The sequence below is a fragment of the uncultured Haliea sp. genome, from assembly GCF_963973825.1.
Classification (GTDB): Bacteria; Pseudomonadota; Gammaproteobacteria; order Pseudomonadales; family Halieaceae; genus Haliea.
In genome coordinates this window covers 1-55,387 of record NZ_CAXBAE010000011.1, presented here as the reverse complement: position 1 = coordinate 55,387, position 55,387 = coordinate 1, and the positions used below count along the sequence as shown (strand labels likewise).

General features: G+C 64.3%; 54 protein-coding genes. 26 read left to right on the top strand and 28 right to left on the bottom strand.

Annotated elements, in window-relative coordinates; translation table 11 throughout:
- The first annotated feature begins 189 nt into the window (after positions 1 to 189).
- The 3 genes from tsaD (at position 190) to folK (ending at position 2,221) form a co-directional block, all read left to right on the top strand.
- Positions 190 to 1,215, top strand: a complete 1,026-nt coding sequence (gene tsaD, locus AACZ17_RS13040; RefSeq protein ID WP_290741852.1) for a tRNA (adenosine(37)-N6)-threonylcarbamoyltransferase complex transferase subunit TsaD — start codon at positions 190 to 192, stop codon at positions 1,213 to 1,215.
- A 131-nt stretch (positions 1,216 to 1,346) separates the two neighbouring features.
- The gene (folB, locus tag AACZ17_RS13035) at positions 1,347 to 1,709 is read left to right on the top strand and encodes a dihydroneopterin aldolase (RefSeq protein ID WP_290741850.1); all 363 of its coding nucleotides are present in this window, start codon (positions 1,347 to 1,349) and stop codon (positions 1,707 to 1,709) included.
- The gene (folK, locus tag AACZ17_RS13030; RefSeq protein WP_290741848.1) at positions 1,706 to 2,221 is read left to right on the top strand and encodes a 2-amino-4-hydroxy-6-hydroxymethyldihydropteridine diphosphokinase; all 516 of its coding nucleotides are present in this window, start codon (positions 1,706 to 1,708) and stop codon (positions 2,219 to 2,221) included. The genes folB and folK overlap by 4 nt, the downstream gene beginning before the upstream one ends.
- A gap of 24 nt (positions 2,222 to 2,245) precedes the next feature.
- Here folK and AACZ17_RS13025 read toward each other — a convergent pair whose 3' ends face one another.
- The 4 genes from AACZ17_RS13025 to rsmA are packed head-to-tail and all read right to left on the bottom strand — an operon-like array spanning position 2,246 to position 5,533.
- Entirely contained in the window at positions 2,246 to 3,475 is a 1,230-nt protein-coding gene (locus tag AACZ17_RS13025) for a multifunctional CCA addition/repair protein (RefSeq protein ID WP_290741846.1), read from the bottom strand.
- The gene (locus AACZ17_RS13020; RefSeq protein ID WP_290741844.1) at positions 3,472 to 4,308 is read right to left on the bottom strand and encodes a symmetrical bis(5'-nucleosyl)-tetraphosphatase; all 837 of its coding nucleotides are present in this window, start codon (positions 4,306 to 4,308) and stop codon (positions 3,472 to 3,474) included. Before AACZ17_RS13020 ends, AACZ17_RS13025 begins: the two co-directional genes overlap by 4 nt.
- Positions 4,309 to 4,317: 9 nt before the next feature.
- Entirely contained in the window at positions 4,318 to 4,740 is a 423-nt protein-coding gene (gene apaG, locus AACZ17_RS13015; protein ID WP_290741842.1) for a Co2+/Mg2+ efflux protein ApaG, read from the bottom strand.
- A gap of 4 nt (positions 4,741 to 4,744) precedes the next feature.
- Complete coding sequence (gene rsmA, locus AACZ17_RS13010) at positions 4,745 to 5,533, bottom strand: 16S rRNA (adenine(1518)-N(6)/adenine(1519)-N(6))-dimethyltransferase RsmA (RefSeq protein WP_290741840.1); 789 nt, start codon at positions 5,531 to 5,533, stop codon at positions 4,745 to 4,747.
- Between the two features lie 154 nt (positions 5,534 to 5,687).
- Between rsmA and AACZ17_RS13005 the strand changes: the two genes are divergently transcribed.
- Together AACZ17_RS13005 and AACZ17_RS13000 are read left to right on the top strand one after the other, a co-directional pair.
- Positions 5,688 to 6,461, top strand: a complete 774-nt coding sequence (locus tag AACZ17_RS13005) for an ABC transporter permease (RefSeq protein ID WP_290741838.1) — start codon at positions 5,688 to 5,690, stop codon at positions 6,459 to 6,461.
- The gene (locus AACZ17_RS13000) at positions 6,458 to 7,165 is read left to right on the top strand and encodes an ATP-binding cassette domain-containing protein (RefSeq protein WP_290741836.1); all 708 of its coding nucleotides are present in this window, start codon (positions 6,458 to 6,460) and stop codon (positions 7,163 to 7,165) included. The genes AACZ17_RS13005 and AACZ17_RS13000 overlap by 4 nt, the downstream gene beginning before the upstream one ends.
- Before the next feature lie 24 nt (positions 7,166 to 7,189).
- Here the strand turns inward: AACZ17_RS13000 and pdxA are convergent, their stop codons facing one another.
- Genes pdxA through AACZ17_RS12985 form a run of 3 tightly spaced genes read right to left on the bottom strand, consistent with a single transcriptional unit; the run spans position 7,190 to position 11,882 of the window.
- Entirely contained in the window at positions 7,190 to 8,233 is a 1,044-nt protein-coding gene (gene pdxA / locus AACZ17_RS12995) for a 4-hydroxythreonine-4-phosphate dehydrogenase PdxA (RefSeq protein ID WP_290741834.1), read from the bottom strand.
- 9 nt (positions 8,234 to 8,242) lie between these two features.
- Positions 8,243 to 9,523 (bottom strand): peptidylprolyl isomerase, encoded by a 1,281-nt coding sequence (locus tag AACZ17_RS12990; protein ID WP_290741832.1) that lies wholly within the window; start codon positions 9,521 to 9,523, stop codon positions 8,243 to 8,245.
- Entirely contained in the window at positions 9,513 to 11,882 is a 2,370-nt protein-coding gene (locus tag AACZ17_RS12985) for an LPS-assembly protein LptD (protein ID WP_290741830.1), read from the bottom strand. The genes AACZ17_RS12990 and AACZ17_RS12985 overlap by 11 nt, the downstream gene beginning before the upstream one ends.
- 88 nt (positions 11,883 to 11,970) lie before the next feature.
- Between AACZ17_RS12985 and AACZ17_RS12980 the strand changes: the two genes are divergently transcribed.
- The 5 genes from AACZ17_RS12980 to AACZ17_RS12960 are packed head-to-tail and all read left to right on the top strand — an operon-like array spanning position 11,971 to position 16,813.
- On the top strand, positions 11,971 to 12,999 hold the full coding sequence (locus AACZ17_RS12980; protein ID WP_290741828.1) for a phosphotransferase: 1,029 nt from the start codon (positions 11,971 to 11,973) through the stop codon (positions 12,997 to 12,999).
- Positions 12,996 to 13,691 carry an N-acetylmuramate alpha-1-phosphate uridylyltransferase MurU gene (gene murU / locus AACZ17_RS12975; protein WP_290741826.1) on the top strand — a complete coding sequence of 232 codons (696 nt, stop codon included), beginning with the start codon at positions 12,996 to 12,998 and terminating at the stop codon, positions 13,689 to 13,691. The genes AACZ17_RS12980 and murU overlap by 4 nt, the downstream gene beginning before the upstream one ends.
- 55 nt (positions 13,692 to 13,746) lie before the next feature.
- A complete protein-coding gene (gene rpe, locus AACZ17_RS12970) occupies positions 13,747 to 14,427 on the top strand; it encodes a ribulose-phosphate 3-epimerase (RefSeq protein ID WP_290741824.1) in 681 nt (226 codons plus the stop codon).
- Positions 14,424 to 15,914, top strand: a complete 1,491-nt coding sequence (gene trpE / locus AACZ17_RS12965; RefSeq protein WP_290741822.1) for an anthranilate synthase component I — start codon at positions 14,424 to 14,426, stop codon at positions 15,912 to 15,914. The genes rpe and trpE overlap by 4 nt, the downstream gene beginning before the upstream one ends.
- A complete protein-coding gene (locus AACZ17_RS12960; protein WP_290741820.1) occupies positions 15,911 to 16,813 on the top strand; it encodes a class I SAM-dependent methyltransferase in 903 nt (300 codons plus the stop codon). Before trpE ends, AACZ17_RS12960 begins: the two co-directional genes overlap by 4 nt.
- A 29-nt stretch (positions 16,814 to 16,842) precedes the next feature.
- Here the strand turns inward: AACZ17_RS12960 and AACZ17_RS12955 are convergent, their stop codons facing one another.
- The gene (locus AACZ17_RS12955) at positions 16,843 to 19,170 is read right to left on the bottom strand and encodes a TonB-dependent receptor (protein WP_290741818.1); all 2,328 of its coding nucleotides are present in this window, start codon (positions 19,168 to 19,170) and stop codon (positions 16,843 to 16,845) included.
- Between the two features lie 251 nt (positions 19,171 to 19,421).
- Here AACZ17_RS12955 and AACZ17_RS12950 point away from each other — a divergent pair, with 251 nt between their 5' ends.
- Genes AACZ17_RS12950 through trpC form a run of 3 tightly spaced genes read left to right on the top strand, consistent with a single transcriptional unit; the run spans position 19,422 to position 21,864 of the window.
- Positions 19,422 to 20,015, top strand: a complete 594-nt coding sequence (locus AACZ17_RS12950; RefSeq protein ID WP_290741816.1) for an aminodeoxychorismate/anthranilate synthase component II — start codon at positions 19,422 to 19,424, stop codon at positions 20,013 to 20,015.
- Positions 20,015 to 21,061, top strand: a complete 1,047-nt coding sequence (gene trpD, locus AACZ17_RS12945; RefSeq protein WP_290741814.1) for an anthranilate phosphoribosyltransferase — start codon at positions 20,015 to 20,017, stop codon at positions 21,059 to 21,061. Before AACZ17_RS12950 ends, trpD begins: the two co-directional genes overlap by 1 nt.
- Positions 21,061 to 21,864 carry an indole-3-glycerol phosphate synthase TrpC gene (trpC, locus tag AACZ17_RS12940; protein WP_290741812.1) on the top strand — a complete coding sequence of 268 codons (804 nt, stop codon included), beginning with the start codon at positions 21,061 to 21,063 and terminating at the stop codon, positions 21,862 to 21,864. The genes trpD and trpC overlap by 1 nt, the downstream gene beginning before the upstream one ends.
- Here trpC and crp read toward each other — a convergent pair.
- Positions 21,861 to 22,505, bottom strand: coding sequence for a cAMP-activated global transcriptional regulator CRP (gene crp, locus AACZ17_RS12935; RefSeq protein WP_290741810.1), 645 nt, complete (start codon positions 22,503 to 22,505; stop codon positions 21,861 to 21,863). The genes trpC and crp overlap by 4 nt on opposite strands.
- A 123-nt stretch (positions 22,506 to 22,628) precedes the next feature.
- Here crp and AACZ17_RS12930 point away from each other — a divergent pair, with 123 nt between their 5' ends.
- Complete coding sequence (locus AACZ17_RS12930; RefSeq protein ID WP_290741808.1) at positions 22,629 to 23,057, top strand: OsmC family protein; 429 nt, start codon at positions 22,629 to 22,631, stop codon at positions 23,055 to 23,057.
- A 35-nt stretch (positions 23,058 to 23,092) separates the two neighbouring features.
- Here the strand turns inward: AACZ17_RS12930 and coq7 are convergent, their stop codons facing one another.
- Genes coq7 through dusB form a run of 5 tightly spaced genes read right to left on the bottom strand, consistent with a single transcriptional unit; the run spans position 23,093 to position 27,946 of the window.
- Entirely contained in the window at positions 23,093 to 23,737 is a 645-nt protein-coding gene (gene coq7, locus AACZ17_RS12925) for a 2-polyprenyl-3-methyl-6-methoxy-1,4-benzoquinone monooxygenase (protein ID WP_290741806.1), read from the bottom strand.
- 24 nt (positions 23,738 to 23,761) lie between these two features.
- The gene (purD, locus tag AACZ17_RS12920; protein ID WP_290741804.1) at positions 23,762 to 25,045 is read right to left on the bottom strand and encodes a phosphoribosylamine--glycine ligase; all 1,284 of its coding nucleotides are present in this window, start codon (positions 25,043 to 25,045) and stop codon (positions 23,762 to 23,764) included.
- Positions 25,046 to 25,056: 11 nt separating this feature from the next.
- The gene (purH, locus tag AACZ17_RS12915) at positions 25,057 to 26,631 is read right to left on the bottom strand and encodes a bifunctional phosphoribosylaminoimidazolecarboxamide formyltransferase/IMP cyclohydrolase (protein ID WP_290741802.1); all 1,575 of its coding nucleotides are present in this window, start codon (positions 26,629 to 26,631) and stop codon (positions 25,057 to 25,059) included.
- Positions 26,632 to 26,648: 17 nt separating this feature from the next.
- Entirely contained in the window at positions 26,649 to 26,963 is a 315-nt protein-coding gene (gene fis, locus AACZ17_RS12910) for a DNA-binding transcriptional regulator Fis (protein WP_290741800.1), read from the bottom strand.
- The gene (gene dusB, locus AACZ17_RS12905; RefSeq protein ID WP_290741798.1) at positions 26,960 to 27,946 is read right to left on the bottom strand and encodes a tRNA dihydrouridine synthase DusB; all 987 of its coding nucleotides are present in this window, start codon (positions 27,944 to 27,946) and stop codon (positions 26,960 to 26,962) included. The genes fis and dusB overlap by 4 nt, the downstream gene beginning before the upstream one ends.
- Positions 27,947 to 28,090: 144 nt before the next feature.
- Between dusB and AACZ17_RS12900 the strand changes: the two genes are divergently transcribed.
- Positions 28,091 to 28,936 (top strand): SDR family oxidoreductase, encoded by an 846-nt coding sequence (locus AACZ17_RS12900; RefSeq protein ID WP_290741796.1) that lies wholly within the window; start codon positions 28,091 to 28,093, stop codon positions 28,934 to 28,936.
- Between the two features lie 11 nt (positions 28,937 to 28,947).
- On the opposite strand, the gene prmA is transcribed toward AACZ17_RS12900, so the two are convergent.
- The 5 genes from prmA to AACZ17_RS12875 form a co-directional block, all read right to left on the bottom strand.
- Positions 28,948 to 29,841, bottom strand: coding sequence for a 50S ribosomal protein L11 methyltransferase (gene prmA, locus AACZ17_RS12895; protein WP_290741794.1), 894 nt, complete (start codon positions 29,839 to 29,841; stop codon positions 28,948 to 28,950).
- The gene (gene accC, locus AACZ17_RS12890; RefSeq protein WP_290741792.1) at positions 29,841 to 31,193 is read right to left on the bottom strand and encodes an acetyl-CoA carboxylase biotin carboxylase subunit; all 1,353 of its coding nucleotides are present in this window, start codon (positions 31,191 to 31,193) and stop codon (positions 29,841 to 29,843) included. Before accC ends, prmA begins: the two co-directional genes overlap by 1 nt.
- Before the next feature lie 43 nt (positions 31,194 to 31,236).
- Positions 31,237 to 31,704, bottom strand: a complete 468-nt coding sequence (gene accB, locus AACZ17_RS12885) for an acetyl-CoA carboxylase biotin carboxyl carrier protein (protein WP_290741790.1) — start codon at positions 31,702 to 31,704, stop codon at positions 31,237 to 31,239.
- A gap of 25 nt (positions 31,705 to 31,729) precedes the next feature.
- Positions 31,730 to 32,173 carry a type II 3-dehydroquinate dehydratase gene (gene aroQ, locus AACZ17_RS12880; protein ID WP_290741788.1) on the bottom strand — a complete coding sequence of 148 codons (444 nt, stop codon included), beginning with the start codon at positions 32,171 to 32,173 and terminating at the stop codon, positions 31,730 to 31,732.
- Positions 32,174 to 32,406: 233 nt separating this feature from the next.
- The gene (locus tag AACZ17_RS12875; protein ID WP_290741786.1) at positions 32,407 to 34,149 is read right to left on the bottom strand and encodes a protein-disulfide reductase DsbD; all 1,743 of its coding nucleotides are present in this window, start codon (positions 34,147 to 34,149) and stop codon (positions 32,407 to 32,409) included.
- Positions 34,150 to 34,304: 155 nt separating this feature from the next.
- On the opposite strand from AACZ17_RS12875, the gene AACZ17_RS12870 reads away from it, so the two are divergent.
- Entirely contained in the window at positions 34,305 to 34,772 is a 468-nt protein-coding gene (locus AACZ17_RS12870; protein ID WP_290741784.1) for a copper chaperone PCu(A)C, read from the top strand.
- Between the two features lie 29 nt (positions 34,773 to 34,801).
- A complete protein-coding gene (locus AACZ17_RS12865) occupies positions 34,802 to 35,839 on the top strand; it encodes a DUF2333 family protein (RefSeq protein ID WP_290741782.1) in 1,038 nt (345 codons plus the stop codon).
- 7 nt (positions 35,840 to 35,846) lie between these two features.
- Here the strand turns inward: AACZ17_RS12865 and AACZ17_RS12860 are convergent, their stop codons facing one another.
- Positions 35,847 to 36,191 (bottom strand): pentapeptide repeat-containing protein, encoded by a 345-nt coding sequence (locus AACZ17_RS12860; RefSeq protein WP_290741780.1) that lies wholly within the window; start codon positions 36,189 to 36,191, stop codon positions 35,847 to 35,849.
- Between the two features lie 71 nt (positions 36,192 to 36,262).
- Between AACZ17_RS12860 and AACZ17_RS12855 the strand changes: the two genes are divergently transcribed.
- Positions 36,263 to 38,647, top strand: a complete 2,385-nt coding sequence (locus AACZ17_RS12855) for a DNA polymerase II (RefSeq protein WP_290741778.1) — start codon at positions 36,263 to 36,265, stop codon at positions 38,645 to 38,647.
- Between the two features lie 32 nt (positions 38,648 to 38,679).
- Here the strand turns inward: AACZ17_RS12855 and AACZ17_RS12850 are convergent, their stop codons facing one another.
- Positions 38,680 to 39,678, bottom strand: coding sequence for an adenosine kinase (locus AACZ17_RS12850; RefSeq protein WP_290741776.1), 999 nt, complete (start codon positions 39,676 to 39,678; stop codon positions 38,680 to 38,682).
- A gap of 65 nt (positions 39,679 to 39,743) precedes the next feature.
- Between AACZ17_RS12850 and mrcB the strand changes: the two genes are divergently transcribed.
- Together mrcB and AACZ17_RS12840 are read left to right on the top strand one after the other, a co-directional pair.
- Positions 39,744 to 42,023 carry a penicillin-binding protein 1B gene (gene mrcB, locus AACZ17_RS12845; RefSeq protein ID WP_290741774.1) on the top strand — a complete coding sequence of 760 codons (2,280 nt, stop codon included), beginning with the start codon at positions 39,744 to 39,746 and terminating at the stop codon, positions 42,021 to 42,023.
- A complete protein-coding gene (locus tag AACZ17_RS12840; protein WP_290741772.1) occupies positions 42,023 to 42,460 on the top strand; it encodes a tetratricopeptide repeat protein in 438 nt (145 codons plus the stop codon). Before mrcB ends, AACZ17_RS12840 begins: the two co-directional genes overlap by 1 nt.
- Here the strand turns inward: AACZ17_RS12840 and AACZ17_RS12835 are convergent.
- A complete protein-coding gene (locus AACZ17_RS12835) occupies positions 42,457 to 43,935 on the bottom strand; it encodes an ATP-binding cassette domain-containing protein (protein ID WP_290741770.1) in 1,479 nt (492 codons plus the stop codon). The genes AACZ17_RS12840 and AACZ17_RS12835 overlap by 4 nt on opposite strands.
- Before the next feature lie 80 nt (positions 43,936 to 44,015).
- Here AACZ17_RS12835 and AACZ17_RS12830 point away from each other — a divergent pair, with 80 nt between their 5' ends.
- Positions 44,016 to 44,636 carry a CoA pyrophosphatase gene (locus tag AACZ17_RS12830; RefSeq protein ID WP_290741768.1) on the top strand — a complete coding sequence of 207 codons (621 nt, stop codon included), beginning with the start codon at positions 44,016 to 44,018 and terminating at the stop codon, positions 44,634 to 44,636.
- A gap of 10 nt (positions 44,637 to 44,646) precedes the next feature.
- On the opposite strand, the gene AACZ17_RS12825 is transcribed toward AACZ17_RS12830, so the two are convergent.
- The 4 genes from AACZ17_RS12825 to AACZ17_RS12810 form a co-directional block, all read right to left on the bottom strand.
- On the bottom strand, positions 44,647 to 45,309 hold the full coding sequence (locus AACZ17_RS12825; RefSeq protein ID WP_290741766.1) for a delta-aminolevulinic acid dehydratase: 663 nt from the start codon (positions 45,307 to 45,309) through the stop codon (positions 44,647 to 44,649).
- A gap of 10 nt (positions 45,310 to 45,319) precedes the next feature.
- Complete coding sequence (gene hemB, locus AACZ17_RS12820; RefSeq protein WP_290741764.1) at positions 45,320 to 46,327, bottom strand: porphobilinogen synthase; 1,008 nt, start codon at positions 46,325 to 46,327, stop codon at positions 45,320 to 45,322.
- Between the two features lie 16 nt (positions 46,328 to 46,343).
- A complete protein-coding gene (gene hemL / locus AACZ17_RS12815) occupies positions 46,344 to 47,624 on the bottom strand; it encodes a glutamate-1-semialdehyde 2,1-aminomutase (protein WP_290741762.1) in 1,281 nt (426 codons plus the stop codon).
- 97 nt (positions 47,625 to 47,721) lie between these two features.
- On the bottom strand, positions 47,722 to 48,141 hold the full coding sequence (locus AACZ17_RS12810) for a CopD family protein (RefSeq protein WP_290741760.1): 420 nt from the start codon (positions 48,139 to 48,141) through the stop codon (positions 47,722 to 47,724).
- Between the two features lie 167 nt (positions 48,142 to 48,308).
- Here AACZ17_RS12810 and argC point away from each other — a divergent pair, with 167 nt between their 5' ends.
- From argC to erpA, 4 genes are all read left to right on the top strand, one after another.
- Complete coding sequence (gene argC, locus AACZ17_RS12805) at positions 48,309 to 49,340, top strand: N-acetyl-gamma-glutamyl-phosphate reductase (RefSeq protein WP_290741758.1); 1,032 nt, start codon at positions 48,309 to 48,311, stop codon at positions 49,338 to 49,340.
- Between the two features lie 7 nt (positions 49,341 to 49,347).
- On the top strand, positions 49,348 to 50,100 hold the full coding sequence (locus tag AACZ17_RS12800) for a DUF6776 family protein (RefSeq protein WP_290741755.1): 753 nt from the start codon (positions 49,348 to 49,350) through the stop codon (positions 50,098 to 50,100).
- Positions 50,087 to 50,521 (top strand): polymer-forming cytoskeletal protein, encoded by a 435-nt coding sequence (locus AACZ17_RS12795; protein WP_290741753.1) that lies wholly within the window; start codon positions 50,087 to 50,089, stop codon positions 50,519 to 50,521. Before AACZ17_RS12800 ends, AACZ17_RS12795 begins: the two co-directional genes overlap by 14 nt.
- Before the next feature lie 69 nt (positions 50,522 to 50,590).
- The gene (gene erpA, locus AACZ17_RS12790; protein ID WP_290741751.1) at positions 50,591 to 50,944 is read left to right on the top strand and encodes an iron-sulfur cluster insertion protein ErpA; all 354 of its coding nucleotides are present in this window, start codon (positions 50,591 to 50,593) and stop codon (positions 50,942 to 50,944) included.
- Here erpA and AACZ17_RS12785 read toward each other — a convergent pair.
- Complete coding sequence (locus AACZ17_RS12785; RefSeq protein ID WP_290741749.1) at positions 50,937 to 52,097, bottom strand: anhydro-N-acetylmuramic acid kinase; 1,161 nt, start codon at positions 52,095 to 52,097, stop codon at positions 50,937 to 50,939. The genes erpA and AACZ17_RS12785 overlap by 8 nt on opposite strands.
- Position 52,098: 1 nt before the next feature.
- A complete protein-coding gene (locus AACZ17_RS12780; protein WP_290741747.1) occupies positions 52,099 to 53,493 on the bottom strand; it encodes a peptidoglycan DD-metalloendopeptidase family protein in 1,395 nt (464 codons plus the stop codon).
- Between the two features lie 191 nt (positions 53,494 to 53,684).
- Between AACZ17_RS12780 and tyrS the strand changes: the two genes are divergently transcribed.
- A complete protein-coding gene (gene tyrS, locus AACZ17_RS12775) occupies positions 53,685 to 54,989 on the top strand; it encodes a tyrosine--tRNA ligase (protein ID WP_290741745.1) in 1,305 nt (434 codons plus the stop codon).
- Positions 54,990 to 55,387: the final 398 nt, after the last annotated feature.

The window sequence follows — 55,387 nt, the reverse complement described above, 5'->3', positions numbered from 1 at the left end:
GCCGGGGCGTTGAACCGTAAAAGGTCGCGCATTCTATACCCATGTAGCGGCATTTGCAAAGCCCGAGACGCGCAGTCCGTGACGCGCAGTCCGTGACGCGTCGCCCGGGAAATCCGGAGGGCCTGTCCAGCCTCGCACCCCCCGGCACAACCCGGTATTATCCCACGCTGCAAATATCATGGAGCCCTCATGCGAATTCTGGGCCTGGAAACTTCCTGCGACGAGACCGGCGTGGCCATTTTTGACACCGGGCGCGGCCTGCTGGCGCACGCCCTGTTCAGTCAGGTCGACATACACGTGGAATACGGTGGCGTGGTCCCCGAGTTGGCCTCCCGCGACCATGTGCGCAAGACACTGCCGCTGGTGCACCAGGTGTTGGGGGAGGCGGGCCTGAGCCCGGCAGACCTGGATGGCGTGGCCTATACGGCGGGGCCGGGACTGGTCGGTGCCCTGATGGTGGGAGCCACGCTGGCGCAGACGCTGGCCTGGGCCTGGAACATCCCGGCCCTGGGCGTGCACCACATGGAGGGCCATCTGCTGGCACCCATGCTGGAGGAGGAACACCCGGCATACCCCTTTGTGGCGCTGCTGGTATCCGGGGGCCACACGCAGCTGGTGCGGGTCGACGGCATCGGCCGCTACCGTCTGTTGGGAGAATCACTGGACGATGCTGCCGGTGAAGCCTTCGACAAGGCGGCCAAGATGCTCGGCCTGCCTTACCCCGGTGGCCCGCATATCGCCCGGCTCGCCGAATCCGGCAACGCCACCCGCTTCGATTTTCCGCGACCCATGGTCAATCGCCCGGGTCTCGATTTCAGCTTCAGCGGCCTGAAAACCTTCACGCTCAACACCGTGAATGCCTGCCGGGAGGAGAGTGGCCTGAGCGCTCAGGACAAGTGTGACATTGCCCGCGCCTTCGAGGAGGCCGTGGTTGCCACGCTGGTGATCAAGTGTCGCCGGGCGCTGGAACAGGAGGGCCTGTCCACGCTGGTCATGGCCGGTGGCGTCAGCGCCAATCGCAATCTGCGCGCGCAGTTGCAGTCCGCACTCGGCAAAACCGGGGCACGCGTCTTCTACCCGGCACCCCAGTTCTGTACCGATAATGGTGCGATGATCGCCTTTGCCGGGGCCCAGCGTCTGGCGGCGGGTCAGGTGGACGGCCCCTTGGCGACCGTGCGCCCCCGCTGGCCAATGACCGAACTCCCGCCGCTCTAGGGAGTCCGTGGCAGCGGTGTCGGCTGGTCGGGCGCCGCCGATGCCAGTATCATGCGCCACTGCTCAGTGAAGGCCTGGATTATGTCCCGAGATACGTGTCGCCGCCCCGCTGCGGCGCAGGAACGGCCGCCGTGGTAGATATTGTCTTTATTCGTGAATTGCGCGCGGATGCCGTGATCGGCGTCTACGACTGGGAGCGCGGAATCCGGCAAACCCTGCTTATCGACCTGGAAATGGCCTGGGACAATCGCCCCGCCGCACAGGGGGATGATCTGTCCCGCGCACTGGATTATGCCGCGGTGTCCCGGCGGGTGATCGATTGGGTGGAGGCCTCGCGCTGCGAGCTGCTGGAGACGCTTGCTGAGGAGCTTGCCGAGCAGGTGCTTGGCGGCTTCGATGTGCCGTGGTTGCGCCTGCGTCTGTGCAAGCCGGGGGCAGTGCTGCAGGCGCGCGACGTCGGTGTGCTGATCGAGCGCGGGGTAAGCCCGGCGTGACCCGTGTTTTTCTTGGCCTGGGCAGCAATATCGAGCGTGAACGCTATCTTGTTGCAGGGCTGGATGCGCTGCAGGCGCTCTTTGGCGCCCTGGAACTCTCACCTGTGTACGACAGTGCCGCCATCGGCTTTGACGGACAACCCTTCCTGAATATGGTTGTTGCGGTTGAGACCCGATTGCCGCTGGCCGACATGGCGACTCGCCTGCGCGCCATCGAGACCGAGCACGGTCGCCCGCTGAATGCGACCCGCTTCTCCGCCCGGCAGCTGGACATCGATATTCTCACCTACGGCGATCTGGTGGGCGAGCACCACGGCATCAGCCTCCCCCGCGGGGAGATACTGGAAAACGCCTTTGTGTTGCGCCCCCTGGCCGAGTTGGCACCGGCGCACCGGCATCCCGCTACCGGTTCGAGCTACGCCGAGCTGTGGCGCGCGTTTCGGCAGGACAGCCAGGCGCTGAAGCGGGTGGACTTTGCCTGGCGCGGGCGCTGGATATCCCGCGCCGAGTGAATACGCCGGGCGCGCTGCGCCGCCTCAATCGGCGGGTGTTGTGCGCATGGCGTCCAGCAGGCGGATCTGTTCCGCCGCCAGCGCCTCGCCCAGTGCCTTGCCAGCAAGCCCCTGCGCCACGAACACCTCGGCGCTGACCGATCTCGCCCTGCGCAGCGCCTCGCGCAGGTAGGCCGCCTGGGGATAGGGGCGCTGCTCGCTGCCCGCACGACCGCGGGCGTCGGCCTCGCAGGCCTGCAGAAATGCCTCGAACCGCTGTGGCTGACGCAGGGCGCCGGTTCCACGCAGCAGCTTCAACAGTGTCTTGCCTCGCAGCTCTTGCGCCCGATGGCAGAGCAGGTGGAACTCGCAGACCTGTAGCGCCAGGTCCCGGTACTGGTTGGGTGCGCGCAGGCGCTGGCAGACATCGCGCACCAGCGACAGCCCACGCTGCTCATGTGCGATGTGTCGTGGCCACTCGGCTTCCGGCGTTATGCCCTTGCCCAGGTCGTGCAGCAGGGCCGCAAAGCGCACATCCGCGGCGGGGGTGAGGCGGGCTGCCTGCTGCAACACCATCAGGGTGTGCAGGCCGGTATCCACTTCCGGATGATACTGCGGGCTTTGCGGTACGCCGAACAGCCTGTCGACCTCCGGCAGCAGTGCGCGCAGCGCGCCGCAGTCGCGCAGTACCGTGATGAAGGTCTCGGGGCTGCGTTCAGCGAGTGCTCTCTGCATCTCGATCCAGACGCGCTCCGCCGGCAGGTGCTCCAGTTCACCCTGGTTGACGATGTCCGTCATCAACGCCAGCGTCTCCGCTGCAACGGTAAAGCCGAGGTGCGCGTAGCGGGCGGCGAAGCGCGCTGTGCGCAGCACCCGCAGTGGGTCCTCCACAAAGGCTCCGGACACATGGCGCAGCACCCGCTGGCGCAGGTCCCGCTGGCCACCGTAGGGGTCGATGATCTGCCCGGTTGCGTCGCGGGCCATCGCGTTGATCGTCAGGTCGCGGCGCAGCAGGTCCTCTTCCAGCGTGACTGCGGGATCGCAGTGCACTACAAAGCCGGTATAGCCGTGGCCCTGCTTGCGTTCTGTGCGCGCCAGGGCGTGTTCTTCCTTGGTTTCCGGGTGCAGGAAGACGGGGAAGTCCTTGCCCACTTGCTGATAGCCCAGGGCCAGCAGGGTCTCCGGTGTTGCCCCCACCACCACCCAGTCGCGCTCGCTGCAGGGGTAGTCGAGCAGGGCATCGCGCACGGCACCGCCGACCAGGTAGGTTTTCACGCCCGACAGCGTCCGTTCTTGCAGGCGCAGGAGGTGCGCTCGCCAGTGTCCAGGTTGTACAGGGTCATGGCGCCGCCCCACACGCAGCCCGTGTCGAGGCCAATGGTGTTCGGGCTGTCGGTAACGCCCTCTATCGAGGCCCAGTGACCGAAAATGATCCTGTCGCCCGCGGTTTTGCGCTTCTTGTGGCTGAACCAGGGGGAGACCTTCTTGCTGTCGCCTTCCGGTCGCGGGTTGGGAACGGGGCCCTTGCTCAGCAGGTCGAGCACGCCCTTCTTGGTGCAGTAGCGCATGCGCGTAAGATAGTTGGTGATCACCCGCAGCCGCTCCATGCCCTGCAGCTCATCGGACCAGACCGCCGGCTCGTTACCGTACATTGCCGCCAGGAACGTGATGCAATCGGGGCTCTGCAATACGGCCTCCACTTCCCAGGCGCGGTGCATGGCGTCTTCCACGCTCCACTGCGGCGGAATGCCCGCATGCACCATGGTGTAGCCGTGTTCGTAGTGCAGCAGCGGTCGGTGCGTCAGCCAGTTGAGCAGCTTGTCCCGGTCCGGTGCGGCGAGAATCTTGTCCAGCGTGTCGGAGGGCGAGGGTGCGCGCACACCGGCCGCAACCGCCAGCAGGTGCAGGTCATGGTTGCCCAGCACCATGACCAGGTTGTCGCGCATGTCATACAGGAAACGCAGGGTTTTCAGACACTTGGGGCCGCGGTTGACGATGTCGCCAACCGACCACAGGGTGTCGCGATCGGGGTTGAACTGCACGCGCTTGAGCAGGTGTTTCAGGGGCTGCAGGCATCCCTGTATGTCACCAACTGCATAGATCGCCACAGCGGCTACTCAGTTCAGTGCCGTGGGAGTGTGCAGGGTGAAGGCGCGGATGGGCACATCGAAGCGCTGCTCGGCCTCACCGCCCGGTGCCCCCCCGGTGCGGGTGACCATGGTGTAGCTGCCTTCCATGAAGCCGACCGGGGTGGCCAGGGTTGTGCCGCTGGTATAGCGGAAATACGCCTCCGGCTGAATCACCGGCTGCTCGCCGACCACACCCTCGCCGCGCACCTCCTGCTGCGCCCCTTCCGCATCGGTGATGATCCAGTGCCGCGACAGCAGCTGCACAGCCTGGTTGCCGCTGTTGCGGATGGTGATGGTGTAGGCAAAGGTGTACTGCCCGTCGGTGGGACGTGAATGGCGTGCGAGGTAACTGGTCACCACATCAACGTTCACCAGGGAGGGGTCGAAGGGGCTGGGTGCTCGGGTTTCCATGGGGTCAGGCATCGCTCAGGTGGTTGGCCAGGCGGATAAAATCCAGCAGCTGCAGCGTCTCTGCGCGGGCACCGGGGTCAACCCCCAGCTGCTCGAGTTCGTGATCGGAGAGTATACCCTTTAAATTATTGCGCAGCGTTTTGCGGCGCTGGGCGAAGGAAGCCTGGACGATCCTGCGCAAACTGTCCTCGTCACACTCTGGCCAGGGCGAATGCGGGTAGGGGGTCAGCCTGACAATGGCTGACTGGACCTTCGGCGGCGGATAAAACGCGTCGGGCGGCACATCGAACAGGTGTTCCACCGCGCAGTGATACTGGGCCATGATGCCGAGACGCCCCCAGTGCTTGCCCCCCGGCGTTGCTGCCAGGCGGTTGACCACCTCCAGCTGCAGCATGAAGTGCATGTCCTGCAGCAGGGGGGCGAACTCCAGCAGGCGAAACAGCAGGGGTGTCGAGATGTTGTAGGGCAGGTTGCCTACCACCCTGAGCGGCACGCCATCGCGGGCCAGGGTGGCGAAGTCGAAGGCCAGCGCATCGGCGCTGTGCAATCTGAAATCCGGGTAGATGCTGAACGCCGCCAGCAGGCCGGTCACCAGATCCCGGTCCAGTTCCACCACATCGAGGCGTATATCGCGACTGATCAGTGCGGCGGTCAGCGCACCCTGGCCGGGGCCGATCTCCACCAGGTGCTCACCGGGCTGCGGGTGTATGGCATTGGCGATCTCGGCGATGATGCCTGCGTCCTGCAGGAAATTCTGGCCGAAGCGCTTGCGCGGTGTATGGGCGGTTTTCATGGGCGCATTGTACGGGGCATGCCGGCCAAAGTGCACGTTTTCACGCGGGCGATGGCCAGCCGGCATTCCACACGGGTGCCTTACCGGCCGCCGCACTTCTCCTGCCCCGGCTGTTATACTCCCGCCCCAGATCAACGAGCTACCAGAACGCCGCATGACACTCTCGCAGTACGCCACACTCATGGACACCATGGCTCGCCTGTCACTGAAGGCCGATGCTTCGCGCTATTTTTTCGGCTACGTGTGGTGGGTGCTGGAGCCCCTGCTCTACGTGCTGGTGTTTTATGTGGTCTTCGAGCTCATCCTGCAGAACCGCAAGGAAGACTTTGTGGTATTCCTGATGTGCGGGCAACTGGCGTTTGTCTGGTTCTCCAAGTCGCTGAACCAGGCGGCCCGCAGTATTCTCGGCAGCAAGGGCCTGGTCGGCCGGGTCGACATTCCCAAAAGCCTGTTTCCCCTGGCCACCATCCAGGAGGGCCTGTACAAGCAGGCTGCTGTTTTCCTGCTGCTGTTCGCCGTGCTCCTGGCCAAGGGTTACGCGCCTTCACTGCTGTGGGGCTGGCTGCTGCCGGTGATGCTGGTGAATTACCTGCTGATCGTGGCCTGCTCGCTGTTTGCGGCCTATCTGGTGTGCTGGGTGTTCGACTTCCACGTCTTTATTTCCATGGCGACCATTTTTCTCATGTTCACCTCCGGGGTGTTCTGGGACCCCCGTGACCTGGATCCGGCCATGACCCACTGGGTGCTCACGTTGAACCCGCTCGCCTTCCTGCTGGATGCCTACCGGCAGATCCTGCTGGCGGGTGTAGCACCGGATGCCGTGCATCTGGCGATTGTCGGCAGTATTGCCCTGCTGGTGGCGCTGGCGGGACTGGCGGTGCTGCGGCGCCACAGCCGCTTTATCGCCCTGCGGGTGATCACCTCATGAGCGACCTGCCGATGCTGGAACTGGTGGGCGTCTCCCATCACTACATGGCGCGCAAAAGCAGTTTCGACCATGGCCTGCACCATGTGCTGGACAATGTCTCCCTGCGGGTCATGCCGGGAGATACCCTGGGTATCGTCGGTCGCAACGGGGCCGGCAAGACGACGATGTTGCGCCTGATGGCCGGCATCATCGAGCCGCGGCAGGGGGTCATTCGCCGCCGCGCCGGTGCCAGCTGTGCGCTGCTCAGCCTGGGGCTGGGCTTTCAGGATTCTCTCTCCGGCCGCGACAACGCGCTCATCTCCGCCATGTTGCAGGGCGTGAGCAAGCGCGATGCACTGGCCAGCCTCGATGCCATTCGCGAGTTTACCGAGCTCGGTGACTCCTTCGAGGAGCCGGTGAAAACCTATTCCTCCGGCATGCGCGCCCGTCTGGGTTTCGCCAGCGGCTTGCTGACACGGGTGGATATCCTGCTGATTGACGAGGTGTTGAGCGTCGGCGATGCGCAGTTCCGCGACAAGGCGCTGGCCGCCATGCAGCAGCGCCTGGGCGGCGAGCAGACCGTTGTGTTCGTGTCGCACGCGGAAGGTCAGCTGAAGGCGCTGTGTGACCGGGCAGTCTGGATTGAGCAGGGGCAGCTGCGTGCCGAGGGGAGCCCGGAGGAGGTTATTGCGCTGTATCGGCAGCCGGTGGCCGCGCCCCGCTGACGGTTACGCCGATGGGCCCGCGCGCTACGGACTGATGTGCCGGGCCAGCTTCACCGCCAGACCCAGCGCCGCGCGCAGGCTACCATCACTGGCCAGCCCGGTACCCGCCAGTTCCAGCGCCGTCCCGTGATCCACACTGGTCCTCACTATCGGCAACCCCAGCGTAATGTTCACGGCATTGCCGAACCCCGCATACTTCAGTACCGGCAGGCCCTGGTCGTGGAACATGGCGAGGTAGGCGTCCGTCTGCTCCAGCAGTTTCGGGCTGAAGGCGGTGTCGGCGGGCAGCGGCCCCAGCAGGTGCATGCCCTCTGCGCGCAGCTGCTCCAGCAGTGGCGTGATGATCTCGATTTCCTCGCGCCCCAGGTGGCCGCCTTCGCCGGCGTGCGGGTTGAGGCCCAGCACGGCAATGCAGGGAGCTTCGATGCCAAACTTGCCCTGCAGGTCCGCATGCAGAATGCGCAGTGTGCGGGCCAGCGAGTCGCGGGTTATGGCCTTGGAGACGGCAGACAGCGGCAGGTGCGTGGTGGCCAGCGCCACCCGTAACTCACCGGCGGCGAGCAGCATCACCACCTGGGCGGTGTTGGTCCGTGCAGCCAGGAACTCGGTGTGACCGCTGAAGGGGATGCCCGCATCGTTGATGATCGACTTCTGTACCGGTGCGGTGACCATCGCGTCAAAACACCCGGACAGGCAGCCGTCAGTCGCCAGCTCGAGTGTTCGCACCACGTAGGGCGCATTCGCCCGGTCCAGACTGCCGGGCAGCGCCGGCACGGCCAGTGCGGGGGCGAACAGGCCCGACGCGCCCGTGGTCGCCTCGCACTGGCTGGACGCCGGTGCTGGCAGCACGGTCAGCGTGCCCGCGGCCTGCGTGCGCGCAGCCGCCGCGAAGTCTGCCCGCTGCAGGTCCAGCGGCAGCCCCAGTAGCTCCGCTCGCTGCAGCAGGAGGTCCGGGTCGGCGACCACCACCAGTTCCGCGGGCCAGTCCTGCTGGGCCAGCATGACAATGACATCCGGCCCTATGCCCGCCGGCTCCCCGGCGGTAATGGCGATTCTGGGAATCGTCACGTCGACCTGTTATTTGATGTCGACGAAGGCTTCGTCGCGGATTTTGCGCAGCCAGGCGTCCAGCTCTTCCTCGTATTTACGCTGGTGCAGCGCCTCGGTCGCACGGTTGCGAATGGCCTGGGCGGTCATGTCCTGCTCGCGTCGCTCCATCACTTCCAGGATGTGCCAGCCAAACTGGCTTTTCACAGGCTCTGAGATCTCCCCAACGGCGGTATCGGCCATTGCCGCCTCGAACTCGGGCACCATCTGCCCGGGGGTGGTCCAGCCGAGGTCGCCGCCCTCTGCGGCGGAGCCGATGTCCTTGGAGTACTGGCGCGCCAGTTCGGCGAAGTCCTCGCCCTCCAGGATACGGTTCCTCAGCTCCCGCGCCCGTGCTTCAGCCTGCTCTTCCGTCATGATTTCGGAGGGCTGTATGAGGATATGGCGCACCCGGGTCTGGTTGACCATCTGCTCGCCGCCCTGCATATCGGCGAGGTTGATCAGGTGCAGGCCGGAGGGGCTGCGGATCGGGTCGGATGTGGCACCGACCTCCAGGCTCGGCGCCACATCGCTGAACAGGCTGGGCAGATCCTCCAGCTTGCGCCAGCCGAGGTCGCCCCCGGAGAACGCGTAGCGCCCATCGTTGGAGGAAATGACCTGGTCGAAGGGCTCGCCTGCGCGGATGCGGCGCAGCAGGCCGTTGAGATACGTGCGCGCCGCTTCAACCTCGCTGCCGGGCGCATCCTCGGGCAGGGGCAGCAGGGCGTGAAGAATGCGATACTCGGGCTGGGTGAGCTTCTGTCCTTCCGGTGAGGCGAGGAAGTTGCGTACCTCCTGCTCGGATATCTGGATGCGCTGATTGACGTTGCCAGCCTGAACCCGCTGGATGATCATCTCGCGCCGCACCTGTTCGCGCATGGCGGCGTAGGATTGCCCCTGCTGCTCCAGTGCCGCACTGAACTCGGCCAGGCTCATGCGGTTCTGTGCCGCCACGCGTTCCATCGCCTGGTTGAGCTGTGCATCCGAGATGCGCGCACCGACGCGGTTGCCCAACTGCAACTGGATGCTCTCCAGAATCAGCCTGTCCAGGGTTTCGCGAATCAGCACATCCTCCGGGGGCAACTCGACCCCGCGCGACTGCAGGCTCTGGGTGATGGCGGCAACGCGCTCGCGCAGCTCACTGGCCATGATCACGTCGTCGTCCACGATGGCCACAACCTGGTCGAGTATCTGGGTTTGCGCCTGTACCTGGCTGCCAAGGAGCAGGGTCGCTGCAAGGCCGGCGGCCAGCAGTGCGGATTTAATAGTCACGTTCGTCAAAACCTCGAATCATGTCTTCAAGCAGGTCGGTGACCCGGCTGCCAAAGCCGCCCATGCCCTTCAGCAGGACCTGGACCTGTGTGGAGTAACGCCGTTCCAGGTTGGGATCGGTAAAGTCCGGATCTTGCCCCGACGTCGTATCGATATAGCGCAGATGCAGCAGGCGCACGCGCCAGCAGCAGCTATCGTATTCGATTCCGAACATATCTTCCACGCTGGTACTGCCCTCGACGCTGAAGTTCACGGCGCCGAATACGCTCCAGCGGTTGTTCACGGGGTAGTACGCGGACAGGTGGGCCTGCTCGGTGACGGTGTCGTTATCGACCAGGGTGACGGGGCGTCGATAGGAGTAGCCCACATTGAACACCGCGTTGTCCGAGCGGCGGTAACTGGCGTAGGCGCTGCCTGCGTTCATGTTGCCGCTGTCCGGGTCCCAGACCAGGCTGTTGCGCAGGCTCAGGCGCTTGTTGGGGGTGAAGGTGATTTCTCCGGCCATCTCGGAGCTCGACTGCTCCAGCGCCGTGTCATCGGGGTTCAGCCGTACGCGCCGGTCGCGCAAATAGAAAATCTGCCCAACGCTGGCGCTGAGATACTCGCGACCGTCCTCGGCGCTGATATAGCGCGTGGTCAAACCCAGGGACAGGCGGTTGGCATCGTCCAGGCGGTCCCGGCCGGAGAATCGCGTATCGCGAAACAGCTGGTTGTAGGTGAACGTCAGCTCGGCGCTGTCGAAGTCGGGCTGCGTGGACTGGTCATCGTATTCGCTGATCAGGTAATAGGCGCGCGGTTCCAGCGTTTGCAGCAGCGGCTTCCCTGCAAGGCTGGTGGCGCGTTCGAAGAACAGGCCGCCGTCCAGGCTGGCCAGCGCCGAGCCCGCCGATGGGCTGTCATCACCCAGTTCGCCGTTGTCATTCAGCGCGTACTCGAGATAGCGGTATTTGGCGGTGGAGTTGAGAAAGCCGTACTGCCACAGCATGGGGTAAGTGGCGCCGCCCTCGAGATACATGCGCTGACCGGTGACGACATCATCGTTGGAGTCGAAGTACGAATACTGCGACAGGAACAGGGGCGCAACCGTGAAGGGCGTATTCTCACCCCGGTAGCGCGCGGTGATCTGCGGCAGTTTTTTGTAGTCGTTGTCGAGGTCGTCGGCGAGTGACTGGAACTCCTGCAACTCCAGGCCCACAAGCCACTGGTCCCCCAGATAGTCGAGGGTGCCAAGTTGCAACAGGCTGGTCTGGCGCTTGGTGTCCAGGTTGGAGGTGTTGAGGTCTTTGAAGTAGTCCACGTCACTGACCCGGGAGTAGTCAATGCGTGAACGCCAGCGCTGCTCGAACAGCCCGTTCTGGCGCACATTGGCCAGCCAGCGCGAATCGTCCCCTGCATCCGGGCGCTCGCGCGCGTAGCGATCATCACTGCCCATCCACGTGCCGCCGACCGACCACAAGCCGGTGTTGCGGTTCAGGTAGCGTGTTTCAAGTTCGTGGTTAAATCCGCGCTCCTGGATGTAGCGCGGCGTGTACAGCGCATCGTAATTTGGTGCCAGGTTGAGATACACCGGTACGGCGAGGTCCAGCCCGCCATTGGTGTCGGAGCTGATGTCGGGCCACAGCAGGCCGGTGCGGCGCCGGTCATCCAGCGGAAAGCGCACCCAGGGCAGGTAGAGCACCGGCACGCCGGCGACGTCGAGTTTGGCGCCGGTTGCCGTGCCCAGCCCTTCCTCGAGATCCAGCTTGATGTTGTCGGCACGCATCGCCCACTCTTCATCATCCGGGGCGCAGTAGGACAGACGCCCGTCCTGAATGAACAGCGTGCCATCCGCGGCGCGGCGCAGCTGCCCTGCACTGCCATGCAGGTGCTGTTGGTGCAGGACGAATTCGCTGTCGCGGATACTGGCCTCACCGCTGTTGGCTGAGTAGCGGGCCTCTTCCCCGCGCAACAGGACGCCCGGCTCGCGCAGGGTAATGCCGCCGCTGACCGTGCCCTCGCGCTCGGCGCGGTCAAAATAACCGTCCTCGCCGCGCAGTTGCCGATAGCCCTGGTCGACAGTCACCCCGCCGCGCAGGTAGACATCGTCACCCTGCAGTTCGGACTCCGTGGCGCGGGCGCGAATGTCTGAAGTTTCCGGGGTGTCTGCCGGGTCTGACTCCGCCAGCGGGTCGACATAGTGGCCGCCGCATCGCAGGCATTGCGGGTCGCGCTGGGCCTCGGGCGTTGCCGAGGTGGGTACCCAGTCCAGCAGTGCCGCATCATCCGCCACAGCCTGCAGAGAGCACAGGGCGCTGAGGCTCAGGGCGATGGCGATGTGGCGCAACCGGGGGTGGACGGGGCTGTGCGAGCGCGGGGTCATCAGGTTTGGGTGCATTTTTTGGTGTAAAACGGGATGATAATGCATCGCCCCCGGCTTGTCCGGGTCTTTTTCGTTGCGGGAGCTTCCCATGTCCTTACCGCCAGGCGGCCTGCTTTCCTGGTCCATGCAGGCGCTGTCAATCACCGCCGATGACGCGCCTGTCCTGCATCCGCTCGCCGGAGATGCCAGCCAGCGCCGCTACTTCCGGCTGCGCACGCGGGCGCAGGCCTACATTGCGGTGGATTCGCCCCCTGCCTCGCAGAAAAACCGCGAGTTCCTTGCCGTTCGCGCCTGCCTGGAGGCCGGCGGAGTGCGCGTGCCGGCGCTGCTCGCGGCGGACCTCGAACAGGGGTACCTGGTGCTGGAGGACCTCGGTGACAGCCTGCTGCTGGACCGGCTGACTGACGACGCTGCCGACGGCTGGTATCGACAGGCGCTGGCCCTGCAGCAGCGCATGGCGGACCTGCCCGCCGACGCCATTGCGCTGCCCGCCTATGATGCGCGACTGTTGGGTGGGGAACTGGCGCGTTTTCCCGAGTGGTTTCTGGCCGCGCTGCTTGGCCTCACGCTTTCGGATAGCGAGCGCGCCGCGCTGGGGAAGCTGGACGGACTGCTCGTCGCAAACGCCCTGGCCCAGCCCCGGGTGTTGGTGCACCGCGATTTCCACAGCCGCAATCTCATGTGCATGGCCGATGGGCAACTCGCCGTGATCGACTTCCAGGATGCCGTCTGCGGGCCTGTCACCTATGACGCGGTGTCCCTGCTGAAAGACTGCTACATTCGCTGGCCCCGGGCCCGGGTTGCGGGATGGGCGCTCGACTACCGCGATGCACTGACGGCCTCTGGCCAGCTGCCGGCGCTGGATGACGCCACCTTCCTGCGCTGGTTCGACTGGATGGGCCTGCAGCGACACCTCAAGGTGCTGGGCACCTTTGCACGGCTGGCGCTGCGCGACGGGAAGACCGACTACCTGCAGGATCTGCCGCGGGTGCTGGCGTATGTACAGGAGGTGTTCGCCCTCTACGCGGGGCAGGATCTGGCGCTTGATGCCGTAGCGGTGTGGTTTGACCAGCGCGTGTTGCCGGTTATCCAACGCCAGCCCTGGAGCCGCATGTGAAAGTCATGATCCTGGCGGCGGGATTCGGCGAGCGCATGCGGCCGCTCACCGAGCATACCCCCAAGCCCCTGCTGCAGGCGGGCGGCCGGCCTCTCATTGCCTGGCACATTGAGGCCCTGGCAGCGCTCGGGCTGGACGACCTGGTGATCAATGTCGCGCATCTGGGGCAACAGATTATTGACTGGTGTGGCGACGGCCAGCGTTGGGGTGTGCGCATTCGCTATTCGCGGGAGCCAGAGCCGCTGGAGACGGCGGGCGGCATCCAGCGCGCGCTGCCGCTGCTGGGCAGCGCCCCGTTTCTGGTGGTGAATGGTGATGTGTGGACCGAATATCCGCTGCAGCGCCTGCTTGCACGCGCCCATCTGCCGGACGGTGCCGCACATCTGGTGCTGGTCGATAATCCACCGCAGCACCCGCTGGGCGATTTCCAGCTGACGGACAGCGGCCGTGTGGTCCCCCGGCCACCCACGGCCACGGGGCTGACCTACGCGGGTATCGGGGTGTTCAGCGCCGGTTTCTTCGCCGACATGGCGCCGGGGAAGGTGCCCCTGCGGCCGCTGCTGGATGCCGCGATAGCCGCCGGGCGCCTGTCGGGTGAGCATTTCACCGGCGCCTGGGCCGATGTCGGCACGCCTGAGCGCTTGCAGGCGCTGGATGCCCGACTCCGTGCCGCCGCGGACAGCACGGGATGATCTGTCAGCACTTAGCCGCTAGAATAGCCGCCTGTCCAGTTTCCGGAGCCAGCACATGGCCGATTACCTGATTGCACCCTCCATCCTGTCGGCGAATTTTGCCCGTCTCGGCGAAGAGGTGGATGCCGTGCTGGCCGCTGGCGCCGATGTGGTGCATTTCGACGTCATGGACAACCACTACGTGCCGAACCTCACCATTGGCCCGATGGTGTGCAAGGCGCTGCGCAAGCACGGCGTCACGGCGCCGATAGACGTGCATCTGATGGTCAGTCCGGTAGACCGGCTGATCGGCGACTTCGCCGAGGCCGGCGCCAGCTATATTACCTTCCATCCCGATGCGTCGACCCATGTCGATCGATCCCTGCAGATGATCCGCGATGCCGGCTGCAAGAGCGGGCTGGTGTTCAACCCGCACGCGGGGCTCGAGGCGCTGCGCTACGTGATGGACAAGGTGGACATGGTGTTGCTGATGTCAGTCAACCCGGGCTTTGGCGGCCAGTCTTTTATTCCGGCGACGCTGGATAAACTGCGCGAGGCGCGGGCCCTGATCGACGCCTCGGGCCACGACATCCGGCTGGAGATCGACGGCGGCGTCACCGCGGCCAATATCGCGGACATTGCGGCAGCGGGCGCCGACACCTTCGTGGCCGGCTCGGCCATCTTCAATGCACCCGACTACCGCGCCGTGATTGCGCAGATGCGGGCGGCGCTGGCGGAGGTGCAACAGCCCCGATGAACGAGGCAGAATTCAGCGCCCTCGCGGCACAGGGTTACAATCGCATCCCGGTCAGTACTGAAGTACTGGCGGATCTCGAAACTCCGGTCAGCACCTATCGCAAGCTGGGTGAAGGGGCCTTCTCCTACTTTTTCGAATCCGTGCAGGGCGGCGAAAAGTGGGGCCGGTATTCGATCATCGGCCTGCCCTGCCGCACGCTGTTGCGCGTGTTCGGCAACCGCGTCGAGGTGCTGGTGGATGGCGCTGTGGTCGAGCAGGCCGAGGTCGACGACCCGCTGCAGTACGTCGAGGACTTCCAGCAGCGCTATCGCAGCGCACCGGATGCCGGCCTGCCGGTATTCCACGGTGGGCTGGTGGGCTACTTCGGGTATGACACGGTGCGCTACGTGGAGCCCCGGCTGCGCGCCGGTGCCCCCCGGGATGAGCTCGGCAACCCCGATATCCTCCTCATGGTGTCGGAAGAGGTGCTGGTGTTCGACAATCTGTCGGGCACCATCCGCCTGATCATCAACGCCGACCCACAGCGGCCCGGCGCGCTGCAGGAGGCGCGGCAGCGCCTGAGCGCGCTCGCCCTGAAACTGCGTGAACCCATGCCGCCGTTACCGGATGTGGCGCTGGCCGGTGCCGATAGCGATACGCTTGAGGCCTCAGCGACGTCGCATTTCGACGAACCGGGCTTCGCCCGGGTCGTCGAGCGCATCAAGGACTATGTGCTGGCCGGTGACGTGATGCAGGTTGTGCCGTCGCAGCGCCTCGAGGTGCCGTTCGGCGCGCCGCCCCTGAATCTGTACCGGGCGCTGCGCAACCTCAACCCCTCGCCCTATATGTACTATCTGGATCTCGGGGACTTCCATATTGTGGGGTCGTCCCCGGAGATCCTCGCCCGCCTGCAGAACAATGAAGTGACCGTGCGCCCGCTGGCCGGCACGCGCCGGCGCGGCTACAGCGAGGCAGAGGACAGGGCCCTGGAGGCGGAATTGCTCGCGGACCCCAAGGAGATCGCCGAGCACCTCATGCTCATCGACCTGGGGCGCAACGATATCGGTCGTATTGCGCGCATCGGCTCCGTTACCCTCAGTGACAAGATGGCGGTGGAACGGTATTCCCACGTCATGCACATTGTGTCCAATGTCTGTGGCCAGTTGCAGCCCGGCAAGTCGGCGATTGATGTACTGCGGGCCACCCTGCCCGCCGGCACCTTGAGCGGTGCGCCCAAGATACGTGCGATGGAGATCATCGACGAACTGGAGCCGGTGAAGCGTGGCGTTTATGGCGGCGCGGTCGGGTATCTGTCCTGGGCCGGCGAGATGGACACCGCCATCGCCATTCGTACCGCCGTGATCAAGGACGGCAAGCTGTACATCCAGGTGGGCGCTGGCGTGGTCGCCGACTCGGTGCCGCGTCTGGAGTGGAAGGAAACCCACAACAAGGCGCGCGCCATGTTCCGCGCGGCGTCTATGGTGCTGGCCGGGCTCGACTCGCCGTGAATCAGCGCGAGCAGCTGCAGGCTCTGCTGGCGCACTGTGAACACCCCTACGCGCTGCTCGATGAACTGTACCTGCCTGAAGACCAGGCCCGCGTGCTACGCACCCGCAACCTGCGGCTGATACCCGGGGAGAAGCGGCGTCGCGGCGGCAAGTATGCCTATGCCGAGTGGGCCCACGTCATCGGCATCTTTCAGACGCTCATTGGCCAGCATATCGGCTGGCGGGAAGATCTGCGGGTGCTGGATGCGGGCTGTGGTGCCGGCCTGCTGGCCATCGCCTGCGAACCGTTCCTAGGTCGTGGCGGCTGCTACACCGGCCTGGATGTGGCCGCCGAGCAGCTTGCATTCTGTCGCCAGCACTACCGGGGCGAGCACTACCGTTTCCTGCACCTCGATACCGCCAATCCGTTCTACGCGCCCGACCAGACAGCAGCAGGCGCTCCCTGGCCGGTCGCCGACGCAGGGCAACAGCTGGTGACCGCACTGTCGGTGTGGACGCATTTCAATGAACGCGACGCCCGTTTCTATATGGCGGAGCTGGAGCGGGTGCTGGAGCCCGGCGGCAAGGCGCTGGTGACGGTGTTTCTGCTGGATGAGGCGTATCACGCCACCTTGCCGCGCACTGCGGGCAAGGCCGCGCGCTTTCACGGCACGCCGCTTGAGCGCTGGGTGTTCGACCAACCCGCTTACGGCTCATCCGAGTGGTTGTGTCCCGGCTGGGCGCAGGTGCCGGAGGCGGCCATCGGCATGACGCCGGCGGGCCTGGCCAGCCTGCTGGAGGCCAGCCAGCTACAGCTCGCCGCCCACTACCGTGGGAACTGGAAAGAAGTGCCGGGGCCGTTTTTCCAGGATGTACTGGTGCTGGAAAAGCCCCGGGAGTGCCGCGCCCCGGCTGGATAGCAGGGGCGCAGCGGCTGCGGGCCGGCTACCTAGAAGTTGTAGCGCGCCGTCACGCCGATCGTGCGCTCCGGCACCAGGTTCACCTGGGTGTAGGAGCCGCCGCTGATGGCGATATCGTACTGGTCAGGGCCCTGTTGGAAGATGACGGTGTCGTCATCCAGCAGGTTCTTCGCGAACACCGAGACGTCCCACATGTCGTCGGCGCTGCGCCAGCCGGCATACAGGTTGAAATTGCTGTAGGCATCAAAGGTTTCACGCACTGCACCAATGCCGGCGGAGGCCTCGGTGTTGAGGCGCTCGTCGGTGTACTTGTACAGGCCGCGCAGGTAGATCTCGGTGCTTTGCAGGGGCCAGGTGTATTCAGAGTTCAGCGATAGCGACAGCTCGGGTTCGCCGCCGATCGGGTCGCCCTTGATATCGCAGGAGCCGAGCACCTCACCCGGTTCGCGCTGGTTACAGGGTTTGGTGGCACCGCTGTCCCATTCGCCCTTGGCGTAGCTGAAGCTGGCCCCGGTGACCCACTGCTCGGTGATCAGCAGCCTGCCGTCGAACTCTACGCCGTAGGTGGTTGCGTCGCCGTTGAAAAGGAAGCCGCCCACGATGTCGACCGGTGCACCGCTGTCGTCGAGCACCTGTATACCCCGCGTGAAGCCCAGGTAGCCGTCGAACTGCTGGTAGTACAGTGCGCCGTTGAGTGTCGCCCTGCCGTCGAGCAGGCGGCTCTTGAAGCCGATCTCGAGCGCATCGCTGGTTTCCTCGTCGTGCAGCAGGTCGTCCTCGCCATTGGGCAGGAAAACGACATTGGGGCTGGGTGTAATGGAGATGCCGCTGGGGCGGTAACCGCGGTTGTAGGCACCGTACACCGAGATGTCGTCATCGAATGCATACCGCAGTTTCACCGAGCCGGTCACTGCGGTTTCATCCCCCTTCTGGTTCCGCTCGGAGACGCCCTCAATCGGAAAGGCCGCGGCGATGCCGGCTTCGACCAGCGGTGCAAACGGGAGCAGCGCGGGCGGCAGGTAGTTCAGTGAATCGTAGTTGATGGTGCTGGCACGGAAACGGTCGTAGGACGTCCAGCGTGCACCCACTTCGAGTTGCAGGGCATCAGTCAGGTAGAAGGTGTTGAAGGTGAAGGCGGCCAGTTCCTTGCCATCCACCGGCAGCACGCCGGAGCTCAGGAAAGAGATCTCGGGCCCATTGGTAATGGTGGTGTTGCTGCTGAATTGGGTGGTGGTGTTCTGCTCGTTGTAGTACACGCCGACGATATAGTCCCAGAAATCGTTGCCGGATGAGCTCAGGCGGAACTCCTGGGAGTAGCTCTCCACCGCGGTCAGGGTGTTTTGATGCGTCAGCGCTTCAGGGTTGGTGACGTAATGGGCGCGGTCGTTTTCCGTACCCGCCGGCTTGTCGGAGTTCTGGTAGGCGGTTACCGAGGCCAGTTCAAAGTCACCGAGACGCCAGTTTACCAGCAGGTTGGCGAGGTCGTAGGTGATCTCGCCAAAGTTGTTGTATTTTCCCAGGGCGATGCGGTCATCGTCACGCAGGGTAGGACGCTCGCCCAGTGCATCAGTGCCCGACACCGCCTTGCTGTCCTCAATGCGGCGGTCGAGGTACTGCCACACCAGCGTGACATCGAGGTCGTCGGTGGGTAGCCAGTTGGCGGTGATGCGCCCCGATTTGGCGTCGGCTTCCGGGTCGTCGAGCCCGCTGGTGATATTGTTCACGTTGGCGGAGTTGTTGGTGTCGTAAACCCCGGCAACACGCACACCGAGCTTGCCTTCGATCAAGGGGCCGGTCCACGCCGCCTGGGTGTTCAGGCCATCGTTGTCGCCAAGGGTCATTTGCACATAGCCGTTGGTTTCGAACAGATCGGGACGCCGCGTGATGATGTTGATGGCGCCCGCCGGCGATGTCGCGCCCTGCAGGGTGCCCTGGGGGCCGCGCAGAATCTCCACCCGCTCCAGATCGTACAGCTGGGTGAAGGCGTTGTCTGCGCGCACAATGCCGGAGTTCCAGTACACGTCAACGGCGCTGGCGGCGCCGGCTTCCGGGTCGATGCTGATGCCGCGCATGGAAATGTTCGAGTTGCGGGCGTTGGGCGCGGACAGTGTCACACCCGCCGTCTGTTGTTCAAGGTCGATGAAGCTCAGGGCGGAGAACCGGTCGATGGAGTCGCCGGTCACCACGTTCACGGTCGCGGATATGTCCTGCACCAGCTCGGTACGCTTCTGTGCAGTCACGATGATTTCTTCCAGCTGCAGTTGCGCGAGCGAGGGCATGGTGGTCAGCGCGACGGCAGCGGCGATCAGGGTTTTCTGTGCGTTTCGACCGTGGGTAAATCCATTTGTCACTGTCATATTGTTGTTAACTCTCAGCTTGTGGGTGGATCGGTATGCGGGATGCGCGGCGCAGGAGCGCCGCTGACATCGGGTTCGAATCATAGAGAGGGTCCAGATAAAAGTACACGGTTGTATATTTATACACTTCTGTGACATATTGCTCCGGCCAGAGCGGGGCGAGGCGTGTCCTCAACTGATGCGTTGTGAGCTGCCCTCTCGCAGTGCCCTGAGGCATGGTAAACTCACGCCCCACGCTGCAAGGGACGACCATGCCTGACATTCTGATGATCGATAACTACGATTCCTTCACCTGGAATATCGTGCAGTATCTGGGTGAACTGGGCGCCGAGGTGCAGGTGGTGCGCAACGATGAGATTGGCGTTGCCGATATCGCCACCATCGCCCCGCGCAAGATCGTGATCTCTCCCGGTCCTTGCACGCCCAACGAGGCGGGAATCTCCATGGACGTGATCCGCACCTATGCCGGCCAGCTGCCGATCCTCGGCGTCTGTCTCGGCATGCAGAGCCTCGGACAGGTCTATGGCGGGCAGGTGGTACGCGCGCGGCAGGTGATGCACGGGAAGACGTCGTTGATTCACCATCGTGGCCAGGGCGTATTCCGCGGTCTCAGCCAGCCCTTTGAGGCGACGCGATACCACAGCCTGGTGGTCGCTCGGGAGGGCTTGCCGGCTTGCCTGGAAATCACCGCCTGGACGGAAACCGCTGACGGCGAAATGGATGAGATCATGGGGCTGCGGCACCGGGAGCTGGCGGTTGAAGGCGTGCAATTCCACCCCGAGTCGATTCTTACCGCGCATGGCCATGACCTGCTGCGCAACTTTCTGCAACAGGAGGCCCGTTGATGACCCTGCAGGATGCCCTTGCCCGCCTGGTGGATCACCAGTCACTCACCCGCGATGAAATGGCGCAGGTTATGCGGCTGGTCATGTCCGGCGCCGCAACTGATGCCCAGATTGGAGGCTTGTTGGTGGCCCTGCGCATGAAAGGGGAGAGCACCGAGGAAATCGCGGGTGCGGCGCAGGTGATGCGCGAGCTGGCGACGCCGGTGGAGGTCTCCGGTGAGCACCTGGTCGACCTCGTAGGCACCGGTGGCGACGGTGCCAATCTGTTCAATGTGTCGACGGCGGCCACCTTTGTCGTCGCGGCGGCTGGCGCGCAGGTCGCCAAGCACGGCAACCGCTCTGTTTCCAGTACATCGGGTAGCTCCGACCTGCTGGAGCATCTCGGGGTGCCGCTGGACCTGACGCCAGCACAGGTGGCGCGGGCGATTGACAGTGTCGGCCTGGGCTTCATGTTTGCCCCGGCGCACCACGCCGCGATGCGCCATGCAATCGGCCCGCGTCGCGAGCTGGGCATGCGCACGCTGTTCAATGTGCTGGGTCCCCTGACCAACCCGGCGGGTGTGCGCCGCCAGGTGATCGGCGTGTTTGACCCGGCACTGTGCCGCCCCCTCGCGGAAGTGCTGAAGCTGCTGGGCAGCGAGCACGCCCTGGTTGTGCACGGGGAGGGCGGCCTGGATGAAATCACCTTGAGCGGCAGCACGGAAGTGGCCGAGCTGTGTCGCGGTAATATCGCCAGCTACCGCATTGCCCCGGAGGATTTCGGGATGCAGCGGCAGAGCCTTGAGGGACTGTCGGTAGGCAGTGTCGAGGAGTCGGCGGCGCTGATCCGTGCGGCGTTGGCGGGGCGCGATACGCCTGCGGCACACAAGGCTGCGGCGATGATTGCCCTGAATGCGGGTGCCACCATCTATGTCAGCGGCCTGGCGGCGACCATTGCCGATGGGGTGGCGCTGGCTGAGGACCTGATCGCGACAGGGCAGGCGCGGGAAAAGATGAAGGAGTTTGTCGATTTTACCCAGATGATGCGTCAGGGAGGTCACGCCTGATGGCTGCCGCCCCGACCATCCTGCGCCAGATCCTGGCGCGCAAATACGAGGAAGTGGCGGCAGGGCGCCGCCGTGAATCCCTCGCTGACCTTGAGTCCCGCATCTCGGAGCAGTCCGCGCCGCGCGGTTTCGTGGAGGCGCTACGCCAACGCGTGGAGGCGGCGCAGCCAGCGGTGATTGCGGAGGTGAAGAAAGCCTCACCCAGCCAGGGTGTGATTCGCGCAGATTTTGATCCCGCCGCGATCGCGCGCAGCTACCAGTCCGGCAATGCCGCCTGCCTGTCGGTCCTGACCGACGTCGATTTCTTCCAGGGCAGTGATGCCTATCTGCAGCAGGCGCGTGCCGCCTGCGCCCTGCCGGTGTTGCGCAAGGACTTCACCGTCGACGCCTGGCAGGTGGTTGAGGCCCGCGCCATCGGCGCCGATGCAGTGCTGCTGATTGCGGCAGCGCTGGAAGATGCACAGATGCGCGAGCTGGCCAGCAGCGCCACCGAATACGGGCTGGACGTGCTTGTCGAAGTGCATGATCGCGCCGAACTGGATCGCGCGCTGGACCTGGGCCTGCCGCTGCTCGGTATCAACAACCGCGACCTGCACAGCTTCAAGACCGCCCTGGATACAACCCTGAACCTGCTGCCGCATATCCCGGGTGACCGCGTGGTGGTGACGGAGAGCGGCATCCACAGTCCGGAGGATGTGGCCGTCATGCGGGACGCAGGGGTGTTCAGTTTCCTGGTCGGCGAGGCCTTCATGCGCGCCGGGGAACCCGGCGAGAAATTGCGCGAGCTGTTCTTCCCCGGCTAGCGGGTACCCAGCACCACCATGGTTTTTCCGGAGACAGCCACCAGACCCTCTTCTTCGAGGTTTTTCAGCACCCGTCCGGCCATTTCCCGCGAGCAGCCGACGATCTTGCCCAGTTCCTGACGGGTGACCTTGATCTGCATGCCGTCGGGGTGGGTCATGGCGTCCGGCTGTTTGCACAGGTCTATCAGGGTGTGAGCGATGCGCCCGGAAACATCGACAAAGGCGAGATCCTTGAGTTTGCGGGTGGTCTGCCGCAAACGCATGCCCATCTGGTTGGCGATGGCAAAGAGAATGTCGGGGTAATGGCTGCGGATCTGGTGGAATCGGGCATAGGAAATCTCGGCGACCTCGCACTGCTCCCGGGCGACCACCATGGCGCTGCGCACTTCCTCGCTGGCGCCGAACAGGCCCATCTCCCCGAAGAAGTCACCGGCATTCAGGTAGCTGACCACCATCATGTGATCGGCATCGTTTTCATCCTGCACCATCACCGACACCGAGCCGTCCAGAATCAGAAACAGGCGATCGCAGTTGGCACCCTCCTGCAGAATGACATGCTTGGCCCGATAGATGGACCGGTTGCAGTGACGGAGAAAGTTCTCCACCCCCGGAATGGCACTGGTGACCTGGTGCTTCAGCATGCTGGGGTTTCCCCTCTTCTTGTCATACGACCTGTAGGCCAATATTACCCCACGCGTGCGGCAAGTAAAACGTAAACCCCTGTGCTAAGCTCGCGCCGTCTTGCGAACAGGAGAAGCCGAGCAATGCAGGCAACCGTGAAGTGGGTGGATGGCGTCATGTTTCTGGGTGAGTCCGGCAGTGGCCACAGTGTTGTGATGGACGGGCCGCCCGACCTCGGCGGGCGCAATCTTGGCCCGCGCCCGATGGAGATGCTGCTGCTGGGGGTGGGGGGATGCTCGTCGTTTGACGTGATGAGCATGCTGCAGAAGTCCCGCCAGCAGGTGGTTGACTGTCGCGTAGAGCTGCAGGCCGAGCGTGCGGATGCGGTGCCCGCGGTATTCACCCGTATTCACATGCACTTTGTGGTGACCGGCGTGGACCTGAAGGAAAAACAGGTGCAGCGGGCGGTTGAACTCTCCGCAGAGAAATACTGTTCGGCATCCATCATGCTGGGTGCTGCCGGCGTGGCGATGAGCCACAGCTTCGAGATACAGGCGTTTTCGCCGTCTTGAGGGGCGCAGACCTGCCCCACAGCAGGGCAGGCAGGTTACAGGTAGTAGCTGCTGCGGGTCATGAGTTTTGACACGACGCTCATCAGGTCCTTGACCGGCGCAGGCAGATCCGCGCCGCCCGCTGCCAGGGCGTTCTCCCCGTGACGCTCTTCGTCTTCCAGCATCTTCTGCAGGATCAACTGGGATTTGCGATCGTCGGCAGGCAGTTGCTGCAGGTGGTCGCGCAGGTGGCGGCAGACCCGCTCCTCCGTGGCGGCCACGAACCCCAGGCTCCATTTGTCGCCGATCGCGCCGGCGCTGGCACCGAGCAGGAAGGATAGGCCGTACCAGGCCGGGTTCAGGTGACTGGGGCGGCTGCCCAGCTCCTGCAGGCGTTGGGCGCACCAGGCCAGATGATCCTCTTCTTCGCGCGCCGCTTCGCGCATGTCCTCGCGGACGGCGGGTAATTTGGCGGTCAGTGCCTGTCCCTGGTACAGCGCCTGCGCGCACACTTCACCGGTGTGGTTGACCCGCATGAGCCCCGCAACGTGACTGCGCTGCGCCGGATTGAGGGTGCAGTCCCGGTGGCCCTCGGCAGGAGAGGGGCGGGTGGCGGGCCTGCCGCGATTGCTGAGGGTACGCAATACTGTGTCAGCTTCCCCCAACAGGCGGTCTACGAGCGTCAGTTTTCGGCTATGCATGGCGTGCTCCATCACCGTGAAGCCCTAACTATAGCGGGCAATCGCGCGCCAACCAATGTCGTTGCGCCGGGTCACGCCGTCCCACTGGATATGCCCGGCGGCGTCGTAACAGCTGCGCTGGGCGGCGGCGATATCCTCCCCCAGCGCGGTCACGCAGAGAACGCGACCCCCGTTGGTGACGACTGTGTCGCCCCGCACGGTGGTGCCTGCATGGAAGACCTTGACGTGCTCCGGGAAGGCGTAATCCAGCCCGGAGATGGGCAGTCCCTTGGCGTAGTCCCCCGGATACCCGCCGGCGGCCAGCACCACGCCGATGGCGCAGCGGCTGTCCCAGCGGGCCGTGGCGCGATCCAGCTCACCGTCGAGTGCCGCAGCACACAGTGCGACCAGGTCGGACTGCAGGCGCAGCATGATGGGCTGGGTTTCCGGGTCGCCGAAGCGACAGTTGTACTCGATGACTTTCGGGTCACCCGCGGGGGAGATCATCAGCCCCGCGTAGAGAAAGCCGGTGTAGTCATTGCCTTCTGCGGCCATGCCGCGCACGGTGGGCAGGATGACCTCATCCATGACGCGCCGGAACACGGCATCCGTGACGACGGGGGCCGGTGAGTAGGCCCCCATGCCGCCCGTGTTCGGCCCGGTGTCACCGTCGCCGATGCGCTTGTGGTCCTGGCTGGTCGCCATTGGCAGCACGTGTTCGCCATCTACCATGACGATAAAACTGGCTTCCTCGCCCTGCAGAAATTCCTCGATCACAACACGGCCGCCGGCATCGCCGAAGGCGTTGCCCGACAGCATGTCAGTCACCGCTGCTTCGGCTTCAGCGAGGGTCTCGGCGACGATCACGCCCTTGCCCGCCGCCAGGCCGTCGGCCTTGACCACGATCGGCGCGCCCTGGGCACGCAGGTATGCGAGCGCAGGTTCCAACTCGGTAAAGTTGCCGTAGGCCGCGGTGGGAATGTTGTGGCGGGCGAGAAAGTCCTTGGTGAACGCCTTCGATCCTTCCAGCTGGGCTGCGCCCTTGCGCGGCCCAAAGCAGCGCAGGCCGCGTTCCTGGAAGTAATCCACAATGCCTGCCACCAGGGGTGCTTCGGGTCCGACGATAGTGAGCGCAACGCCCTCCGCGGCCGCGAAGTCGGCCAGTGCGGCGAAGTCCATGGGGTCGATGGCGACGTTCTGCAGGCCGGCTTCGGTGGCAGTGCCCGCGTTCCCCGGCGCGACGAATACACGCTCGACGCCGCTCCCCTGTGCCGCTTTCCAGGCCAGCGCGTGTTCGCGGCCGCCGCTGCCAATCACCAGAATGTTCATCAGTTGCTCTCTCAGTGGCGGAAGTGGCGCATGCCGGTAAAGACCATGGCCATATCGTGTTCATCGGCGGCGGCGATAACTTCCTCGTCGCGAATCGAACCGCCCGGCTGAATGACGGCGGCAATACCGGCCTTGCCGGCGTTGTCGATGCCGTCTCGGAACGGGAAGAACGCGTCGGACGCCATCACCGAGCCACGCACGGTGAGGCCCGCGTGCTCTGCCTTGATCGCGGCGATACGGGCTGAATTGACCCGGCTCATCTGGCCGGCACCTACGCCGATCGTGCGGCCATTTGCCGCGTAGACAATCGCATTGGACTTGACGAACTTGGCGACTTTCCAGGCGAACAGGAGGTCCTGCATCTGCTGCGGCGTCGGCTGCCGCTTGCTGACAATGCGCAGATCCGCGCTGTCGACCATGCCCAGGTCGCGATCCTGGACCAGCAGCCCGCCATTCACCCGCTTGTAATCGAGGGCCGGGATGCCGGGGCCCCAGTTGCCGCAGGCGAGCAGTCGCACGTTCTGCTTGGCCGCGACCACTTCCTGCGCGGCGGCACTCACAGCCGGCGCGATGATCACTTCGACGAACTGTCGCTCGACGATGGCCTGTGCGGTTTCTGCGTCCAGCTCCCGATTGAAGGCAATGATGCCGCCAAAGGCGGATTCCGGGTCGGTGGCAAAGGCGAGGTCGTAGGCCTCCAGCAGCGTCGCGGCGACGGCCACGCCACAGGGGTTGGCGTGTTTGACAATCACGCAGGCCGGTTCGGCAAAATTCTTTACACACTCCAGTGCGGCGTCGGTGTCCGCCACGTTGTTGTAGGACAGTTCCTTGCCCTGCAGCTGCCGGGCGGTGGCGATGCCGGCTTCGGCAGGCTGCGCTTCAACGTAGAATGCCGCTTTCTGGTGCGGGTTTTCCCCGTAGCGCATCTCCTGCGCCTTGTGGAACTGCGTGTTGAACGTGCGCGGGAACGCGGCTGAGCCACCCGGGGTCAGTTTTCCGAAGTGGTTGGCGATGGCGCCATCGTAGGCCGCGGTATGCTCATAGGCGCGAATCGCCAGGTCGAAGCGGGTTGCGAGTGTGGTGGCGCCCTGATGGCTGCGCATCTCTTCGATGATGCGGGTGTAGTCGCCTGCATTCACCACGATATTCACCCAGCGGTGGTTCTTTGCAGCGGCGCGCACCATGGTCGGGCCGCCGATGTCGATGTTCTCGACTGCCTCTTCCAGCGTGCAGTCCGGTCTGGCGACGGTGGCCTCGAAGGGATACAGGTTGACCACGACCATATCAATAGCATCGATGCCATGCTCAGCCATCACCGCATCGTCCTGCCCGCGACGGGCGAGGATGCCGCCGTGAATCTTCGGATGCAGCGTTTTCACGCGGCCGTCCATCATCTCGGGGAAGCCGGTGTGGTCGGCAACCTCAGTGACCGCGAGGCCGGCATCGCGCAACAGGCGGTAGGTGCCGCCGGTCGACAGCAGCGCAACGCCGAGCTCCTGCAGGGCGGTGGCAAATTCAACGATGCCGGTTTTGTCGGAGACGCTGATCAGCGCGCGTCTAACGGGTACGAGATGGGAGTCGCTCATGGTGTGTGGGGTGCCTGTCAGCTTTTGTCGGAAATGAGTTGGTACTGTTTGAGTTTCTTGCGCAGCGTGCCGCGATTCAGGCCCAGCATGTGGGAGGCACGGGTCTGGTTGTTGCGCGTGTAGTCCATGACGGCACGCAGCAGTGGCGCCTCAACTTCGGCCAGCACGAGTTGGTAGAAATCTGTCGTCGTCTGCCCATCCAGCGCTTCGAGGTATTCACCGACTGCGCGAGCCACGGCATCGTGCAATCGCTCCGGTGTAGGCGCTGCAGACGTGCTGTCGGGGAGGGTTGGGACGTCGGGGGTAAGCGAGGGTGGGTCGGATTTCTTCATGCAGCCATGTTCTCTGCGGTGGTGCCTGTAAACAGTTGGTCAATCATGTGGAGTTGCGCGGCGCTGTCGTCGAGGGCGTTGAATGCGGCCCGGTGCGTGAGCCACTGTGGCTGGTGTTGCAGGAACCAGCCGACATGTTTGCGTGCGATGCGCGGCCCCAGGAAGTCGCCATAGAAGAGGTGCAGGGCGCTGACGTGGTCGTGCAGCAGGGCGACCTGCTGCGCCAGTGAGGGCGCTGGCGGTGTGCTGCCGGTGGCCAGCCGTGCGGCGATCTGGCCGCAGAGCCAGGGTCGACCCTGAGCAGCGCGGCCGACCATGACGCCTGCGGCGCCGGTATGACGCAACACCGCTTCGGCCTTCTCGGCAGAGTCGATGTCGCCATTGGCAAAGACCGGGATATCCACGGCGGCGACGATGTCGGCGATGGTGTCGTACTCCGCGCGACCGCGGAAGGCGCAGGCGCGGGTGCGACCGTGCACCGCCAGCGCGGCGACACCGGCATCCTCGGCGATGCGCGCAATGCTGACCCCGTTGCGCGCCTGCGGTGAGGACCCCGTGCGGATTTTCAGGGTGACCGGGACCTGCACGGCCGCGACCACGGCCTGCAGGATATCCAGTACCAGGGGTTCGTCAGCGAGCAGCGCGGAACCGGCTGCCTTGCGGCAGACCTTCTTGGCCGGGCAGCCCATATTGATATCGATGACCTGTGCACCCAGGGCGACGTTATAGCGTGCTGCGGCGGCCATCTGCTGTGGGTCGTTGCCGGCAATCTGTACCGAGCGGGGCTCGATTTCAGCATCGTGGCGGGTGCGTAGCCGGGTCTTGTCCGTATTCCTCAGGCGCGGGTTGCTGTTGACCATTTCGGACACGACCAGCCCCGCACCGAGTCGCGCACAGAGCTGCCGGAACGGCAGGTCGGTGACGCCCGCCATGGGTGCCAGCGCTACGGCATTGGTCAGTGTGTAAGGCCCGATTTGTGGCATTGCGGGAGACTGTGAGGTCGCTGCAGAGAGCAGCCTATGATACGCCACCGCGGCCTGCGGTTAAAGCGCGCTGTGGGCTGCGGCGCGGGCAGGTTAGACTGGGGACTGGCTTTGCCAGCGCAAATAACGAAAACAGGAGGATGTATGGGCACGGTAAAGGGTCTGCAGGGCAAGACGGCACTGGTCACTGGCGGTGCGGGCGGCATTGGCGCGGCCTGCGCTGCGGCACTGCTGCAGGATGGCGCCGCTGTGGTGCTGATGGGGCGCCGTGAGGCGGCGTTGCAGGCGGCGCGCACCGCTTTGCTGGAGCAGGTACCGGGCGGCGAGGTGCGTCTCTGCCCCGGCGACGCCTTGCGGGAGGAGGATGTGTGCCGGGCGGTGGACATGGCACATGGCGTGGCCGGGCGCCTGGATATTGTGGTGCCCACAGTGGGCGGCGGGGGCTTCAAGCCGCTGTTGCTGCAGGATCTGGATGGCCTGCGCCGGGAACTGGACCTGAATATCGGGTCGGTATTCCTGGCCGTGCGCCACGCGGCTCCGGTGATGGCTCGAGGTGGCAGCATCGTGTGCATCTCCTCCACCACAGCTGGCATGCCGTTTCCCTGGTTGTCGGCCTATTGCGCGGGCAAGGCCGGTCTGGAAGGGCTGGTGAGAGCCGCTGCGGATGAGCTGTCGTATCTTGGGCTGCGGATCAACGCGGTGCGGCCGGGGCTGACGCGTAGCGAAGCCACGGGTGATCTTTTTGCCAGCCCCGAGGTGATGCAGGCGTTCGAGGAGCAGATCCCGCTGCGGCGGCCCGGTGAACCGGAAGACATTGCCGCCAGCGTGCGCTATCTGGCGGGTCCCGAGTCGTCCTGGGTGACGGGGCAGTGTTTCAACGTTGATGGCGGACAGTGCTTGCGCCGGCATCCTGACATGACGGGATCGCTGTCCTACCTGTTCGATGACGCGCAGATGGCCGCGGTGCTGGGGCGTGAGCCCCAGGGTTGACGCTCAGACCCTCAGGCCGGGGACAGCACCCCGCGCAGGCACACCCAGTCCTCGCGCTCTCCAGCCACGGTGAGCTTGATGCGCGTCGCGTAGTGCTCGCACAGGGAGGCCGCCTGGCTGTTGAGCAGGCCTGACAGCAGCAGGGTGCCGCCCGGTTTGAGCAGGCTCAGCAGGGTGTCCGAGAGCTCTGCCAGTGGTCCGGCAAGAATGTTCGCCACCACGACATCTGCACGGCCTTGCCAGGCGGCATTGGTGGCGGCATCCGGCAGGGTGACGCTGAAGCGTTCATCTGCGACGCTGTTGCGCCGGGCGTTGTCGCGGCTGGCGACCAGTGCCTGCGGGTCGTTGTCCACCCCCAGGGCGCGCTCGGCGCCGAGCTTGAGTGCCGCCACCGCCAGGATGCCCGAGCCGCAGCCGTAGTCGACGAGAGTCTGGCCGCGCAGCCTCAGCTGGTCGAGCTGGCCAAGGCAGAGGGCCGTGGTCGGGTGTGTACCGGTGCCGAAGGCCAGGCCCGGGTCCAAGAGGAGATTGACGGCGTCCGGATCCGGCGGGTCGATCCAGCTGGGGCAGACCCACAGTTTTTCGCCAAAGCGCATGGGCTGGTAGTGGCTGATCCACTCCCGCTCCCAGTCCTTGTCCTCGAGGATCTCCACCCGCTGGTTGCACCCGTCCAGAAGTGTGTCCGGGATGCGTTCCAGCACCGACGGCATGTGGGTGTCCGCGGGGAACAGGCCGGTCAGCCGTATGTGTTGCCAGAGCGGGGTTTCCCCCACGCCGGGTTCCAGCACCGGCTGGTCGGCATTGTCTTCCATGGTCACCGCCACCGCACCCGCCGCCAGCAGCTGTTCCTCAAGGTCAGCGGCGAGCGCCGGGCTGGTGTCCAGTCGCAGCTGCAGCCAGCTCACTAGCTCCAGTCTTCCAGCTTGCTTTCAAGGTAGTGAATGCTCACACCACCAGCTTGGAATGAGCGGTCCCGCACCAGTTCGCGGTGCAGCGCCGTGTTTGTGCGGATACCCTCTATGACCAGTTCATCAAGGGCCTGGCGCATCCGCGCCAGGGCGATCTCGCGGCTTTCGCCGTAGCTGATGATCTTGGCAATCAGGGAATCGTAGAACGGGGGTACGGTGTAGCCATCGTACAGATGCGAGTCGACGCGGATGCCGGGACCGCCGGGTGCGTGGAAGGTGGTGACCTTCCCTGGCGAGGGCATGAAGGTCTGGTGATCTTCCGCGTTGATGCGACATTCGAAGGCGTGACCGCGAAAGGCCACCTGTTCCTGGGTGACCGACAGCGGCAGGCCGCTGGCGATGCGCAGTTGCTCGCGCACGATGTCGATGCCGGTGATCATTTCCGTCACCGGGTGCTCCACCTGCACCCGGGTATTCATTTCAATGAAGTAAAAACCACCGTCTTCATAGAGAAATTCGAAGGTGCCGGCACCGCGATAGCCGATCTCGATGCAGGCGTTGACGCAGGCCTCGGCGACCTGGGCGCGCAGGTGCTCGTCGACACCGGGCGCCGGCGCTTCTTCCAATACCTTCTGGTGGCGGCGCTGTAGCGAGCAGTCCCTGTCCCCCAGGTGAATGGCGTTGCCCTGCCCGTCTGCGATGACCTGCACTTCCACGTGACGCGGCTTTTGCAGGAATTTCTCCAGGTAAACGACACCGGACCCGAAGGCGGCCGCGGCCTCGGCCTGGGTCAACTGCACCGAGTTCAGCAGCGCCGCTTCATTGTGCACAACCCGCATGCCGCGACCGCCACCGCCGGCGGCGGCCTTCACGATGACGGGGTAGCCGATGCGCCGGGCAATCTCCAATGTGCGCTCGGCGTCATCGGTGAGGGGGCCATCGGAGCCCGGAACTGTGGGCACGCCGGTCTTCTTCATGGCCTCAATGGCCGATACCTTGTCGCCCATGAGCCGGATGGTGTCGGCTTTCGGACCGATAAAGATGAAGCCGCTCTTCTCTACCTGCTCGGCAAAGTCCGCATTCTCGGCCAGGAACCCGTAACCGGGGTGAATAGCGCTTGCGTTGGTGACTTCCGCGGCACTGATGATCGCGGGTACGTTGAGATAGCTTGCGGTGGAGGCTGCGGGACCGATACAGACCGCCTCGTCGGCGAGGCGCACGTGCATCAATTCGCGGTCTGCCTTGGAGTGGACCGCCACGGTCTTGATGCCCATCTCCTTGCAGGCCCGGAGAATCCGCAGGGCGATCTCACCGCGATTGGCGATGAGAACCTTTTCCAGCTTGGCCATGATGTGTTCCTCTGCTTGCGGCGCGCGGGCGCCGGTGGCTGTGTCAGACGATGGAGAACAGAGGCTGCTCGAATTCAACCGCCTCACCGTTGTCGACCAGGATGGCCTCGATGGTGCCGGACTTGTCCGCTTCGATCTGGTTCATCATTTTCATGGCTTCGACGATGCAGAGGACATCGCCCACCTTCACGCTCTGGCCCACTTCGACGAAAGCGGGCGACGTGGGCGAGGGGGAGCGGTAGAAGGTGCCCACCATCGGCGAGGTGATGAGTTTGCCACTGTGCACCGGTGCGCTGGGCGCTGCCGCTTCTGCCGCGGGTGCAGGGGTCGCCGCCGGAGCGCTGGGCGCCGGCGCCGCAGCGGGGGCTGGTGCCTGTGCATAGGCCGCCATCAGGGGTTGGGCGCTGTTGCGGCTGATGCGCACAGACTCTTCCCCCTCCTTGATTTCTATCTCATCGATGTTGGACTCTTCCAGCAATTCGATCAGCTTTTTAACTTTGCGAATGTCCATGACAGGGCTCTCTCTGGTTTTCGTTTCAGGGCTGTTCCAGTTGCCGCAGGGCGGCCAGTAAAGCGAGTTCGTAACCGTGCGCGCCCAGTCCGCAGATCACACCCACCGCCAGATCGGAGAAATACGAGTGCTGTCGAAAGGGCTCTCGGGCGTGGGTGTTGGACAGGTGCACTTCGATAAAGGGAATCGCCACTGCTGCCAGGGCGTCCCGCAGCGCGACGCTGGTGTGGGTAAACGCCGCCGGGTTGATCAGGATGAAGTTCACCCCTTCGCGCCGCGCATCGTGGATGCGCTCCACGAGTTCGTATTCCGCGTTGCTCTGCATGGCGAGCAGGTGATGCCCCTGCGCGGTGGCAACGTGAGTCAGTCGGCTGTCAATGTCGGCGAGGGTGGTGTGGCCATATACGGCGGGTTCACGCTCCCCCAGGAGGTTCAGGTTGGGACCGTGCAGTACCAGAATGGTGGCCATGGTTATTCGCCTGTGCGCTTTTTGACCCATTGCGCCAAAGTCTGGCTGAAAAATCCGTGGCTGTCCATCCGTGAGCAGGATTTTTTAGAAAATAGCGGATGTTAGCCGCCAGTTAGGCGAATTTTTCCCATTTCCGGTAGATAGCGGCACAGAGGCCCGCGAAACAGGCGCAATGGCTGAAGTTGCACGAAAACCAGCGTATTTCCGGCAAAACGCGAGGAGATCAGCGCGATCTAGCCTTTATCTGTCGAAATACGTTCCAGCGAGCTGATAACCCCATTGCGTGTCAGTACCTGGGGCAGGAGCACAGGTGCCGCCGCGGAGTCGGCCGGATACAGCACATACAGGGGGATTCCGGAGCGGCCGTGGCTGCGCAGGTAGTTGGCAATATCGGCATCATAGTTGGTCCAGTCTGCCACCAGAAAGGCGACGTTGTGCTCCCGGAACGCGGACTGCACCGCCTCGGTGTAGAGCACACCCCGCTCGTTGGCGATGCAGGTGATGCACCAGTCGGCGGTGACGTCAACGAAAACCGGGCGACCCGAGCGACGCAGCTCCTCCACCCGTTCCTCTGACCAGACCGATGCATCGTCGACCCCCGTGTCCGGTGCTGCGGGTATGCGCCAGAGCCCCAACGCCACTGCACCCGCTAGACTGGCGAGGGCGAGTACCCTGCGAGCCGTCCGGCCAGACGAGGCCCGGCCAGACGAGGTGTTTCCCTGCCACAGCCACAGTGCCAGCGCCAGGAGCAGGCCACCGCTGAGGGCGGCGGCCATGGTATCCACGCTGGTCTGGCGCCCGGCAACCCACAATAACCAGATGGCCGTGGCGTAGAGCGGAAAGGCCAGCAACTGCTTCAGCGTTTCCATCCACGCCCCGGGCCGCGGCAGCCAGTCACGGGCCCGGCTGCTGTAGCTCAGCAGTAACATTGGCGCTGCCATGCCCGCCCCGAGGGCAAAGAAGATGGCGAGCGACACCAGTGCGGGCTGGGTCAGCGCGAAACCCAGCGCGGTGCCCATAAAGGGCGCCGTGCAGGGGCTGGCCACGACCACGGCCAGCACACCGGTAAAAAAGCTACCCGCCGATCCCTGGCGCCCGGCCAGGCTGCCGCCCAGGTTCATTACGCTGCTGCCGAGCTGCACCATGCCAGACAGCGAGAGCCCCATGGCCAGGAACAGGTAGGCGAGGGCGATGACAAAGCCCGGGGATTGCAGCTGGAACCCCCAGCCCACCGCCTGCCCCGCAGTCTGCAGGGCGATCAGCACACTGGCGACGGCCAGGAAACTGGCAATAACGCCGAGGGTGTAGAGCCAGCCGTGGTGCAGGCGTTCCTGTCGACCGGTGTTGGCAAAGCCGAGGACTTTCAGCGAGAGCACAGGGAATACACAGGGCATCAGGTTCAAGATGGCGCCTCCGAAGAACGCCAGCAGCAGCATGTAAGGCAGGGCCGACAGGCGTGCACCGGCGGCAGGGAGGCTCGCAGCCGCAGTGGCCGGCGCCAGGGCGACCGGGTTGACCTGGCCCGTACCGAAGTCTATGTCGAAGACTTCAGTGCGCGGTGGATAGCAGAGCCCGGCATCGGCGCAGCCCTGTGACTGCACGCTGAGACGGGCGAAGCCCGGCGGCTCCCGGGCCTGAAGCTGCACTTCAACCTCGTTGTAGTACACCTGCACATCGCCGAAGAATTCGTCACTGCGGGCCAGCCCGGGAGGCACCTCGGCGCCGACTTCCAGGGGCTCCCCGCCATGCTCGAGACGGAAGTCGAAGGCGTGCTGGTACAGGTAATAGCCCTCGGCGATTCGCCAGTAGAGCCTTATCCGGCCATCGTCCGCGGGCTCCACAGCAAGCTGGTACGCCTCCTCCACCGGCAGGAAATCGGGTTGTGCAAAGGGGTTCGCCCCCGGTGTGCCGGTGGGAAGCTGGGCCAGCACCAAACTGCTGTACAACCAGAGCAGGCTGGCAAGCACGAAACGCATGAGCAATCCTTGTAGGGTAGCGGCCGTGTGCCGCGTCGCGATTGTAGCAGCCTGCGCCGGGCGGCCCAACGAAATGGCGCCAACCGGCGCTGCGCGCAAGTGTTATAATCTGAGCCTCGCATATCGTGATAGTTTCATTGCAGGAGAGAAAAAAGGTGAGCCAAAGAGGTATTCGTTCTGCGCTGTTTCTCGTTGTGCTCGCACTGCCGTTGGCTCAGGCTGCGGCCGCTCAGGTGGCGCTGGAGGGAGCCTGGGTGCGCGCACTGCCGCCGACCCAGACGCGCACTGCGGCCTATCTGACGGTGCGCAATGCCAGTGCTGAGGCGGTTGTCATCAGCGGTGCCAGCACGCCCATTGCGGGGCGCGTGGAGCTGCACGAAACCCTGCAGAGCGAGGGCATGATGCGCATGCAGGAGCAGTCTGAGGTCCGGGTGCCGGCTGGCGCTGAGGTGTCGTTCGTTCCCGGCGGTCTGCACCTCATGCTGCTGGACCTGGACGCCATGCCGGCCGTGGGTGATGTGGTGGAGCTGTGCCTGACTATCGACGGCGCGCCGCTGTGTACCCCGGCGGAGACCCGTCGCGATGCCGCCCCCGCAGGCCATCACGACCACCAGCACCACTGAACGGCCTTTGCGCCAGGGAGTGAACAACCATGACAGGATTGCAGGATCGCATCGCCAACTGGCGTGACGGCGCGCTGCCCGGCGGCCTCTGGGCGCGGCGTCTGGGTGGCGCAGTGCTGGTGTATCTGCTGTTGGCCGTGCTCGTGGGTGCCTACTGGAGCCTGACGCCCGCGCCCTTCGATGTCGCAGAGCGTGCGAGCAGCTACTCGACGCGAACGGGGGGCCAGGTCGCCGTGGGTTCCACCACCACGGCAGCCCTGATCGGCGCCGTGGAAACCCTGCTGGAGAAGCCTGGCGGCTACCTCAGTAACGATGTGGCACCGCCGGGGCTCTGGCTGGACAACATCCCCAACTGGGAATTTGGTGTGCTGATACAGTCCCGCGATCTGGCGCGTGCCATGCGCGAGGTGTTCAGTCGCTCGCAATCCCAGTCGCGGGAAGACCAGGATCTGGCACTTGCGGAGCCGCAGCTCAACTTCAATTCTGACAGCTGGATCCTGCCGACGACCGAGGCACAGTACCGGGATGGCGTGAAACACCTGCACAGCTACCTCGCGCGTCTGGAGGATGACAACGACAGCGATGCCCAGTTCTACGCCCGTGCTGACAACCTCCGCTACTGGCTGGCCACCGTGAGTTCACGCCTGGGCAGTCTGTCCCAGCGGCTGAGCGCCAGCGTGGGGCAGCGTCGCCTGAATACGGATCTGGCGGGCGACGGCAGTGCGCGGCAGTCAACACCAGCGCCGGCCGAGATGCTGGTCAGCACCCCCTGGCTGGAGATCGACGACGTGTTCTTTGAAGCACGTGGCACCGCCTGGGCGCTGATTCATTTCCTGAAAGCGGTGGAAGTGGACTTCGCGGACGTGCTGGCCAACAAAAACGCGCAGGTCAGCGTGCAGCAGATCATTCGCGAGTTGGAGGCCACCCAGGACGTGGTGTGGAGCCCGATGATCCTCAACGGCAGCGGCTTCGGCCTGCTGGCGAATCATTCGCTGGTCATGGCGTCCTACATCAGCCGCGCCAACACCGCGATGATCGATCTGCGCGATTTGCTCGCCCAGGGCTAGCGGGGTACTACTTGCGGTCGTAGCGCAGCCGGGTGCCGGTGTCCAGCGAGAGCCGGATCTCATCCGCGCTGATGGCCTCGGGGAAGTAGGTCCCCGACAGCTTGGCGTCCAGCAGGCTGGCGCCTTCCAGGTTGGTTTCCCGGAAGTCGATGCCGCTGAGATCCGCATTGCGAAAATAGGAGTTACTGAAATCGAGGCCGCGCGCGTTCATATTGCGCAGGTCTCGGCCGCGATAATCGCCACTGCGCAGTTCGCCCGTGTCCAGTACATCGCGCTGTTCGTTGAAGCCTTTGATATCTTCATTGCGCAGCAGCTGGTAGAGCGGGTCTTGCTTGATTTCAGGTTTGCTCATTGTGATCTTCCAGGGAGGCGGGCGTGGTCCGGTCGGTGTTATGTCCGTTAGCTTAAGGCACCTGCATCGATATGCCTAGCACGTCGGCGCCAGAGTCGGTGGAGCTCGCTGGTTTTCTGCTCACACGGCAGTGGCGTGAGAGCCAGGGTGGCATTGTCGTTGAGCTCTGGTTTGCCACGGCGCGCGGTCCCGTGCAGGTGGAGATCGAGGGTGAGCGTGCGGTGTTCTTTCTCGCCGCTCCGGAGGCGGAGCAGCAGCGTGCACTACTGGCGCTGCAGGCCGGCGTGGAGCTCAAGCCTCTGGGTCTGCGCAATTTCGCCATGCAGCCCGTGACGGGCGTCTATAGTCCTGGCTACCGGCAGTCCCGAGCGCTCGCCGACCGCCTGCTGGAGCGCGGCGCGGACCCGCTGGAGGCGGACATCAATCCGGCCGATCGTTACCTGATGGAGCGGTTCATCACCGGGGGCGCCCAACTGGCGGGTCAACTGGAGCAGCGAACGGGTCACGGCTACATGCGCAACCCGCAGCTGCGTCCCGCAGCACTGCGCCCGCAATTGACCATGGCCTCTTTCGACATTGAAACCGCCATGGAAGGCCTGCAGCTGTATTCGATTGCCGTGCACGTGACACCTGCGGCAGGGGACACCGGCGGCCAGCAGTTGCGACGCGTTTTCATGCTGGGCGCCTGCGACGCCGGGGAGCAGGTTGAAGCGCTGCCCACGCAACGCGCGGTGCTGGAACGTTTCCTTGACTTCATTGCCGAGGTCGATCCGGACGTGCTGGTTGGCTGGAATGTCGTGAATTTCGATACGTGGTACCTGCAGCGACTGGCAGATGCCCTGGGTGTGCCTCTGCGTCTGGGTCGCGCCGGCACCACCGTACACTGGCGCACACTGGATGAGGACGGAGAGCGGCGCAGCGCGCGGCTGCCGGGGCGCCTGCTGATTGATGGCATTGAACTCCTGCGCGCTGCCTTCTACCGCTTCGAAAGCTTTGCCCTGGATGCCGTGGCGCGCGAGTTGCTCGGTACCGGCAAGCTGCTGCAGGGTGCCGGGCGCGGCGAAGAGATCGGCCGCCTGTTCCAGGAGGACAAGGCGCGGTTGGCAGCGTACAACCTGCGCGACTGTGAGCTGGTATCGGATATTTTTGCCCACGCGGGGTTGCTGGACTTCGCCATCGCGCGCAGTGTCATGACGGGACTCAACCCGGATCGGCTGGGGGGCTCCGTCGCCTCATTCGATAACCTGTACCTGCCCCGGCTGCACCGCGCTGGCTTTGTTGCACCCAACCCGCAGCGCGATCAGGAGCCGAGTCCCGGCGGCGTCGTGCTGGATTCGCGTCCCGGCCTTTACCGACACGTGCTGGTGCTGGACTTCAAGAGCCTCTATCCCAGTATCATTCGCACCTTCTGCATCGACCCGCTGGGCCTCGCCCTGGGCCTTGCCAACCCGCGGCAGGAGGCTTCGGTGCCGGGCTTTGCCGGCGCTCGCTTTGCGCGCCGAGGGCACATTCTGCCGGCCCTCATCGAGACGCTCTGGCAGCGGCGGGATGCGGCCAAGCAGGCGCAGGATGCACCGCTCTCTCAGGCGATCAAGATCATCATGAATTCGTTCTACGGGGTGCTCGGCAGTCCGGGGTGTCGCTTCTTCGATGCCCGCCTGGCCAGCAGTATCACTCGCCGCGGGCATGAGATACTGCTGCGAACCCGGGAGCGCATTGAGTCCCTGGGCCACCAGGTGATCTACGGCGACACGGATTCCGTGTTCGTGTGGATTGCTGATGCCGCCGATGACGCAGCCGCAGAGGCCGCGGGGCGCCTCCTGCAGCGCGACCTCAATCGCTGGTGGCAGCAGCAGCTGCGCGAAGCGTTCGCCCTGGACTGTGCCCTGGAACTGGAATTCGAAACGCATTACCGGCGGTTTCTCATGCCCACCATTCGCGGCTCGGAGAAAGGCTCGAAGAAGCGCTACGCCGGCCTGGTGGGTACGGGGGCAGCGGAGCATGTGGTGTTCAAGGGCCTGGAGAATGTGCGCACGGACTGGACCAGGCTCGCCCGCGACTGTCAGCAGGCGCTGTACCGGCGCGTATTTCTGGACCAGCCCTGGGAGGCCTGGCTGCAACAGCTGGTCGCGGCGGTGCTGGCAGGAGACCACGATGGGGACCTGGTATACCGCAAGCGGCTGCGCCGTCGCCTGATGGATTATGAACGCAACGTTCCGCCCCATGTGCAGGCTGCGCGTCGCTATGCCGACCACGGCCTGTCGCCTCCCGCGCGGGGCGACTGGGTGGAATACGTGATGACGACCTCGGGGCCCGAGCCGGCCGCCGCTCCCCGGTCGCCGCTGGACTACGGGCATTATCTGGAGCGGCAGCTGGCGCCGGTGGTGGACGGCATACTCGGTTTTCTCGACACGTCCTTCGCGGCGGTTACCGGGCGTCAGATGGACCTGTTCTGAACCTGCCCGGCAGCCGCATGTCGCGGCGATGTTCAGTCGCCGAAAAACTCCGCGCGCAGGGCGGGGTAGTCGGCCGCGGGGAGGCGCGGGCCGTAGTTGGCAACCACGCGTCCCGCGGCAAGGCTGGCGAAACGGCCGGCGGTGGCGTAGTCCTCGCCGCGGCCGATGGCATAGAGGAATGCGCCCGCAAACATGTCGCCGGCGCCGTTGCTGTCCACCGCCTGTACCCGGTGTGGGGGAATGTCGTGCCGGGTGACGCCATCCCAGGCGAGTGCGCCAGCGGCGCCGCAGGTCACGACAAAGCGGCGCGCGATCGGTTTCAGGCGCTCCATGGCGGTGTTCAGGTCGTCGGTGTCGCCCCAGCAGAGGGCCTCGTCCCGGTTGCAGAACACCAGGTCCACCTGCGTGCCGATCATGGCCTGCAGGCCTTCGCGGAAGAACTCCACCATGCCCGGGTCGGAAAAGCTGAGTACCGTCTTCACACCCGCGGCTTCGGCCAGTTCCCGGGCGCGGATGGCGGCTGCGCGCCCCGTGTCCGAGGTGACCAGATAACCCTCGATATACAGGTACTCTGAGTCGGCCAGTGCGGCAGGGTCGAGCTCGTGTACCGACAGTGTTTCACTGATGCCGAGGAAGGTATTCATGCTGCGTTCGGCATCGGGCGAAATCAGCACCAGGCATTTGCCGGTGGTGCCCTGCGGCCGCCGTGCCATGTTGTGCGCCACGCCCGCCTGCTCGAGGTCCCTGACGTAGATGGCGCCGTCGGCGTCGTCGGCGACCTTGCAGGTCATATAGGTTGGTACGCCGAACTGGGCCGCGGCGATCATCGAGTTGCCGGCGCTACCGCCGCTGGCGTGACTGGCCTTTACCAGGTGGCCTTGCAGCAGGCCAAGCAGCTCCGCCTGACGGGCCTCATCGACCAGCGTCATCAGGCCCTTGTCGACCCCCATGGCGGTCAGTTCAGCGTCCTGCACCTGGATTTCGGTGTCGACCAGGGCTGCACCCATGCCGTAGATCGTGTATTTCTTCATCTGCCTGTGGCTCCCTCCAGTTCAGGCGGCTATTATCCCGATCCCCCAGTCAAATGAAAGCGGGTGTGCGCTACACTCCCCCCATGGCCAGAACCCGTCGCCCATTCCTGAAGCTGTTTCTCGCAGCCTGCGCTGCAGGCCTGCTGGTGGTGGTGTACCTCGACGTGCGGATTACGTCGACGTTTACCGACAAGATGTGGGAGTTGCCGGCCAAGGTGTATGCCAGGCCGCTGGAGCTGTTCGCCGGTGCCGCCCTGTCGGCCGATGACCTCGCCTGGGAACTGGAGGTGCTGGGCTATCGCAAGCAGGCTGCGGCGCGGCGACCCGGTGAAGTGTCCCGGGCGGGGAATCGTTTCGACCTGTATACCCGGGGCTTCAGCTTCCCCGGGGAGCGCGAGCCACCGCGGCTGGTGCGGCTGGAGGTGCAGGGCGATCGCGTGGCCGTGCTGCGTGACGCCCAGGGCACCATCGACCTGATGCGTCTGGATCCGGTACAGATCGGCGGCATCTATCCGCACCACGGTGAAGACAGGATTCTGGTCCGGCTGGAGGATGTACCCGAGAGCCTGCGCGCAACGCTGCTGGCCGTGGAGGATCAACGCTTCTACGACCACTGGGGATTCTCGCTGACCGGCATTGCCCGTGCGGCGCTCAGCAACCTGCGCTCCGGGCAGGTGGTGGCAGGTGGCAGCACCATTACCCAGCAGCTGGTGAAGAACTATTACCTGACGCCGGAGCGCACCATTGTGCGCAAGCTCACCGAAGTGGTGATGGCGGTGCTGCTGGAGCTCCACTTCAGCAAGGAGCAGATCCTCGAAAGCTACCTCAATGAGGTGTACCTGGGGCAGGAGGGTCCGCGCGCCATTCACGGGTTTGCCCTGGCCTCGCTGCACTACTTCGACCGGCCGCTGCAGCAATTGGGTTTGCATCAGCAGGCGCTGTTGGTGGGCATGATCAAGGGGCCCTCCCTGTACAATCCGCTGCGCAACCCCGAGCGCGCTCGATCCCGGCGCAACGTGGTGCTGGATGTCATGGTCGAGCAGGGATTGGTGTCGCGAGAGCAGGCGACAGTCGCGCAGGGCATGCCGCTTGATCTCAACAACCGCGACGGTATCCGCGACAGCTTCCCCGCCTTTCTCGACCTGGTGCGGCGGCAGTTACGCCTCGAGTATCGGGACGAAGACCTGACCACGCTGGGTCTCAGCATCTTCACCAGTTTTGACCCCCTGTTGCAGCGGCAGATGGAGCGCAGCAGCACGGCGATCCTGAAGCAGGTCGATGGCGCCGGTAAACTGGAAACGGCTTCGGTGGTCACCCGTTTCGACAGCGGTGAAGTCGCGGCGCTGGTGGGTGGTCGGCAGGTGCGCTATGCCGGTTTCAACCGGGCGCTCGATGCCCGTCGACCCGCCGGTTCCCTGCTCAAGCCGGCTGTTTACCTCGCGGCACTGGAACAGCCGCGCCGATATACACTGGCCACACCCCTGGCGGATACCCCGCTGCGGGTGCCCGGGCCCAACGGTGACGTCTGGGAGCCCCGCAATTTCGACCGCCAGGCCCACGGGCAGGTACTGCTGCATCGCGCGCTGGCGAACTCCTATAACCTCGCCACCGCTCGTTTGGGCCTGGATCTCGGCATCGACCGGGTTGCCGACATGCTGCGCCGGCTGGGCGTGGAGGGTGACATCCCGGAGGTGCCGGCGCTCACACTCGGCGCCGGAGAATACTCACCCATGGACATGGCGGCGATGTACCAGACCATCGCCGCGGGTGGCTTCCGCATGCCGCTGCGCAGTATTCGCGAGATCGTCGATGCAGACGGGGAACCGCTGCGCCGCTACCCGCTGGAATACGATCGTACCGTCAGCCTGCAGGCGATGCACCTGCTGCATTATGCGCTGCGCGAAGTCCTGCGCGAGGGAACAGGGCGGGGTGCCTATGCGTATCTCGACAACAGCTTCCAGGCGGCGGGCAAGACCGGCACGACCAACGAGGGGCGTGACTCCTGGTTTGCCGGTTTCTCCGGCGACCTGCTGGCGGTTACCTGGGTCGGTCGCGACGACAACAGCGCGACCGGGCTCACCGGCAGCACGGGCGCCCTGAAAATCTGGTCTCACTTCATGGCCAACGCGAGCCAGCGTTCACTGGGGTACCGCATGCCTGAAGACATGCAGCCCCAATGGATAGACAGTGCTACCGGTTATGTGACCGGCGAGGGCTGTCCCGGCGCCCGCTTGATGCCGTTCGTGATCGGGTCCGAGCCACGCCAGCGCAGCCAGTGCAGCGGTGGCAGCAAGAGCAACACCATCCGCGACTGGTTCCAGTCACTCTTCGGGGGGAATTCCTGATGTCCATCGTCACGCGGCTGCAGCGCAGCGTCCTGCCAGTGCTGCTGCTGGCGCTGTCCGGTTGCACCATCTACTCGCCCCCGCAGGGACCTGCGCCGATCGAAACGCGACCCGAACCCGGCGTGGTGACCGAGCAGAAGCAGCCGCCTGTCGCACCCCAGCCCCCGCCTGCCAGGGAGCCCAACGCCGTGGCCGCCTACAGCGGCCTGGTGAGTAAAGCGCGCGCCGCCAGTGCGCAGGGCGACTACAATGGCGCCCTGTCCTTGCTGGAGCGCGCCCAGCGCATCGACCCGGACAGCGCTGAAATCTACCTTGAACTGGCCCGAACCTACGCCGCCCAGGGGCAGAAGGAACAGGCACGTGCCACAGCGGCCCGCGGCACCTTGTACTGCAGGAGCCAGAGCGAGTGCGAGGCCCTGCGCGCCCTGGCGCGCTAGGTGTTTTCGCAGACCACGCGAAAGCCGTCTGCTGCGGGCTCAAAGCGCAGCTGCTGATTGATGCAGTCCGGTATATCGCCCGCCGAGTGGCTGACAAAGATGATCTGCGTGTCGCTGTGGCAGGCAATGTGATCAATGGCCTGCAGCAGACGCCTCCGGTGATTGCCATCCAGACCCAGGGTCGGTTCATCCAGCAGCAGGATCAGCGGCGATTTCACCATCGCCCGGGCCAGCAGGACCATCCGCTGTAGCCCGAAGGACAGGGTGTCATAGCTCTGCATCGACAGGTCGCCGACGCCCAGTGCATCCAGCCAGGCTTCTGCGGCGCGGCGCTGTACGTCGCCCCAGTCGTCATACAGCCCGACGCTGTCGAAAAAACCGGACACCACGACCTCGACCACCTTCATGGAGCGCGCGAAGTTCAGCTGTAGCTGGGTGTCCAGCTGACCGTACTTCTGTTTGATGTCCCAGATGCTCTCCCCGCTGCCACGCCTGCGACCGAACAGCGTGATGTCCTGTCCGTAGGCCTTGTGGTTATCCCCGGTGATCAGGCTGAGCAGGGTGGTCTTGCCGCAGCCGTTGGGTCCGGATACACAGCAGTGCTGATGGCGGTCGAAGCGCCAGTTGAGACCTTGCAGCACGGTCAGGTCGCCGTAGCGCACCGCCACATCGCGCAGCTCCAGCAGCGGGCCCTCGGGCAGGTGGTAGGGGCGTGGCGCCGGCAGTGGCAGGTCGCAAAGCGGTGGCAGCGGGGGCGCCAGCAAGCCTGGCACCTCCTCGTGCGTGAGCACCTCGGCCGGGCTTCCCTGGCAGACAACGCGGCCTGCATCGAGCACGAGAACCCGGTGTACGCCTGCTGGAATGTCCTCCAACTGGCGACAGAGGATGAGCAGATTCTGCTCCTCTTGCAGCAGGCTTCCCAGGGCATCATTCATCGCTTGCTGGCTGGCGTGATCCAGGCCGTCCAGGGGATTGTCGAGAATCAGCAGCGCAGGGTTGCTGAGCAGCGCACGTACCAACAGCGTCTTGCGCATTTCACCGGTGGAGATGTAGCGCAGGCCTCGGTCGAGGATATGCTCCATGCCCAGGCGGGTGACCCACGCGAGAAAGTGCTCGTCGGCCTCATGCCCTGCGAGTATCGCGTCCCGAACCCGCGTTCCGGGGTCGGCCGCATCGGCGCGGTACTCGGAGTCATCCAGTTTGCGGTCACGGGCGCACAGCGCCTGTGCCTGTTCGAAACACACATAGGCAACGCCGCTGGCCAGCAGCAGTTCCGAACTGTGGTAGTCGCCCGAGAAGTGAGTGGTCTGGTGACTCAGTATGCGTGCCAGGCTGGTTTTGCCACTGCCGTTGGGGCCAACGCAGGCCCAGTGCTGACCGACGGGCACGGTCCAGTTGAGTTGACTGAGCGCCGGGCGAGCGCGGTACACAAGGTTGATATCGCGCAGTTCAAACAGCGTCTGTGTCGCGGTCATGCGGTTGTCCTGGTCGTGGGCGGCTTGTCATGTTCGGCCCTGGCTGGCTTAATCACACGCCAATCTGCAGGAATCCGCCGGTGTCTGTCTCTCTGCTGCACATGATCGAAAACCGTCTGGCCGCGCATCGGCCCGCGCGGCCCTGGTTGCGGCCGTTGATGAAGCGCTCCGCGGTGGCGCTGGTCTTGCAGGTGCGAGAGGGTGAGTTGCATATTCTAATGATCAAGCGCGCAGAAAGGGAGGGGGACCCCTGGTCTGGCCACATGGCATTCCCTGGCGGGCGCATGGATCCGGGTGATGCCCATGGCTACGCGGTGGCGCTGCGCGAAACGCGGGAGGAGGTGGGTCTCGACCTCGCGCGCCAGGGTCGCTGCATTGGCCGCCTGTCCGACCTGAACGCGCGACCGCACCGCGGCACCTTCGGCATGGCGGTCAGCCCCTTCGTCTTTCGTGTGGATCGGAGCGTGCACTTCCAGCTCAATTACGAAGTGGCCGAAGTGGTCTGGGTGCCGCTGGAGTTTCTGCTCGACAATGCCAACCGCGACACGATGCGCTGGCAGCGCAACCGCATTACCCTGAACATGCCCTGCTATCACTTCGGCAAATACCGCATCTGGGGCCTGTCGTTGGCGATGCTGGATGAACTCATGGATCTGATCGAGGCCGGCAGTCAGCGTCGTCGCAGCTGGCGCAGGCGCTAGCCCCGGTCGGCTACTGCGCCTCGCGCAGGAACTCGCTGGTATCCAGCATCAGCTCGCGCAGGGCCGGGTCCTCGCGGCTGGCCTGCCGCAACGCGTCCTGGCTGGTGTCGCCTCGAATGTAGGCGGCTAGGAGGTCCAGCAACACGGGCGTCATTTTGGGGTCGCGCTCCCAGCGCGGGGCGTCGACCAAGTTGCCCGTCACCCGATCATCATGGAGCTGTAACCAGTAGCCTCCGCAGCTGGACAGGTAATAGTCGCCGAGCCTGCCGTAGCTGATATTCGGCGTCATCGGGTCGAAGCCGCCGGGTACCTGTTCGGTGATGCGGTAGAGTGCCATCACCCAGCGGCTGTTGGCGGGAAACTCGGTGGCGTCCGGGCGGCAGTAGTCGCGTGCCTGCAGCCACAACCTGATGCTCTGGTTGTACTCGCGACCGCGCAGGATGCTGTCGACGGCAAGGTCGACCGAATTACCCTTACCGCCGGTGACGGTAACGGCAGCGACGAGGTCCGCCCGGTCCTGCACGTCGGCAAAACTCCCTTCCCAGAGGCACAGGCAGGATGCTTCCGGTGTACTGTTCTCGGCCGTTTCGTCGTCTGCCTTGCCCGGGTCGGCGAAGGTGAGGGTGGCGAGCAGGGAAAGCGTGATGCTGGCCAGCACTGCGTAGCGTCTCACGACAGCCCGCCTAGTCCTGCAGGGCGCGTGCCGCCTGCAGCGCGAAGTAGGTCAGTATGCCGTCACAGCCGGCGCGCTTGAAGGCAAGCAGTGACTCCAGCATCACCGGCTCCTGTGCCAGCCAACCTTGCTGGAAGGCCGCCATGTGCATGGCATATTCGCCGCTCACCTGGTAAGCGAAGGTGGGGGCCTGCAACTCCGTCTTCACGCGGCGCACGATATCGAGGTAGGGCATGCCCGGCTTCACCATGATCATGTCGGCGCCTTCGGCGAGGTCGAGGGCGCACTCGTGCAGGGCTTCATCGCTGTTGCCCGGGTCCATCTGGTAACTGTACTTGTTGCCGCCCTTGATGTTGGCCGCGGAACCCACGGCATCCCGGAAGGGACCGTAATACGCCGATGCGTATTTTGCGGCGTAGGCCATGATCAGGGTGTTGGGGTGGCTGTGCTGCTCGAGCATGTTGCGAATCGCTCCGACGCGCCCGTCCATCATGTCAGAAGGTGCCACGATGTCGGCACCGGCTTCGGCGTGAGACAGCGCCTGCTGTACCAGTGCATCGGTGGTAACGTCGTTGAGTACGTAACCGCTGTCGTCAATGATGCCGTCTTGCCCGTGCGTGGTATAGGGGTCCAGCGCCACGTCCGTGATAAGCCCCAGCTCCGGTACTGCGTCCTTCAGCGCCTTTACGGTGCGCTGGACCAGCCCGTCCGGGTTCCAGGCCTCCTCGGCCCGCAGGCTTTTGCGCTCTGCCGGTATCACGGGGAATATGGCGAGGGCGGGTATGCCAAGATCATGGGCCTCGCGCGCGAGATCTGTCAGCAGGTCGACACTGAGCCGTTCAATCCCCGGCATGGACGCCACGCTTTCCCGCTGCTGACGGCCCTCCAGTACAAACACCGGATAAATCAGGTCGGCTGGGCTGAGCGCATGTTCACGCACCAGCCGGCGGGAGAAGGCGTGCGCGCGCAAGCGCCGCATGCGGGTCTGAGGAAAGGGGCCGCGAGAACTCTGGATCATGGGCGCGTTGCTCCGTTCAGAGGCTGGCAAATGCGCTGCGCGCTGCCGCCAGGGTCTGCTCGATGTCATCTTCGGTATGGGCTGCCGATGTGAACCCTGCCTCGTAAGATGCCGGGGCAAGGTAGACGCCAGCATCCAGCATCAGGTGGAAAAAGCGGTTGAAGGCTGCGCTGTCACAGGCCATGACCTGCTGGTAGTTGCTGACGTGGTCAGCATCAGTGAAGAATCCACCGAACATGGTACCGGCGTGATTTGTGGTAAACGGCACCCCGGCACTGGCAGCCGCCTGTTCGAGTCCCTCACAGAGCGCGGTGGTGCGCGCAAACACCGGTTCATAGAATCCCGGCGCGGAAATCACCTCCAGGGTCGCGAGGCCTGCGGCCATGGCGATGGGATTACCCGAGAGCGTGCCGGCCTGATACACCGGCCCCAGCGGTGCAATGTGCTCCATGATATCGCGCTTGCCACCGAAGGCGCCTACCGGCATGCCGCCACCGATGACTTTGCCCAGGCAGGTGAGGTCTGCCTCAACGCCGTAGAATCCCTGTGCGCCCTGCAGGCCGAAGCGGAAACCGGTCATGACTTCATCGAGTATCAGCAGGCTACCGTGTGCGCTGCATACGTCGCGCAGCGTTTCCAGAAAGCCCGGTTGCGGGGGGATGCAGTTCATGTTGCCCGCGACCGGTTCGACGATGACACAGGCGATCGCGTCGCCGTGCTCGGCAAAGGCGCGGCGGAGGCCCTCGCTGTCGTTGTAGGTCAGTGTCATGGTGTGATCTGCCAGCGCCGCCGGTACGCCTGGTGAGCTCGGCACACCGAGGGTCAGCGCTCCGGAGCCGGCCTTGACCAGCAGGGAGTCAGAGTGCCCGTGGTAGCAGCCCTCGAACTTCACGATGGTGTCACGCCCGGTGAAACCGCGAGCCAGCCGTATGGCGCTCATGGTGGCTTCGGTTCCGGAGTTGACCATGCGCACCATATCCATGCCTGGCATGATTTCGCAGATCCGGTCGGCGAGGCGAATTTCCAGTTCCGTCGGGGTGCCGAAGCTCAACCCCTTCGCCGCCTGGCTGATCACGGCTTCGCGCACATGGGGATGGTTGTGGCCCATGAGCATGGGGCCCCAGGAGAGCACGTAGTCGATATAGCGCTTGCCCTCGCAGTCGTAAAGGTAGGCGCCGTTTGCGCTGTCGATGAATACCGGCGTGCCGCCCACGGCCTTGAACGCGCGTACGGGAGAGTTCACGCCGCCGGGTATATGGTGCAGGGCGCGCTCGAAGAGTTGCTGTGATGTACTCATGAAGTGGGTTCCTGGTCCGGTTTCGCGCTGTACTGTGTGGCGAGGCTGCGGATTATCACGTTTCGCGCGCAGTATAGCCAACCCTGCCCGGCTTCCGTCAAAGTGGTCTCACCACCGCCAGAACGATGATTGCGAAAAGAAACAACACGGGAATTTCGTTGAAGAACCGGTAAAACACGTGGCCGTGTCGGTTGCTGTCGGCGTTCGCCTCGCGCACATAGCGGCCGCATTGCAGGTGGTACAGGACCAGGCCGACGACCCCCGCCAGCTTCACCCACAGCCACACGCTGGTCAGGTAGTAGCCCGGGTTGCTGACGATCAGTGCCAGTCCGAAGGCAATGGTCAGGAACATGAACGGGGTGACAAAGCGGTACAGCTTGCGCGCCATGACGGCCAGCTGCGCGCGTGTCGCGGCATTCTGGCTGGCGGCAAAGTACACCAGAATGCGCGGCAGGTAGAACAGGCCGGCAAACCAGCACACCATGAAAATCAGATGAAACGCTTTTAGCCAGAGCATGCAGGTGCAATCCGTCGGTCGCTGTGGGGTGACGGGCGAATATTAACAGTTATCTGCACTGAATTTGCTCTTATACTACGATGTTCGCGGGCGGCCTGCGATCAGGCGGCCTGCGTTCAGGCGGCCTGTGCTCAGGCAGATGTTGTGTTGTGGTCTTGGGAGGGTGAATGATCAGGGCAGGTATTGTGGGCGGCACGGGTTACACCGGGGTCGAGTTGTTGCGGCTTTTGGCGTCTCATGCAGATGTCGAGGTGGTCGCGATCACCTCCCGTGCCGAGGCGGGGCGTCGGGTGGATGAGCTCTACCCCAACCTGCGCGGTATCTATGACCTCGCGTTCGAAGAGCCGGACGTGGCCTTGCTGGCGGGTTGCGATGTCGTGTTCTTTGCCACACCCCATAACGTAGCGATGCATATGGTGCCGGACCTGCTCGCCGCGGGTACGCGCATTATCGACTTGTCGGCGGATTACCGGATTCGCGATGCCGAACTCTGGTCACGCTGGTATGGCGAGCCACACGCCAGCCCCGAACTGCTGGCGCAAGCCGTGTATGGCCTGCCCGAATTGCACAGGGAAAAGATTCGCGACGCACAGCTGCTGGCCTGCCCGGGCTGTTACCCCACGGCGATCCAGCTGGGCTGGTTGCCGCTGCTGGCGGCGAGCAAGGTCGACCCCGGAAGCCTGATTGCCAGTGCCGCCTCGGGCGCCAGCGGCGCAGGACGCCAGGCAAAAGTCGATAACCTGCTGAGCGAAGTGGCGGGTAGCTTCAAAGCCTATGGTGTAGGCGGCCACCGCCACCTGCCGGAGATCGAGCAGGGTCTGACGGAGGTTGCGGCGGGCCCGGTGTCGGTCACTTTCGTGCCGCACCTGCTGCCCATGGTCCGCGGTATACACGCGACCCTCTTCGCGCGGCTGCGGGAGCCCGCCGCCGATCTGCAGGCCCTGTTTGAAGCGTACTATGCTACGGAGCCCTTCGTCGACGTGTTGCCGCCGGGCGTGTTCCCGCAAACGCGCACCGTGAAGGGAGCCAACCGCTGTCAGCTCGCCGTCAGCGTGCCCCAGGGCCGCGACACCGTGGTGGTGATGTCGACTATCGACAATCTGGTGAAGGGTGCGTCCGGGCAGGCACTGCAGTGCATGAATATCATGTTCGGACTGCAGGAAACCCGTGGCCTTGAGCAGGTAGGTCTGTTGCCTTGAGGCGCCTGTGAGCAGCGGCGCGGAGCGCTACCGCACAGTTGTACGGCGCTACCATGTCCGGCACCATCAGTTCGTGGTGCTGGGGTTGGCGCTCGCAGCATCCCTGGTGCTTCTCGTGGGCTTTCTGCTGGGCCGCCAGGCGGCGTTCAGCGGTTCCGGTATCGACCCTGTAAAATACCGCGAGCAGGGCAGGGCAATGCGCGCTGCGCTGGCGGAAAACGCCGAGTTGAATCGGCAGGTGGGTGTACTGGCTGCGCGACACGAGGTGGACCGCGCTGCGCTGGAGCTGGTGCGTCAGGAACTGGCTGAGCAAAAGGAACTGATTGCCGGGCTGGAAGAGGGTGTGCGTTTTTACCGCAGCCTGATGACGCCGGGGGAAATCGCCCAGGGGTTCAGCTTGCGTGCCATAGAGCTGGTGCCGCGCGACGAGCCCGGGCGCTACGGATTTCGCATTGTGGCGCAGCAGGAGGCGCGCAAGCACAGCACCCTGCAGGGCGAGTTGTATGCCGAGATTACCGGCCAGGAAGCGGGCAAGGTTCGAAGCTACCCGCTGTTTGAGCTGAGTCCCGATATCGAGCATCGCCAGCTACCCTTGCGGTTCCGCTATTTTCAGTCGATCGAAGGTGACCTGGTGTTGCCGGAGGGCTTCGAGCCCCAGGCCATCAGCGTTGTGGCAACGGTCAAGGCTCCGCGCAACGCGGAAGTGCGCGAGCAGTACCCGTGGCAGGTTCAGGAGAGATTTACGCATGTTGGGAAATAAGCGCGGCACATCGGCGGTCGCTGGAGGCACAACCCTGATCTCACGTGAGACGCGGATCATCGGTAACGTGCACTTCAGCGGCAACCTGGAAATCGAGGGTGAAGTGGTCGGGGACGTTCTTGCCGCCCCGGGGAGCGACGCCATGGTACGCCTGGTCGAAGCCGGCTCCATCCAGGGCGAGATCCACGCGCCCAGGGTGATGATCAATGGCTCGGTGGAGGGCGCGGTGCATGCCACGAGCCACCTGGAGCTGGCGCCGAGAGCCAGGGTCGCGGGGGATGTCCACTACCACATCATCGAAATGGCTGCCGGAGCCGAGGTAAACGGTCGCCTGTTGCACTGTATGGAGACGGCGGCGGATCCGGATGACGCCGGCCAAAACCCTGCCGCGTTGCAGGCGCCTGCGGCTAAAGTTGACTAAAATAGTCGGGCTTACCATAATGGTGCGCTGCAAACCATTGCGGGGAAACGCGATGCCCCGGAGAAAGATATGTCGGTAGCCGAAGCATTCAATCCCGCCGGGATCAACCTGACCGCCCGCGCCGTCAACAAGGTGCGAGAGCTGGTGGAAGAAGAGGAAAACCCCTCTCTCAAGCTGCGCGTCTACATCACGGGCGGCGGCTGCTCGGGCTTTCAATACGGTTTTACCTTCGAGGACTCCAGTGCGGAGGACGACACCGTGATTGAGCGGGAGGGCGTATCTGTCCTGGTGGACCCCATGAGCTTTCAGTATCTCGTCGGGTCGGAGGTGGACTACACGGAAGGTCTCGAGGGCGCTCGCTTTGTGATCAACAACCCCAATGCCACGACCACCTGCGGCTGCGGGGCGTCGTTCTCTATCTAGCTGAAAGCGGGGCTGTGCCGGCACCGGGGCGTGCAGCCCCCGGGTAGATGCCACCCAGCACTCGAGCACCCGCTGCGCCGGTCACCTCGGCGGCGCTGCCGTTCAGGTTGTTCAGCGTTCTCCATGCCAACCAGGCAAAAGCAGCACCCTCCACCCATTCCGGTGCCAGGCCCAGTTCTGCGGTGCTGGTGAGTCGCGCCGGCGCCAGTCGGTGGTAGAGGCGGCGCATCAGGTCGGTATTGTAGGCGCCGCCGCCGCAGACGTAGACCTCGTCCACGGGCAAGGCGCCTCCAAGAATGCTGTCGGCGATGCATTGCGCTGTGAATTCGGCGAGTGTCGCCTGCACATCCTGTGGGTTCAGGAATGGCAGCCCGGCAAGGCAGCTGGCGAGCCAGCTCAGGTGGAAAGCCTCCTTGCCGGTACTGCGCGCGCCCTGCTGCGCCAGAAACGGGTGCTGTTGCATGCGCGCCAGCAGCGGCCGGTCGACGGCGCCTTCCGCCGCCCAGGCGCCATCACGATCGTAGCGATCCCCCCGGTGGCGGTGCACCCACTGATCCAGCAGCGTGTTTCCGGGCCCGGTGTCAAAACCGCTGAGCAGCGCGTCCCCGGCCAGCAGGCTGACGTTGGCGATACCGCCGATATTGACCACAGCGCGGTTGACGCCGGCTCTGGCAAACGCTGCCGCGTGGAAGGCAGGTGCCAGTGGAGCACCTTCTCCGCCGGCGGCGACATCCCGGCGCCGAAAATCGGCCACGGTGGTGATGCCGGTGCGCTCTGCAATCGTGTTGGGGTCGCCAATCTGCAGCGTGTAGGCGGTAGCATTGCCGCCCGAGGGAGGGCGGTGGCGGATCGTCTGGCCGTGGCTGCCAATCACGAACACATCCGACGCTGCTACACCGGCATGGTCCAGCAGTGCCGTGCAGGCATCGGCAAACAGCTCACCCAGCTGGCGGTCCAGTATGCCCATGCGCTCAACTTCATTGTCACCCGGCTGGCTGATGTCGGCGATGGCCTGGCGCAGATCGGGGGGAATGGGGTGTTCCAGCGTGGCCTGCAGTGCGTGGCCGTGGTGCGAGATGTGGGCGAGGACCGCATCGATGCTGTCGATGCTGGTCCCGGACATGAGCCCTATACAGAGTGCGTCGCCGGCCACCTCAGGGCGCGGGTGAGGCGCTGCGGTCGTTACTGCGCATGGCGAGACGCCGGTCTTCCTGCAAGCCCGCCAGCTGCTGGGAGGAATCCGCGATGGCGCTGCGGAAGGCCGGCAGTTCTGCCGCTGCCAGTGTTTTCGCCTTCGGTAGTTCACGGTGCACTTTGCGTGGATCCCGGTGCTGGCCGTCGATCAGGAACTCGTAGTGAAGGTGTGGCCCGGTGGCTGCCCCGGTGGACCCCACGGAACCGATCACCTGCCCCTGTGTTACGCGTTGACCCTGCTTCACCTTGCGTTGGTGGAGGTGCAGGTAGCGCGTGACGTAGCGGTCGCCGTGCTGCAGGAACAGGTAGTTCCCGTTGGCCCGTGTAAAGCCGGATTTAATGACTTTGCCATCACCTGCCGCATACACCGGCGTGCCCGTTGGTGCAGCATAGTCGGTGCCGCGGTGGGGGCGCGTGGTCTTGTAGATCGGGTGCAGACGGCGCGGATTGAAGTTGGAGCTGATGCGGGTGAAATCGACAGGTGCGAGCAGGAAGGCCTTGCGCATGCTGACGCCGTCTTCGTTGTAGTAGGCTACGTGGCCATCCCTGTCCTCAAACCGGAACGCGTTGTAGGTCTTTCCCCGATTGGTGAAGGAGGCAGCGAGAATGGCCCCGTCCTGGTATTTTTCGCCGTCGAGCAGCACTTCTTCATAGATGACGTGGAAGGTGTCACCCTTGCGCGGGTCCTGTACAAAATCGATGACACCGCCGAAGATATTGGCGAGCTCGATAATCAGGCCGCTGGAGAGGCCGGCGTCCTGACCGGCCATGAATAGCGAGGACGTAATTTCCGCGCTTACCCAGGTTTCCTGTATGTCGGTCTGGCGGATTTCCCGCGCGGTCTCATAGCCGGCCGCGCCCCGTTGGTAGGTAACCGACTCCAGCGGGGAGATGACATGGCGCACTGCCTGCAGGCCACCGTCTTCCGCCGTCAGGAACGCAATGGTCTGCCCCGGGTAAATGCGGGACAGTGCCTTGCCCTCCGGTGCTTCATTGACCACCTGGTGTACGTCCGACGAATTGAAACCCGCGCGTTTGAAAATGAGAGAGAGGTTGTCGCCGCGGCGCACCGTCTCTTCATGCCATTCAGGCTGCGCCGGTGCAGCGGCGAGTACCGGTTCCGGCTCGGGAGTCGCCTCTGCCTCAGCGGAGGGCTGCGGTGCCGGGACACTGCCCACGACGATGGGCTTGAGGATGTCGGCTTCCAGGGTCAGCTCGATGTCGTTGCGGTCCTCACGGTTCGCCGCCACATCACCCGATGGCGTGAAGATGGTGGTAGCCGCCACCAGTGCCGACAGGACGCCTACCGCAATCAGGTGTTTCCGATGCGATGCCTGTTTCTCTGGCGGGCGCACTGTGGCCCCCCGAACGTTTCCCGATTTATGCATAAACATTATGAGCTGTGCTTTGTAGGCCTTTGAGTATATAAAAGAATTTTGGCGGCTGACAGGGGGGCGAGGCACTTAACGTCTTGCTTTTTGAGAACCTTATTGTATGGTTTGCGCCCCTTTTAATGCCTTCTTCTACTATAGCCAGGAGTTGCCAGATGAGCAGTGCCCTGTTGACCGACCTGCGTGCCCGCGGCCTGATCTTTCAGGCGGCCGGTGAAGAGCAGCTGCCCGAGTGGCTGGACGGCGGTGTGCGCACCCTGTATTGCGGCTTCGATCCGACGGCGGACAGCCTGCATATCGGGTCCCTGGTGCCGCTGTTGATGTTGCGTCGCTTCCAGTTGGCGGGGCATCGTCCGCTGGCGCTGGTCGGCGGCGCTACCGGCCTGATTGGCGACCCGTCCTTCAAGGCTCAGGAGCGACAGTTGAACACGCCTGAAGTGATTGCGGGTTGGGTCGACAAGATTCGCCAGCAGGTCTCCCGATTTGTCGACTTTGATGCTGGAGAGGCGTCTGCCATCGTGGTCAATAACCTTGACTGGACGCGGGATATGGATGTGCTGACCTTCCTGCGCGATGTGGGCAAGCACTTCTCCGTCAACGCCATGATCCAGAAAGAGTCAGTCAAGCAGCGCATCGAGCGTGAGGGCAGCGGCATCAGCTTCACGGAGTTCACCTACATGATTCTGCAGTCCTACGACTTCGCGGAATTGAGTAAACGCTATGGATGCGGCCTGCAGATTGGCGGCTCGGACCAGTGGGGGAATATCACAGGCGGCATCGATCTTGCCCGTCGCATGTATGGCAATCAGGTATACGGCCTTACCATGCCCCTGATTACCAAGGCTGACGGCACCAAGTTCGGCAAGACCGAGTCTGGTACGGTTTGGCTGGACCCGGTGCGCACCTCGCCCTATGCCTTTTACCAGTTCTGGCTGAACACGGCCGATGTCGATGTCTATCGCTTCCTGAAATACTTTACTTTCCTGCCGGTTGCAGAGATCGACGTGCTGGAGCGGGCGGATGAGCAGCGCCAGGGGCGCCCGGAGGCGCAGTCGGTGCTGGCGCGGGAAGTCACCCGGCTGGTGCATGGTAATGAGGGGCTGGTCGCTGCGCAGCGCATTACCGAGGCGTTGTTCAGTGACAATCTCTCGACCCTGTCGGCGGCTGACTTCGAGCAGCTGCGTCTCGATGGCCTGCCGGCGTCCGAGCTTCCGGAGGCCGCATCGATGCCTGCCACGCTGACACAGTTGCTTACCGAGGCGGGAATGGCGCCCTCTGGCAAACAGGTGAAGGATGCCCTGGCGCGCAACGCGGTACTCTGCAACGGCAGGCCGCTGGGTTGGGGCGATAACGAGCAGCCGGCGGCGGTCCTGACGCCGGATAATGCACTCCATGGGCGGTATTTCGTGGTCCGTCTGGGGAAAAAGAAATACCACCTGTTCTACGGCAAGGCAGCCTGACAGTGCGGCCCCCGGCGGCGCCGTCGGGGGCAGCGCCGGGCGCTGGAGTAAATTCACCAACTATTTTTTACCGCAGGTCTTGCGCGCTGCAGGAGCGCTGCGTATAGTTCGCCTCCCTTCGCAGTGGCCCTGACGCGCTGCAGCGGAGAGACGCTTATATCCCCAGATCTTTCAACTGGTTAGGGGGTATAAGTGAGATGAAGTCTGGGCATACGCAGTACGCAAAAATTTGCGAAAAGCTGTTGCCAACAAGGCGCTCATCGGTATAATACGCGTCCCCGTCGAGGAGAGCATCCCGGCGGATACCACGGCCCTGGCGGCCCTGGGTTATTTAACAAAGAAGCGAAGACAGATGTGTGGGCACTTGTTGGGATAGTTGTACGACTATTCAGACACGA

Excerpts from the sequence above, each read along its gene's own strand:
- hemL (WP_290741762.1), bottom strand. The coding sequence starts at position 47,624 with ATGAGTACATCACAGCAACTCTTCGAGCGCGCCCTGCACCATATACCC.
- rsmA (WP_290741840.1), bottom strand. The coding sequence starts at position 5,533 with ATGAAAACCGCCCATACACCGCGCAAGCGCTTCGGCCAGAATTTCCTG.
- crp (WP_290741810.1), bottom strand. The coding sequence starts at position 22,505 with ATGCTGAAGCACCAGGTCACCAGTGCCATTCCGGGGGTGGAGAACTTT.
- tyrS (WP_290741745.1), top strand. The coding sequence starts at position 53,685 with ATGAGCAGTGCCCTGTTGACCGACCTGCGTGCCCGCGGCCTGATCTTT.
- trpE (WP_290741822.1), top strand. The coding sequence starts at position 14,424 with ATGAACGAGGCAGAATTCAGCGCCCTCGCGGCACAGGGTTACAATCGC.
- tsaD (WP_290741852.1), top strand. The coding sequence starts at position 190 with ATGCGAATTCTGGGCCTGGAAACTTCCTGCGACGAGACCGGCGTGGCC.
- AACZ17_RS13000 (WP_290741836.1), top strand. The coding sequence starts at position 6,458 with ATGAGCGACCTGCCGATGCTGGAACTGGTGGGCGTCTCCCATCACTAC.
- argC (WP_290741758.1), top strand. The coding sequence starts at position 48,309 with ATGATCAGGGCAGGTATTGTGGGCGGCACGGGTTACACCGGGGTCGAG.
- AACZ17_RS13005 (WP_290741838.1), top strand. The coding sequence starts at position 5,688 with ATGACACTCTCGCAGTACGCCACACTCATGGACACCATGGCTCGCCTG.
- AACZ17_RS12950 (WP_290741816.1), top strand. The coding sequence starts at position 19,422 with ATGCCTGACATTCTGATGATCGATAACTACGATTCCTTCACCTGGAAT.
- trpD (WP_290741814.1), top strand. The coding sequence starts at position 20,015 with ATGACCCTGCAGGATGCCCTTGCCCGCCTGGTGGATCACCAGTCACTC.
- AACZ17_RS12840 (WP_290741772.1), top strand. The coding sequence starts at position 42,023 with ATGTCCATCGTCACGCGGCTGCAGCGCAGCGTCCTGCCAGTGCTGCTG.
- accC (WP_290741792.1), bottom strand. The coding sequence starts at position 31,193 with ATGGCCAAGCTGGAAAAGGTTCTCATCGCCAATCGCGGTGAGATCGCC.
- AACZ17_RS12795 (WP_290741753.1), top strand. The coding sequence starts at position 50,087 with ATGTTGGGAAATAAGCGCGGCACATCGGCGGTCGCTGGAGGCACAACC.
- dusB (WP_290741798.1), bottom strand. The coding sequence starts at position 27,946 with ATGCCACAAATCGGGCCTTACACACTGACCAATGCCGTAGCGCTGGCA.
- AACZ17_RS12865 (WP_290741782.1), top strand. The coding sequence starts at position 34,802 with ATGACAGGATTGCAGGATCGCATCGCCAACTGGCGTGACGGCGCGCTG.
- erpA (WP_290741751.1), top strand. The coding sequence starts at position 50,591 with ATGTCGGTAGCCGAAGCATTCAATCCCGCCGGGATCAACCTGACCGCC.
- aroQ (WP_290741788.1), bottom strand. The coding sequence starts at position 32,173 with ATGGCCACCATTCTGGTACTGCACGGTCCCAACCTGAACCTCCTGGGG.
- purH (WP_290741802.1), bottom strand. The coding sequence starts at position 26,631 with ATGAGCGACTCCCATCTCGTACCCGTTAGACGCGCGCTGATCAGCGTC.
- hemB (WP_290741764.1), bottom strand. The coding sequence starts at position 46,327 with ATGATCCAGAGTTCTCGCGGCCCCTTTCCTCAGACCCGCATGCGGCGC.
- AACZ17_RS12900 (WP_290741796.1), top strand. The coding sequence starts at position 28,091 with ATGGGCACGGTAAAGGGTCTGCAGGGCAAGACGGCACTGGTCACTGGC.
- AACZ17_RS12985 (WP_290741830.1), bottom strand. The coding sequence starts at position 11,882 with ATGACCCCGCGCTCGCACAGCCCCGTCCACCCCCGGTTGCGCCACATC.
- fis (WP_290741800.1), bottom strand. The coding sequence starts at position 26,963 with ATGAAGAAATCCGACCCACCCTCGCTTACCCCCGACGTCCCAACCCTC.
- apaG (WP_290741842.1), bottom strand. The coding sequence starts at position 4,740 with ATGGAAACCCGAGCACCCAGCCCCTTCGACCCCTCCCTGGTGAACGTT.
- AACZ17_RS12930 (WP_290741808.1), top strand. The coding sequence starts at position 22,629 with ATGCAGGCAACCGTGAAGTGGGTGGATGGCGTCATGTTTCTGGGTGAG.
- AACZ17_RS12850 (WP_290741776.1), bottom strand. The coding sequence starts at position 39,678 with ATGAAGAAATACACGATCTACGGCATGGGTGCAGCCCTGGTCGACACC.
- trpC (WP_290741812.1), top strand. The coding sequence starts at position 21,061 with ATGGCTGCCGCCCCGACCATCCTGCGCCAGATCCTGGCGCGCAAATAC.
- AACZ17_RS12855 (WP_290741778.1), top strand. The coding sequence starts at position 36,263 with ATGCCTAGCACGTCGGCGCCAGAGTCGGTGGAGCTCGCTGGTTTTCTG.
- AACZ17_RS12875 (WP_290741786.1), bottom strand. The coding sequence starts at position 34,149 with ATGCGTTTCGTGCTTGCCAGCCTGCTCTGGTTGTACAGCAGTTTGGTG.
- AACZ17_RS12860 (WP_290741780.1), bottom strand. The coding sequence starts at position 36,191 with ATGAGCAAACCTGAAATCAAGCAAGACCCGCTCTACCAGCTGCTGCGC.
- coq7 (WP_290741806.1), bottom strand. The coding sequence starts at position 23,737 with ATGCATAGCCGAAAACTGACGCTCGTAGACCGCCTGTTGGGGGAAGCT.
- AACZ17_RS12980 (WP_290741828.1), top strand. The coding sequence starts at position 11,971 with ATGTCCTTACCGCCAGGCGGCCTGCTTTCCTGGTCCATGCAGGCGCTG.
- AACZ17_RS12955 (WP_290741818.1), bottom strand. The coding sequence starts at position 19,170 with ATGACAGTGACAAATGGATTTACCCACGGTCGAAACGCACAGAAAACC.
- purD (WP_290741804.1), bottom strand. The coding sequence starts at position 25,045 with ATGAACATTCTGGTGATTGGCAGCGGCGGCCGCGAACACGCGCTGGCC.
- AACZ17_RS12810 (WP_290741760.1), bottom strand. The coding sequence starts at position 48,141 with ATGCTCTGGCTAAAAGCGTTTCATCTGATTTTCATGGTGTGCTGGTTT.
- accB (WP_290741790.1), bottom strand. The coding sequence starts at position 31,704 with ATGGACATTCGCAAAGTTAAAAAGCTGATCGAATTGCTGGAAGAGTCC.
- rpe (WP_290741824.1), top strand. The coding sequence starts at position 13,747 with ATGGCCGATTACCTGATTGCACCCTCCATCCTGTCGGCGAATTTTGCC.
- AACZ17_RS12835 (WP_290741770.1), bottom strand. The coding sequence starts at position 43,935 with ATGACCGCGACACAGACGCTGTTTGAACTGCGCGATATCAACCTTGTG.